The sequence below is a fragment of the Planomonospora antibiotica genome, from assembly GCF_014647955.1.
GTDB lineage: Bacteria > Actinomycetota > Actinomycetes > Streptosporangiales > Streptosporangiaceae > Planomonospora > Planomonospora parontospora.
The window spans coordinates 1-57,671 of the sequence record NZ_BMQE01000027.1 but is presented as its reverse complement, the minus strand read 5'-3'; the positions used below and the strand labels follow the sequence as shown (position 1 = coordinate 57,671).

51 protein-coding genes, 1 tRNA gene and 1 riboswitch (1 of these 53 running past the window's edge) are annotated in these 57,671 nt (G+C 70.8%); of the genes, 28 read left to right on the top strand and 24 right to left on the bottom strand.

Annotated features, from left to right (window positions below):
- The 5 genes from IEZ06_RS23050 to rpsF form a co-directional block, all read right to left on the bottom strand.
- On the bottom strand, positions 1-468 hold the 5' portion of the coding sequence (locus IEZ06_RS23050) for an ABC transporter substrate-binding protein (protein WP_189238774.1). The gene continues 411 nt to the left of window position 1, outside the view; 468 of the gene's 879 nt are visible here — the first part of the coding sequence; it begins with the start codon at positions 466-468; its stop codon lies off the left edge, out of view.
- A gap of 316 nt (positions 469-784) precedes the next feature.
- Positions 785-1,231: a 50S ribosomal protein L9 gene (gene rplI / locus IEZ06_RS23045; protein ID WP_189238773.1), complete on the bottom strand. Its 447-nt coding sequence runs from the start codon at positions 1,229-1,231 to the stop codon at positions 785-787.
- Positions 1,232-1,245: 14 nt separating this feature from the next.
- Positions 1,246-1,482 carry a 30S ribosomal protein S18 gene (rpsR, locus tag IEZ06_RS23040; protein ID WP_012895699.1) on the bottom strand — a complete coding sequence of 79 codons (237 nt, stop codon included), beginning with the start codon at positions 1,480-1,482 and terminating at the stop codon, positions 1,246-1,248.
- 110 nt (positions 1,483-1,592) lie between these two features.
- A complete protein-coding gene (locus IEZ06_RS23035; RefSeq protein ID WP_189238772.1) occupies positions 1,593-2,174 on the bottom strand; it encodes a single-stranded DNA-binding protein in 582 nt (193 codons plus the stop codon).
- 75 nt (positions 2,175-2,249) lie between these two features.
- Positions 2,250-2,540, bottom strand: coding sequence for a 30S ribosomal protein S6 (gene rpsF / locus IEZ06_RS23030; protein ID WP_068900348.1), 291 nt, complete (start codon positions 2,538-2,540; stop codon positions 2,250-2,252).
- Positions 2,541-2,763: 223 nt separating this feature from the next.
- On the opposite strand from rpsF, the gene IEZ06_RS23025 reads away from it, so the two are divergent.
- Positions 2,764-3,084: a hypothetical protein gene (locus IEZ06_RS23025; protein ID WP_189238771.1), complete on the top strand. Its 321-nt coding sequence runs from the start codon at positions 2,764-2,766 to the stop codon at positions 3,082-3,084.
- 136 nt (positions 3,085-3,220) lie between these two features.
- Here IEZ06_RS23025 and IEZ06_RS23020 read toward each other — a convergent pair whose 3' ends face one another.
- A complete protein-coding gene (locus IEZ06_RS23020; protein ID WP_189238770.1) occupies positions 3,221-3,409 on the bottom strand; it encodes a hypothetical protein in 189 nt (62 codons plus the stop codon).
- 135 nt (positions 3,410-3,544) lie between these two features.
- Here IEZ06_RS23020 and IEZ06_RS23015 point away from each other — a divergent pair, with 135 nt between their 5' ends.
- Positions 3,545-4,303 carry a deoxyribonuclease IV gene (locus IEZ06_RS23015; RefSeq protein ID WP_189238769.1) on the top strand — a complete coding sequence of 253 codons (759 nt, stop codon included), beginning with the start codon at positions 3,545-3,547 and terminating at the stop codon, positions 4,301-4,303.
- Between the two features lie 78 nt (positions 4,304-4,381).
- Here IEZ06_RS23015 and IEZ06_RS23010 read toward each other — a convergent pair whose 3' ends face one another.
- From IEZ06_RS23010 to IEZ06_RS23000, 3 genes are read right to left on the bottom strand one after another with little or no spacing between them, the layout of a single operon-like run.
- On the bottom strand, positions 4,382-5,608 hold the full coding sequence (locus IEZ06_RS23010) for a mannosyltransferase family protein (RefSeq protein WP_229798577.1): 1,227 nt from the start codon (positions 5,606-5,608) through the stop codon (positions 4,382-4,384).
- Positions 5,609-5,655: 47 nt separating this feature from the next.
- The gene (locus tag IEZ06_RS23005; protein ID WP_189238768.1) at positions 5,656-6,981 is read right to left on the bottom strand and encodes a glycosyltransferase family 87 protein; all 1,326 of its coding nucleotides are present in this window, start codon (positions 6,979-6,981) and stop codon (positions 5,656-5,658) included.
- Positions 6,981-9,518, bottom strand: coding sequence for a transglycosylase domain-containing protein (locus IEZ06_RS23000; RefSeq protein WP_229798582.1), 2,538 nt, complete (start codon positions 9,516-9,518; stop codon positions 6,981-6,983). Before IEZ06_RS23000 ends, IEZ06_RS23005 begins: the two co-directional genes overlap by 1 nt.
- Positions 9,519-10,372: 854 nt before the next feature.
- Here IEZ06_RS23000 and IEZ06_RS22995 point away from each other — a divergent pair.
- The 3 genes from IEZ06_RS22995 (at position 10,373) to IEZ06_RS22985 (ending at position 13,808) form a co-directional block, all read left to right on the top strand.
- The gene (locus IEZ06_RS22995; protein ID WP_203871947.1) at positions 10,373-11,068 is read left to right on the top strand and encodes a PadR family transcriptional regulator; all 696 of its coding nucleotides are present in this window, start codon (positions 10,373-10,375) and stop codon (positions 11,066-11,068) included.
- Positions 11,069-11,096: 28 nt separating this feature from the next.
- A complete protein-coding gene (locus tag IEZ06_RS22990; protein WP_189238765.1) occupies positions 11,097-12,176 on the top strand; it encodes an inositol-3-phosphate synthase in 1,080 nt (359 codons plus the stop codon).
- Between the two features lie 102 nt (positions 12,177-12,278).
- A complete protein-coding gene (locus IEZ06_RS22985) occupies positions 12,279-13,808 on the top strand; it encodes an AAA family ATPase (RefSeq protein WP_189238764.1) in 1,530 nt (509 codons plus the stop codon).
- 63 nt (positions 13,809-13,871) lie between these two features.
- On the opposite strand, the gene IEZ06_RS22980 is transcribed toward IEZ06_RS22985, so the two are convergent.
- Entirely contained in the window at positions 13,872-14,195 is a 324-nt protein-coding gene (locus tag IEZ06_RS22980; protein WP_189238763.1) for a DMT family transporter, read from the bottom strand.
- Positions 14,196-14,214: 19 nt separating this feature from the next.
- A riboswitch (guanidine-III (ykkC-III) riboswitch) is annotated at positions 14,215-14,277 on the bottom strand.
- Positions 14,278-14,332: 55 nt separating this feature from the next.
- On the bottom strand, positions 14,333-14,926 hold the full coding sequence (idi, locus tag IEZ06_RS22975; protein ID WP_373293912.1) for an isopentenyl-diphosphate Delta-isomerase: 594 nt from the start codon (positions 14,924-14,926) through the stop codon (positions 14,333-14,335).
- 144 nt (positions 14,927-15,070) lie between these two features.
- On the opposite strand from idi, the gene IEZ06_RS22970 reads away from it, so the two are divergent.
- A complete protein-coding gene (locus tag IEZ06_RS22970) occupies positions 15,071-16,372 on the top strand; it encodes an MFS transporter (RefSeq protein ID WP_189238761.1) in 1,302 nt (433 codons plus the stop codon).
- On the opposite strand, the gene IEZ06_RS22965 is transcribed toward IEZ06_RS22970, so the two are convergent.
- Positions 16,323-17,570, bottom strand: a complete 1,248-nt coding sequence (locus tag IEZ06_RS22965) for an adenosylmethionine--8-amino-7-oxononanoate transaminase (RefSeq protein WP_229798575.1) — start codon at positions 17,568-17,570, stop codon at positions 16,323-16,325. The genes IEZ06_RS22970 and IEZ06_RS22965 overlap by 50 nt on opposite strands.
- Positions 17,571-17,681: 111 nt before the next feature.
- Entirely contained in the window at positions 17,682-19,082 is a 1,401-nt protein-coding gene (locus IEZ06_RS22960; RefSeq protein ID WP_189238760.1) for a CCA tRNA nucleotidyltransferase, read from the bottom strand.
- Positions 19,083-19,242: 160 nt separating this feature from the next.
- Between IEZ06_RS22960 and IEZ06_RS22955 the strand changes: the two genes are divergently transcribed.
- The 8 genes from IEZ06_RS22955 to trxA all read left to right on the top strand — a co-directional run bounded on the left by IEZ06_RS22955 (position 19,243) and on the right by trxA (position 28,544).
- Entirely contained in the window at positions 19,243-19,764 is a 522-nt protein-coding gene (locus tag IEZ06_RS22955) for an aminoacyl-tRNA deacylase (protein ID WP_068900312.1), read from the top strand.
- A 46-nt stretch (positions 19,765-19,810) separates the two neighbouring features.
- Positions 19,811-22,000, top strand: coding sequence for a DUF6049 family protein (locus IEZ06_RS22950; protein ID WP_189238759.1), 2,190 nt, complete (start codon positions 19,811-19,813; stop codon positions 21,998-22,000).
- A 68-nt stretch (positions 22,001-22,068) separates the two neighbouring features.
- On the top strand, positions 22,069-23,676 hold the full coding sequence (murJ, locus tag IEZ06_RS22945) for a murein biosynthesis integral membrane protein MurJ (protein WP_189238758.1): 1,608 nt from the start codon (positions 22,069-22,071) through the stop codon (positions 23,674-23,676).
- Positions 23,677-23,870: 194 nt separating this feature from the next.
- The gene (locus IEZ06_RS22940; RefSeq protein WP_189238757.1) at positions 23,871-25,409 is read left to right on the top strand and encodes a protein kinase family protein; all 1,539 of its coding nucleotides are present in this window, start codon (positions 23,871-23,873) and stop codon (positions 25,407-25,409) included.
- Positions 25,410-25,543: 134 nt separating this feature from the next.
- Positions 25,544-26,191: an RNA polymerase sigma factor SigM gene (gene sigM / locus IEZ06_RS22935; RefSeq protein WP_268245622.1), complete on the top strand. Its 648-nt coding sequence runs from the start codon at positions 25,544-25,546 to the stop codon at positions 26,189-26,191.
- Positions 26,181-27,098: an anti-sigma factor family protein gene (locus tag IEZ06_RS22930; protein ID WP_189238755.1), complete on the top strand. Its 918-nt coding sequence runs from the start codon at positions 26,181-26,183 to the stop codon at positions 27,096-27,098. Before sigM ends, IEZ06_RS22930 begins: the two co-directional genes overlap by 11 nt.
- A 125-nt stretch (positions 27,099-27,223) precedes the next feature.
- Positions 27,224-28,159: a thioredoxin-disulfide reductase gene (trxB, locus tag IEZ06_RS22925; RefSeq protein WP_189238754.1), complete on the top strand. Its 936-nt coding sequence runs from the start codon at positions 27,224-27,226 to the stop codon at positions 28,157-28,159.
- Positions 28,160-28,220: 61 nt separating this feature from the next.
- Positions 28,221-28,544: a thioredoxin gene (gene trxA / locus IEZ06_RS22920; protein WP_189238753.1), complete on the top strand. Its 324-nt coding sequence runs from the start codon at positions 28,221-28,223 to the stop codon at positions 28,542-28,544.
- A gap of 190 nt (positions 28,545-28,734) precedes the next feature.
- On the opposite strand, the gene IEZ06_RS22915 is transcribed toward trxA, so the two are convergent.
- On the bottom strand, positions 28,735-29,340 hold the full coding sequence (locus IEZ06_RS22915; protein WP_229798574.1) for a GNAT family N-acetyltransferase: 606 nt from the start codon (positions 29,338-29,340) through the stop codon (positions 28,735-28,737).
- A gap of 321 nt (positions 29,341-29,661) precedes the next feature.
- On the opposite strand from IEZ06_RS22915, the gene IEZ06_RS22910 reads away from it, so the two are divergent.
- The 4 genes from IEZ06_RS22910 to IEZ06_RS22895 all read left to right on the top strand — a co-directional run bounded on the left by IEZ06_RS22910 (position 29,662) and on the right by IEZ06_RS22895 (position 34,392).
- Positions 29,662-30,894 carry an aminotransferase-like domain-containing protein gene (locus IEZ06_RS22910; protein ID WP_203871949.1) on the top strand — a complete coding sequence of 411 codons (1,233 nt, stop codon included), beginning with the start codon at positions 29,662-29,664 and terminating at the stop codon, positions 30,892-30,894.
- Positions 30,895-31,113: 219 nt separating this feature from the next.
- The gene (locus tag IEZ06_RS22905) at positions 31,114-32,070 is read left to right on the top strand and encodes a D-alanine--D-alanine ligase family protein (RefSeq protein WP_189238750.1); all 957 of its coding nucleotides are present in this window, start codon (positions 31,114-31,116) and stop codon (positions 32,068-32,070) included.
- A gap of 99 nt (positions 32,071-32,169) precedes the next feature.
- Positions 32,170-33,222, top strand: a complete 1,053-nt coding sequence (locus IEZ06_RS22900; RefSeq protein WP_189238749.1) for a threonine aldolase family protein — start codon at positions 32,170-32,172, stop codon at positions 33,220-33,222.
- Between the two features lie 753 nt (positions 33,223-33,975).
- The gene (locus tag IEZ06_RS22895) at positions 33,976-34,392 is read left to right on the top strand and encodes an HIT family protein (RefSeq protein WP_189238748.1); all 417 of its coding nucleotides are present in this window, start codon (positions 33,976-33,978) and stop codon (positions 34,390-34,392) included.
- A 1,114-nt stretch (positions 34,393-35,506) separates the two neighbouring features.
- Here IEZ06_RS22895 and IEZ06_RS22890 read toward each other — a convergent pair.
- From IEZ06_RS22890 to rpmH, 8 genes are all read right to left on the bottom strand, one after another.
- On the bottom strand, positions 35,507-36,478 hold the full coding sequence (locus tag IEZ06_RS22890; protein WP_189238747.1) for a ParB/RepB/Spo0J family partition protein: 972 nt from the start codon (positions 36,476-36,478) through the stop codon (positions 35,507-35,509).
- Between the two features lie 73 nt (positions 36,479-36,551).
- Entirely contained in the window at positions 36,552-37,418 is an 867-nt protein-coding gene (locus tag IEZ06_RS22885; RefSeq protein WP_373293910.1) for a ParA family protein, read from the bottom strand.
- Positions 37,419-37,708: 290 nt separating this feature from the next.
- On the bottom strand, positions 37,709-38,419 hold the full coding sequence (gene rsmG / locus IEZ06_RS22880) for a 16S rRNA (guanine(527)-N(7))-methyltransferase RsmG (protein ID WP_084008700.1): 711 nt from the start codon (positions 38,417-38,419) through the stop codon (positions 37,709-37,711).
- 194 nt (positions 38,420-38,613) lie between these two features.
- Entirely contained in the window at positions 38,614-39,114 is a 501-nt protein-coding gene (locus IEZ06_RS22875; RefSeq protein WP_189238746.1) for a Jag family protein, read from the bottom strand.
- A gap of 84 nt (positions 39,115-39,198) precedes the next feature.
- Positions 39,199-40,146 (bottom strand): membrane protein insertase YidC, encoded by a 948-nt coding sequence (gene yidC, locus IEZ06_RS22870; protein ID WP_189238745.1) that lies wholly within the window; start codon positions 40,144-40,146, stop codon positions 39,199-39,201.
- A gap of 4 nt (positions 40,147-40,150) precedes the next feature.
- Positions 40,151-40,381 (bottom strand): membrane protein insertion efficiency factor YidD, encoded by a 231-nt coding sequence (yidD, locus tag IEZ06_RS22865; protein ID WP_444544043.1) that lies wholly within the window; start codon positions 40,379-40,381, stop codon positions 40,151-40,153.
- Between the two features lie 50 nt (positions 40,382-40,431).
- Positions 40,432-40,812, bottom strand: coding sequence for a ribonuclease P protein component (gene rnpA, locus IEZ06_RS22860; protein WP_189238743.1), 381 nt, complete (start codon positions 40,810-40,812; stop codon positions 40,432-40,434).
- Positions 40,813-40,926: 114 nt separating this feature from the next.
- Positions 40,927-41,064, bottom strand: coding sequence for a 50S ribosomal protein L34 (gene rpmH, locus IEZ06_RS22855; RefSeq protein WP_010849920.1), 138 nt, complete (start codon positions 41,062-41,064; stop codon positions 40,927-40,929).
- Between the two features lie 546 nt (positions 41,065-41,610).
- Between rpmH and dnaA the strand changes: the two genes are divergently transcribed.
- From dnaA to IEZ06_RS22810, 9 genes are all read left to right on the top strand, one after another.
- Positions 41,611-43,425, top strand: coding sequence for a chromosomal replication initiator protein DnaA (dnaA, locus tag IEZ06_RS22850; protein ID WP_189238742.1), 1,815 nt, complete (start codon positions 41,611-41,613; stop codon positions 43,423-43,425).
- A 587-nt stretch (positions 43,426-44,012) separates the two neighbouring features.
- Positions 44,013-45,152, top strand: coding sequence for a DNA polymerase III subunit beta (dnaN, locus tag IEZ06_RS22845; RefSeq protein WP_189238741.1), 1,140 nt, complete (start codon positions 44,013-44,015; stop codon positions 45,150-45,152).
- Positions 45,153-45,531: 379 nt separating this feature from the next.
- Positions 45,532-46,476 (top strand): phosphogluconate dehydrogenase (NAD(+)-dependent, decarboxylating), encoded by a 945-nt coding sequence (gene gnd, locus IEZ06_RS22840; RefSeq protein ID WP_189238740.1) that lies wholly within the window; start codon positions 45,532-45,534, stop codon positions 46,474-46,476.
- A 211-nt stretch (positions 46,477-46,687) separates the two neighbouring features.
- A complete protein-coding gene (gene recF, locus IEZ06_RS22835) occupies positions 46,688-47,983 on the top strand; it encodes a DNA replication/repair protein RecF (RefSeq protein WP_189238739.1) in 1,296 nt (431 codons plus the stop codon).
- Between the two features lie 49 nt (positions 47,984-48,032).
- The gene (locus IEZ06_RS22830; RefSeq protein WP_307811692.1) at positions 48,033-48,557 is read left to right on the top strand and encodes a DciA family protein; all 525 of its coding nucleotides are present in this window, start codon (positions 48,033-48,035) and stop codon (positions 48,555-48,557) included.
- Between the two features lie 430 nt (positions 48,558-48,987).
- The gene (gene gyrB / locus IEZ06_RS22825) at positions 48,988-50,934 is read left to right on the top strand and encodes a DNA topoisomerase (ATP-hydrolyzing) subunit B (RefSeq protein ID WP_189238738.1); all 1,947 of its coding nucleotides are present in this window, start codon (positions 48,988-48,990) and stop codon (positions 50,932-50,934) included.
- Positions 50,935-50,982: 48 nt separating this feature from the next.
- The gene (gene gyrA, locus IEZ06_RS22820; RefSeq protein ID WP_189238737.1) at positions 50,983-53,496 is read left to right on the top strand and encodes a DNA gyrase subunit A; all 2,514 of its coding nucleotides are present in this window, start codon (positions 50,983-50,985) and stop codon (positions 53,494-53,496) included.
- A 198-nt stretch (positions 53,497-53,694) separates the two neighbouring features.
- Positions 53,695-54,420, top strand: coding sequence for a DUF3566 domain-containing protein (locus IEZ06_RS36530; protein ID WP_444544042.1), 726 nt, complete (start codon positions 53,695-53,697; stop codon positions 54,418-54,420).
- Positions 54,421-54,554: 134 nt separating this feature from the next.
- A tRNA-Ile gene (locus IEZ06_RS22810) sits at positions 54,555-54,628 on the top strand.
- 80 nt (positions 54,629-54,708) lie between these two features.
- On the opposite strand, the gene IEZ06_RS22805 is transcribed toward IEZ06_RS22810, so the two are convergent.
- On the bottom strand, positions 54,709-55,839 hold the full coding sequence (locus tag IEZ06_RS22805) for a serine hydrolase domain-containing protein (RefSeq protein ID WP_189238736.1): 1,131 nt from the start codon (positions 55,837-55,839) through the stop codon (positions 54,709-54,711).
- 96 nt (positions 55,840-55,935) lie between these two features.
- Positions 55,936-56,607, bottom strand: coding sequence for a DUF4097 family beta strand repeat-containing protein (locus IEZ06_RS22800; RefSeq protein ID WP_189238735.1), 672 nt, complete (start codon positions 56,605-56,607; stop codon positions 55,936-55,938).
- 256 nt (positions 56,608-56,863) lie between these two features.
- Between IEZ06_RS22800 and IEZ06_RS22795 the strand changes: the two genes are divergently transcribed.
- Positions 56,864-57,598 (top strand): GbsR/MarR family transcriptional regulator, encoded by a 735-nt coding sequence (locus IEZ06_RS22795; RefSeq protein WP_189238734.1) that lies wholly within the window; start codon positions 56,864-56,866, stop codon positions 57,596-57,598.
- Positions 57,599-57,671 lie beyond the last annotated feature (73 nt).

Genomic DNA, 57,671 nt, shown 5'->3' with positions numbered 1-57,671 from the left:
GAACTTCGAGCCCTCGACCGCGACGACGGCCTGCTTGACGGTGTAGTAGCCCTTGCTGAAGTCGACGACCTTGGCCCGGTCGGGGGTGATGGAGACCTGGTTGACGTCGAAGTCGAACTTCTTGGCGCCGGGCGCGAACGCGGCGTCGAAGGGCACCGTCTCCCAGACGACCTCGCCGGGGGCGAAGCCGAGCTTTCCGGCCACCGCGTAGGCCACGGCGCTCTCGAAGCCCTCGCCGCTCGACGGGTCGTCGTTCTTGAACCAGGGCTCGTAGGCGGGCTTGTCGGTGCCGACGGTCAGCTTGCCCGGGGTCTTCAGCGCGAGCGCGCCCTTGGCGCAGGCGTCCGCGGCCGGGGAGCCGACGGGGGCGGAGGTGCTCGCCTGGCCCGCCGTGTCCGAGACCGGTGCGCAGGCCACCGCGGTCGCCGCGAGGGCACCGAGCGCGAGCAGCAGAGAGGGACGGACCATGACAGACCTCCGGGGAGAGCGATGACCTCCGAATTCTACGTACGGCGCCCACCAGGGGATGAACGGCCTCCCCGCACCCGGTGCACGGGCCCGGCATCCGGATCCGGACGCCCGCCGGGACACGTCGGGCCCCCGCGGGAGGCACCGCACCCACCGGGGCGCACCGGTCGTTCGCCGGGACACGCCGGACGCCCGCCGAAGCCACCGCGCCCAACAGGACACGCCGGGCCCCCGCCGGGGACGCCGGACGCACCGGCACACGAGAAGAGGGCCCCTCCCCGGAAGACCGGGGAGGGGCCCTCGTTCATGCCTGCGGTCAGGCCCCGACGACCTCGATGTCGAGGGCCGCGGAGACCTCCGGGTGCAGCTTGACGTTGACCCGGTGGGAGCCGAGGCTCTTGATCCCCGAGGGGATCTCGATGCGGCGGCGGTCCAGCTCGGGGCCGCCGGCGGCCTTGACGGCCTCGGCGATGTCGCCCGTGGTGACGGAGCCGAAGAGGCGGCCGGACTCGCCGGCCTTGGTCTTCAGGGTCACCTTCAGGGACTTGAGCCGGCCCGCGACCTCCTGGGCGGTGCCCAGGTCGCGGATCTCGCGGGCGTCGCGCGCCTTCTTGATCGAGGTGATCTGCTTCTCGCCGCCGCGCGTCCACAGGATCGCGAAGCCGCGGGGGAGCAGGTAGTTGCGGCCGTAGCCGTTCTTGACCTCGACGATGTCGCCGGGGGCACCGAGGCCGGTGACCTCACTGGTGAGAATGAGCTTCATTGGTCCGGACCTCCTTAGCGCGCGGTGCTCATGTACGGCAGGAGCGCCATCTCACGAGCGTTCTTGATAGCGGTCGCCACGTCACGCTGGTGCTGGGTGCAGTTGCCCGTCACCCGGCGGGCACGGATCTTGCCGCGGTCGGAGATGAACTTCCGAAGCAGCGCCGTGTCCTTGTAGTCGACGTAGGAGATCTTGTCGTGGCAGAACAGGCAAACCTTCTTCTTCGGCTTGCGCAGTGCCGGCTTGGCCATCGTGGTGCTCCTTTCAGAGCCCCGCCGTCAGGCGGGAATGGTCGCTGCGGATACTGGGACTGGGTGGGCGCGATCGCGGCGGCCGGGAGGGCCCCCGCGGATCGTCCCCTTTAGAAAGGCGGTTCGTCGCTGAAGTCGCCGCCGCCGCCGAAGCCACCGCCCTGCTGGGGGCCGCCGCCGAAGCCGCCGCCGCCCTGCGGGCCGCCGCCCCCGTAGTTGTTCCCGCCGCCGTAACCGCCGCCCTGCTGGGGGGCGGGCGCGGCGGAGGCCCACGGGTCACCGGCCGGGCCGCCGCCGAAGCCGCCGCCACCGCCGCCGCCCTGACGGGCGGTCTTGTTGACCTTCGCGGTGGCGTTGCGCAGGGACGGGCCGACCTCGTCGACCTCGACCTCGTAGACCGTGCGCTTCTCGCCTTCCTTGGTCTCGTAAGACCTCTGGCGCAGCCGCCCCTGGACGATGACCCGCATGCCGCGCTGGAGGCTCTCGGCGACGTTCTCCGCCGCCTGCCGCCAGATGTTGCAGGTCAGAAAGAGACCTTCGCCGTCTTTCCACTCGTTGGTCTGCTTGTCCAGGAACCTCGGAGTGGACGCGATGCGGAACCGGGCCACCGCTTGCCCCGCGGGGGTGAAGCGCAGCTCCGGGTCGTCGACGAGGTTGCCGACGATGGTGATCTGAGTGTCGCCTGCTGCCATGGCTAGCGTGCCCTTCCTGCGGCCTCGGCTGGTTATCGGCTCAGAGTACGGCTGCCGCCCGACAAAAAGCCGGGGTCAGTGCACGTCCGGACGGAGAACCTTGGTGCGGAGGATGCCCTCGTTGAGGTTCATCTGCCGGTCGAGCTCCTTGACCGTGGCGGGCTCGGCGGTCATGTCGATCACGGCGTAGATGCCCTCGGGCTTCTTGGCGATGTCGTAGGACAGCCGACGACGACCCCACACGTCGACCTTCTCCACGGTGCCGCCGTCGTTGCGGACCACCGTGAGGAACTGGTCGAGGGAAGGGGCCACCGTGCGCTCATCGAGCGAAGGGTCGAGGATGACCATCATCTCGTAACGACGCATGCTGACTTCCAACCTCCTCTGGACTCTTGCGGTCACGACACCGTGCCGTGACAGGAGGACGCTGACGTCTTCGTCCCGTGCGCCCATTTCGGCGCCCGGCACGGGGAGGGCGGCTCACAGCACACGCCCCCATACAACGCAGCCGAGCCAGCCTACCAGTGTGTCAAGGGTTGGGTGGACGTTCCACGGGAACCCCGTACCAGGGGGAAAGGGGTGATGATTCATGTCGCAAGCGACTCGTCCCACCCGCAGACGGGCACCGAAGTTCGCCAGGCTCCCGCTCGGCGGCGACGGCGAGCCCCATCCGCTGGAGAACGGCCTGAGCCTCGCCACGTTCGCGGTCGGACTGCTGGCCTTCGTGTGCGGGATCTTCACGGCCGCGCACGTGGCCGCGTCCTGGCTGGGCCTGATCGGTTTCTGGGGAGGCTTCTACTCGCAGTACGTCTCGGCCACGACGCCGGAGCGTGCGCTCAACATCGTCGGCATCGTGGCCTCGTTCGTGGGGGTGGCTTTGGGCGTCTACCACGGCGGTTTCATCCCGTGACGCCGCGCGGGGGCCGCCCGCCGTACGGCGGCCGGTGCGACGACCGGCACGGGTCCGGTCCACACCGCCGTACGGTGCCCGGCGGCGTCCCCGGACGGGCCCGGCCGCGGCGCCGTGCGGCGGCCGGGCCGGGCGGCTATCCGCCCAGGTGCAGGTCCACGCCGAGCAGGACGAGGAACCAGAGCAGGACCGCGAGCAGCGCCTCGGCGATGTCCCTCAGCAGCGCCGGGGTGATGTACTCGTGGACCCAGGCGACGTAGAGGCCGATCAGGATGTAGATGAGGCCGACAAGACTGATGCCTCGGCGGTAGCGGTAGGGGGCCATTCTCGACTCCTCGGGCCGGGCCGCCGGGGGGAGGGCGGCGGGGGGACGCATCCTCGCGGCTGCCCCCGGACGGCCCGCCGAAACGGCCGGTTCCGCAGCCCTGGCCCGATGGTGAGGAACGGCTAGGCTCGGCGCATGCCACGTATCGGAGCCCACGTCGACTCGGACGACCCCCTCGCCTCCGCCAGGGCGCGCGGCGCCGAGGTCGCGCAGTTCTTCCTCGGCGACCCGCAGGGCTGGAAGGGCCCGGTCGTCGGCGAGCGGGCCCGCGAGATCGTCGGCTCCGACGTCGACGTCTACGTCCACGCGCCCTACGTGATCAACGTGGCCACCGCCAACAACCGGGTCCGCATCCCCAGCCGCAAGCTGCTGGCCGCGCACCTGGCCGCCGCGGCCGAGCTGGGCGCCAAGGGCCTGGTCGTGCACGGCGGGCACGTGGGGGCGGGCGACGACCCGGCCAAGGGCTTCGAGAACTGGCGCAAGGTGTTCGAGCGCATGGAGGAGCGCCCCGTGCCGGTGCTCATCGAGAACACCGCGGGCGGCGGCAACGCGATGGCCAGGAAGCTGGAGCGGATCGCCCGGCTGTGGGACGCGCTGGACGGCTTCGACGTGGGCTTCTGCCTGGACACCTGCCACGCGCACGCGGCGGGCGAGGAGCTGTCCGACGTGGTCGACCGGGTCATGGCGATCACCGGCCGCATCGACCTGGTCCACTGCAACGACTCGCGCGACGCCTTCGACTCCGGCGCCGACCGGCACGCGAACCTCGGCGCGGGCACCATCGACCCCGGGCTCATCCTCGACGTGTGCCGGCGGGCGGACGCGCCGATCGTGCTGGAGACCCCGGCCGCCGGCCAGGCCGAGGACATCGCCTTCCTCAGGAAGAACCTCTGATCCACGATCGCGGGGAGTTGTCCCCAGCCTGTGGATAACTTCCCTGGATTACTTTTCCCCGAAAAGGGGTAAGGGCGGTCATCCCACCCAGGCGCCCTCCATGAAGCTCATCGTGTGGAAGACCGCCAGCGGCCCCAGCACCAGCGCGTAGACGGCGACGACCCCCGTCCGCCAGCGCGGTCCCGGGGTGGAGGCCCGGGCGACGAGCAGGAAGAGCGGCCACCACAGCAGCGCCGAGCGCGGGATCGACAGATAGTACGCCGAGCAGATCAGCGCCCCCACCTGCAGCCCCACGTAGACGAACTCGCTCCACCGGCGCAGCAGGAGCAGGACCGCCACGAGCGCGACCCCGACGGCCGCCCCGGCGAGCTCCATCCGGAACGCCCAGGCGAACTGCCCGTCGCCCATGGCCGAGTCCCACGTCGCCGACAGAGACTCCCAGGGCCAGACCATCGTCCGGCCCCACCCGGCCTCCTGGGCGGTCTTCCACGCCATCCAGTCGCCGGTGCGCCCGTACTGGTAGGCGGAGTAGGCGGCCAGCGGCAGGAACGGCACCGCCAGCCAGGGCGCCTCCCGCAGCGGCCGGCGCTGCACGGCGAACTCCACGATCAGGGCGAGCGCCAGGAACAGGCCGGTGATGCGCACGCAGGACGCCCCGGCCGCGAGCAGTACGGCCAGCGGCCAGCGGCCCCGCCGGGCGGCCAGCCAGGCGGGGATCGCGAAGGCCAGGAACAGCGACTCGCTGTAGCCCGCGAACAGGAACACCGACATCGGCCAGAGCAGCAGCGCCAGCACCGCCCGCCACCCCGCGCCGGGCGGCCCCTCGAACTCGGCGAGCCGGGCCAGCGCGACCACCGCGACGGCCCCGGCCACGAGGGAGATCAGCAGCCCGGCGAGCCACCAGTCGCCCGTGATCAGGCTCACCGCGCGCAGCGCCAGCGGCATGCCCGGGAAGAAGGCGGGCAGCCCCTCGTCCGGCTCGCGCGACGGGTCGCCGCCGTAGCCGTGCTCGGCGACGACGGCGAGCAGGCCGGCGTCCCAGTGCTTCCAGCGCTCCGGGAACGGCGCAACGGTCCCTCCTTCTGCCAGCAGGGCCTGGGCGGACGCTGCGGCGAGGACGACGATCCCCAGGCGGGAGGCGACCCAGAGCGCCAGCGCCTCCGCTCCGACGATCTGCGGGGTCCGTGCGGACCGTCGGACGGCCTCGCCCCCGGACCCGGCGGCCCCCTTCACGGTCCCGGCGCTCTCACCCCCGGAGCCGGCGGCCCCCTTCGCGGCACCGGCGGTCTCGTCGGTCTCGTCCACGGGCCTCCCCGGCCTCCTTCGCGGTGTCGGCGCTGTGCGCTGCTGCGTCAGGTGAGGGCGACCCGGAACCGGTCGGGGGCGCCGTCGAAGACGCCGCCCGAGACGTCGTCGCTCCCGTCCCGCCGGACCGCGTCCCCGTCCGGCCGGAGGACGTCCCGCACCACGAAGGCCATCATGATCAGAATGGTGATCGCGCGTCCCCAGACGGCGGTGAAGTAGGTGTCACCGGCGATGCCCAGGTGCTCGTTGCCCTCCTGGATCCCGACGAGGTACAGCCAGATCGCGAAGAAGTACCAGCACTCGGCGGCCATCCAGAGCGCGATCGGCTTCCAGTTGGGACGGGCCAGCACCGCGAAGGGGATCAGCCACAGGACGTACTGCGGCGACCAGACCTTGTTGGTGAGCATGAAGGCGGCCAGGGTGAGGAAGCAGAGCTGCATCAGCCGGGGCCGTTCCCGGGCGGTCAGCGCCAGCACCGCGATGGCCGCGCAGAACGCGGCGAGCGACAGCACGCCCAGGGTGTCGAGCCGGTCGGCGTCGCCGACGATCGGCCACTGCTTCTGGTTGAAGAAGTACCAGAGCGAGCCCCAGTCGGCCGGCCGCTCCTCGCTGAAGACGTAGAACCGCTTCCAGCCGTCGAAGGCGAAGACCATCACCGGGACGTTGACGGCCAGCCAGGCGCCCGCCGTACCGGCGGCCGTCTGCAGGAACGGCTTCCACCGGCCCGTCCGCCAGGCCAGCAGGAAGAGCGGGCCGAGGAACATCAGCGGGTAGAACTTCGTGGCGATGGCCAGGCCCAGCAGGGCGCCCGCGAGCCACTGCCGCCGCTTGGCCCAGGCGAGCAGCGCGCCGAGCGCGAGGGCGTTGGCCGCCAGGTCCCAGTTGATGTACGCGGCGAGGATCAGGGCGGGCGCCAGGGCGTACCAGAGCGCGTCCCAGCGGCGGGCCGGACCGGCCAGCGCGGCCATCAGCAGCACGCCGACGACCAGGCAGACCGCCATGAGGATCACGGTCAGGTCGTAGAACACCGTCCCGGCCGCCGTGGTGTTCGCGTCGCCGGGGATGATCCGGCGGAAGAACTCCATGATGGCCCCGATGCCCACGGGGTACTCCACCGGGAAGTCGACGTAGGGGACCATGCCCTCGTTGAGCTTCTCGTTCCACCACAGCGGATAGATGTCGGTGTAGCAGAAGTTCGTGAACTGGAGCGTGCCGTGGTTCCAGGCCCCGCCGAAGCGGCACGGCCACTTCCACACGTAGGCCAGGACCGCCCCCAGCCCCGCGAACAGGGCCAGGGGCAGGTACGGCACCGCCCGTGCGCCGAAGTCCGTCAGCGACTCCGGCAGCGGGTCCTCCGTCGTCCGGGCGCCCATCAGGACCGCCGGCCGCTCGGCGTCGGCGTCGGCTTGGGCGTGACCGCCGGCGGGGTGCCGCCGACGTTCGTGTCGAAGCCGCCGTCACCGCCGCCGTCGCCGCCGCTGTCGCCGATGCCGCCGTCGTCGATGTCCGGGGGACCTCCGTCGGCCCCGGTCTCGCACGCCCAGTCACCCGGCGCGCACCGCATCCCGTCGGGCGTCTCCGGCATGCCATCACCCGGCCAGCCGTCGCCGTCGCCGTCGCCGTCCATGGTGGGCGTCGGGGTGGGCGACGGCTTCGGGGTGGCCAGGTTGTTCACGCTGCCGACCCCGGCCTTCGGCGGGAACTGCTTGACCTCGTCCTTGGCGGTCACGGCGGCCATGTAGTCGTGCCAGATCTGGGTGGGGGTGCCGCCGCCGCCGATGAAGGAGGGCATCGGCTCCTCGTCCCAGTAGATCGGCTTGCCGTCGTACTTCTCGGGGTTGGCGACCTGGCCGAACTCGTTGACCTTGATCCGCTTGCGCCCGGGCTTGTCGCGCGGCCTGTCGTAGGGCACGTCCTTGGACATGCCGACCGCGGTGACGAGCTGCGGGGTGAAGCCGACGAACCAGGCGTCCTTGTACTCGTTGTTGGTGCCGGTCTTGCCGGCCACCGGCCGCACGCCCAGGTTCGCGGCGGTGCCGGTGCCGCCCTTGACCACGGACTGCATCGCGAAGGTCGCGTCGGCCGCCGCCTCGGGGCTGATCACCTGCTCGGGCCGCTTCTGCTCCGCCGCCAGCAGGGTCCCGTCCGGGCCCTTCACCTCCCTGACGGTGTGCCACTTCACGTGCTTGCCCTCGTTGACGAAGATCGCGTAACCGGCGGCCTGCTCGACCGCGGTGACCGCGGCGCTGCCGATGGTCACGGCGTACTTGTGGTTGTCCACCGCCCAGTCGACCGAGTTCTTCCCGCCGTAGGACGGGTGCGTCTTCGCCCGCTCGCCGACGCCGGCCGACTTGGCGACCTCGGCCACCTTCTCCAGGGTGACCTTCTCGCCCATCTGGACGAAGACCGTGTTCACCGAGCTGGCCATGGCCTTGACCATGTTGATCGGGCCGAAGTTCTGCTTGCCCGAGTTGCTGATCGGCTTGGTCCCGGGCATCTCGATGGTGCTCTTGCCGTCGACGTAGCTGTCCAGGGAGTAGCCCGCCTCCAGCCAGGCGGCCAGCACGTACGGCTTGAACGCCGAGGCGGCCTGCTTGAGGGAGTCGAACGCGCGGTTGTTGAAGTCCTGGGTGTAGTCGTCACCGCTGTAGAAGGCGAGCACCCGGCCGTTCCTGGGGTCCACCGAGGCCACCGAGGCGTGGATGGTGGGGTCGAGGCCCTTCGTCCTGGCGTTCACCGTCTTCTTGGCGGCGATCATCATGTCCTTGTCGAAGGTGGTGACGATCCGGAGCCCGCCGGTCTCCAGCCGCTCCTTGTCGAAGCCGCGCGCATCGAGCTCGCGGCGCACGATGTCGAGCATGTAGCCCTTGAGGCCCTTGTTGACCTCGGCGTACTTGACCTCCTCGAACTTCAGCTTCTCGAACGGCGCCTCGGCGTACTTGCCGTACGCCCCCGGGTTCATCAGGTTCATACCGCTGAGCGCGTACTCGTAGCGCTCCTTGGTCGCGGCGAAGTTGCCGTCCTCCTCCAGGGTGTCGAACCGGCTCGGGTTCTGGATGCGGCCCGCGAGGTAGGCCGCCTCGGGCACGCTCAGCTCCCAGACGTGCTTGCCGAAGAACGCCTTGGCGGCGGCCTCGATGCCGTTGGCGCCCCTGCCGAAGTAGATGGTGTTGAGGTACCGGGTGAGGATCTCCTCCTTGGTCAGCTGCTTGTTGACCTTGACCGCGACGAAGATCTCGGTGATCTTCCGCTTGATGGAGACGTCTTTGCTGATGCCCTCGTAGTAACCTCGGACGTACTGCTGGGTGATGGTCGAGGCGCCCTGGATCTGGGTGCCGCTGACGGTGCTCCAGACCGATCGGGCCATACCGCTGAAGTCGATGCCGCTGTCCTCGCGGAAGCTGCGGTTCTCCACGGCGATCACCGCGTCCTGGACGTGCCGGGGGATCTGCTTGTACTCCACCGGGGTGCGCTTGACACCGATCGTGGCGATCCGGGTCTTGCCGTCCCGGTAGTAGATGACGCTGCCCCGGTCGTTCACGTCGTCCTTGGGCAGTTCGGGGACGGGGGTGTTGGCGTAGGCCACGGCGATCATGCCGAAGACGCCCGCGGTGAGGATCGTGAAGCTCGCCAGCACGATCTTCCAGCTGGGGACGAAACGCCTCCAGCCCCTGCGGCCGGGCTCGTCCTCCGCCAAGTGATCCTCGGGTCCGCCCGGCCCGCCCGGCCCACCGGAGCCGCCCGGCCCGCCGGAGCCGCGTCCGCCCCGGCCCCGCCTGCCCCGCCCGCCGCCGTCGCCCGGCGGGCGGCCGCCCCCGCCCCCGGCGGCCTGCGCCGCCATCATGGACTGGGTGTCCTCGAAGGCCGCCTCGGGACGGCGGCCCCGCGGATCGGTGTCCTGGCGGCGCACGCCGCCCGCCCCGCCCGCCCGGCCCGGACCCGGGCCGGCAGGGCCCGACGGTCCACCCGGTCCGCCCGGTCCGCCCGGTCCACCTGGTCCACCTGGTCCGCCCGGTCCGCCCGGTCCGCCCGGAGCATGGCCCTGCCGCGGGTCGGGGCCCGCCGGGGGTCGCGGATCCGGGCCGCGGCCCTGCGGAGCCGCGCCGTACCGGGGATCGGCTCCCCGGCCCTGCCCGGGTGCGGGCGCGCCGTACCTCGGGTCGGGCTCCTGACCCTGCGGCGCGTACGGCTGCGACCGGGGCAGACCTCGGTTCGGGTCGCCGGTTTGGGACGGCGGGCCCGGGGGGACGGTACGGGGAGCGGCGGCTCCCGGGTTCGAGCGACGGCGCCGCCCCTGACGAGCCGATCCGTCCGGGCGCTGCTGAGGCCCGCTCGGCTCCGGGTCATGGCTGCTGCTGTAACTCAACGCGTCCTCGTTCGGTCATCGGGGTCTACGACGGCGTGCAGGCGCGGGTGAGATTACCTCTTAGGCAGGGGACATCTCAGCACCTTGGCTCACTAGTAGCCGACCTCTTCGGGGGGATCTCCGTTCCCGGGGGCGAATACGCCCCCCGAGCGGCTCCGGGAGCAACCGCGACGGGTCTCTCCTGCGCAGACGTGAAATTCCCCGTGCCCATCGGCGGTCGGGAGCGCGCGCGGGCCTGAGCCCACCACCGCTCGCTGTGACCACATAACGGCCAGACTACGGCTTTTTTGCGTTTGCTCCCAACCCCTTGGGAAAGTCGCCCGTTGCCGAGTATGTCGCGCCGACGTATCCTCCTGATGTATCGGCTCGATACATCGGCGCGAGAGGTGGTGGTTCCAGTGGCCGGTTCACGAGGCGGCGTGCTGGAGCTCGCCGTGCTCGGGTCGCTGCACGAGACCCCGCTGCACGGCTACGAACTGCGCAAACGGCTCAACGCCCTGCTCGGCATGTTCCGCGCCTTCTCCTACGGCTCGCTCTACCCGTGCCTGCGCCAGCTGCTGACGGACGGGCTCATCGTCGAGGAGGAGCCCGCCCCCGAGAGCGCCGTCCCCCTCACCGGCCGCCGGTCGAAGATCGTCTACCGGCTGACCGCCGAGGGCAAGGAGCGGCTGCAGGAGCTGCTCACCCAGGCCGGTCCGTCCGCCTGGGAGGACGAGAGCTTCGGCATCCACTTCGCCTTCTTCCGGCACACCGAGGCCGAGGTGCGCCTGCGCATCCTGGAGGGGCGCCGCAGCCGCCTGGAGGAGAGGCTCGACGCCGTCCGCACGGCCCTGGCCCGCACGCGCGAGCGACTGGACAGCTACACCCTGGAGCTCCAGCGCCACGGCCTGGAGTCGGTCGAGCGCGAGGTGCGGTGGCTCAACGAGCTGATCGAGACCGAGCGGCGGGGATCCGCGGCGAGCGCGGCGCCGGACACCGGGCGGCGGAGCTCCGCCGCGGGCGGCGAACCGCGGCCGGCGCACGAAGACACGTCCCGGGCGGCCTCGCCCGGAACCGATGGTCCGGAGCGGCCCGCCGCTCCGGAGGACAACTGATCAAACAGGACTAAGGGGAGCGAGTGCCATGGGTTCGGTGCGCGTAGCCATTGTCGGTGTAGGCAACTGTGCCGCGTCGCTCGTGCAAGGCGTGCACTACTACAGGGATGCCGACCCCGGCACCCGGGTGCCGGGCCTGATGCACGTCAAGTTCGGCGATTACCACGTCGGCGACGTCGAGTTCGTCGCCGCGTTCGACGTCGACGCCAAGAAGGTCGGCCGCGACCTGTCCGAGGCGATCGTGGCCTCGGAGAACAACACCATCAAGATCTGCGACGTGCCGCCGACCGGCGTGACCGTGCAGCGCGGCCACACCTTCGACGGCCTCGGCGAGTACTACCGCGAGATGGTCGAGGAGTCCGACGACGCCCCCGTCGACGTCGTGCAGGCGCTCAAGGACGCCCGGGTGGACGTGCTGGTCTCCTACCTGCCGGTGGGCTCGGAGGAGGCGGACCGCTTCTACGCCCAGTGCGCCATCGACGCCAAGGTGGCCTTCGTCAACGCGCTGCCGGTGTTCATCGCCTCCGACCCCGAGTGGGCGCAGAAGTTCACCGACGCGGGCGTGCCGATCGTCGGCGACGACATCAAGTCCCAGGTCGGCGCGACCATCACCCACCGGGTGATGGCCAAGCTGTTCGAGGACCGCGGGGTGGAGCTGCTCCGCACCTACCAGCTGAACTTCGGCGGCAACATGGACTTCATGAACATGCTGGAGCGCAAGCGCCTGCAGTCCAAGAAGATCTCCAAGACCCAGTCGGTCACCTCGCAGATCCCGCACGAGATGGCCAAGGCCGACGTGCACATCGGCCCGTCGGACCACGTGCCGTGGCTGGACGACCGCAAGTGGGCCTACGTCCGCCTGGAGGGCCGCTCCTTCGGCGACACCCCGCTGAACCTGGAGTACAAGCTGGAGGTGTGGGACTCCCCCAACTCCGCCGGCGTCATCATCGACGCCGTCCGCGCCGCCAAGATCGCCCTGGACCGGGGCATCGCCGGCCCGATCCTCTCCGCCTCCTCCTACTTCATGAAGTCCCCGCCGGAGCAGTACTCCGACGAGGAGGCCCACGAGTACGTCGAGAAGTTCATCCGCGGCGAGGTCGAGCGCTGACCTCCCCGCCCTGAGAGCCCTCCGCCCCTCCCGGGACGGAGGGCTCCTCCTTTTCCAAAGAACGATCTTTCTAGCCCCTACCCTGGTTAATATAACTGGACTATGGGCTATGAGCCAGACGTGGAGAAACCGTCCGCGATCTTCGCGCGGGACTTCGAGTGGAGCCTGCTGGACAGGTTCATGGGCCCGTATCCCGGGCTGCACCTCAGCGTCATGTACGGCAGGCGCCGCCAGGGCAAGAGCTTCGTGCTCTCCCACCTCTCCGAGGCCTTCCAGGGCCTGTACCACATGGCCCTGCCCGACGACGACCGGCTGCTCGCCCTCGAACGGTTCAGGACGACGCTGGGGGAATGGGCGGGCTGGCCGGCGTCGAGGATCGAGTCCACCGTCTACCGGGACTGGGAACCCGCGCTGGAGGAGTGCCTGGCGGAGCTTCGCACCCGCGCCCTCGCCACCGGCCGCCCCCAGCTCCTCGTCCTGGACGAGTATCCCTTCCTGCTGGCGGGCGCGCCCATGCTCTCGGGCGTCGTCCAGAAGCTGTACGACCGGTCCGCTTTCCGTGAGCACCAGGACGAGACCGCGCCGGCCGTACGCCTCATCCTCTGCGGCTCGACGTTCTCCGTGATGTACGACCTGCTCTCGGGCAACCGCCCGCTGTTCGGCCGCTCCAGTTACAACATCCGGATGTTCCCGTTCGACTACCGGCTGACCGCGAAGTACTGGCGCGTCTCCGACCCCGAGGCCGCCTTCCACCTCTACGCCTTCGTCGGAGGCACGCCCGGCTACCGGCGCGGCGTCGCGGGGCGGCAGCCGCTGTCGTCCCCCGCCGACGTGGAGAGATGGGTGATGGACGAGGTCGTGACCCCGGACGGCACCCTCTACGACGAGCCCTCCTACGTGCTGCGGGAGGACCCCCGGATGGTCGACCGCTCCCTCTACCAGACCGTACTCCAGCACATCGCCCAGGGCCACACCACGCCGACGAAGATCGGCGCCCGGATGGAGCGGCCCGCGACCGCGCTGGAACACCCGCTGCGCGTCCTGCTGGAGTCGCGCATCATCGCCAAGGAGGAGGACGTGCTCTACCAGCGCAAGATCTCCTACCACCTGAGCGACCCCCTGCTCCGGTTCCACCACCTGGTGGTGCAGCCGCGCGTCCACGACGCCGAACTGGGAAACGCGGAGGCGGTCTGGACCGCCGCACGGGACACGGTCCAGTCCAAGATCCTCGGACCGGCTTTCGTGGAGGTCTGCCGCCGCTGGACCCGGGTCTACGGCCTGGAGCGGCTCGGCCTGGACGGCGGCGGTGAGGTCGGGGAGACGACGATCTCGTGCCCTGAGTGCCGGAAGAGCCACCAGATCGATGTGATCATGCTGGGTCCGGGAGAGCAGGCCCGGTCGAAGAGTCCGGCGGTGAGTGTGCTGGGCGAGGCGAAGTACACCGCAGAGCCCCGCGGCAGCGCCGACCTGCACCGGCTGGAGCACCTCCGGGCGGTCATCACCGCCAAGCGCGTTCCGGCGGAGGACGCCAAGCTGGTGATCTTCGCCAGGAACGGCTTCACCGCCGACCTGGAGGCCGAGGCCCGGCGTCGCGGCGACGTCGTCCTGGTGACACTGGCCGACCTCTACTGACGGGGTTCGCCGGATGGTCCGCATGGTTCGGCGGGCAGGTGGGGCCCGGTGCTTCGGACGGGGTCAGTGGCCGCCGCCCGCCAGGTTGAGGCCGACGACGCCGCAGAGGATGAGGGCGATCGAGGCGATCTTGATGAGGGACACGTCCTCGCCCAGCGCGATCATGCCCAGCGTGGCGGTGCCGACGGCACCGATGCCCGTCCAGACGGCGTAGGCCGTGCCGACGTCGAGGCTCTTGAGGGCGAGCGCGAGGAGTCCGAAGCTGAGGACGGCCGAGACGGCGAAGCCGATGCTCGGCAGCGGTGCGGAGAACCCGTCACTGAGCTTGAGCGAATAGGCCATGGCGACCTCGAACAGGCCGGCGACGATGATCATGATCCAGGCCATGACGGCTCCCTCCGATGCAGGAGCGTCGTCTTTGCAGGCCGGGTACGGCGCGTCTCGTCCGGGCGGTTCCCGGAAGCGGGGCCGCGTCGGCGACAACGGCGGCGGTCTCCCGGAGATTCCCGCCACCGTTCACGGAGTCAGCGCGCCGCAGGCGGGAGGGCGGCGGGATCGGCGACGGGCCAGCGCAGGGGGTCGGCGCCGAGCCCGTCGAGGTGGGGCACCTGCTCCCGGCACCACGGGGAGATCGCCAGGCTCCCGTCGAGCACCCCCCGGGCGAACTCCTGCCACGGCGTCCACCGCACCTCCCCGACCTCGTCGGGGTTCGGCGCGGCCGCGGTGTCGGCCCCGGTGTCGACGACGACCCGGTAGACCGGGCAGAGCTCGCGCTCGACGACGCCGTTGTCCATGACGGCCCGGTAGGAGAAGCGCGGCAGCAGCAGGTCCGCCGCGACGACCGTGAGCCCGAGCTCGTAGTCCAGCCGCCGGACCACCGCGTCGTGCGTCGACTCGCCCGGCAGGGGGTGGCCGCAGCAGCTGTTGGTCCACACGTCCGGCCAGGTGATCTTGTGCGACGCCCGCCGGGTGAGGAGCACCCTGCCGCTCCCGTCGAACACGTAGCTGGAGAAGGCGAGGTGGAGGGGGGTGTCGGGGCCGTGCACCGCCGCCTTCGGCGCCGTACCGACCGCGTTCCCGTCGATGTCGACGAGCACGACGTGTTCATCAGGTGTCACGGATCGAGAGTACGTGATCATGTCTGCTCATCACGCCCACTCGGCAACACGCGCGAAAAGTCCATATATGTCACATGGTTGCCGTTCGGTGGTCTCAGGGGCATCCCCGATCCCCCGCGCCCGTCCCGCACGTAGGCTGAGCCCGTGTCATTCCTCTCCGATCTCCGCGTCGTCCTGGAAGGTCGGGACTTCCGGCGGCTGTACGGCACCCGCCTGGTCTCCCAGTTCTCCGACGGGATCTTCCAGTTCGCGGTGACCGGATTCGCGTTCTTCAGCCCGGAGACCAGCACCAGCGCCGTCCAGATCGCCGTCGGCCTGGCCGTGCTGTTCCTGCCGTACTCCATCCTGGGGCCCTTCGTCGGCGTGTTCATCGACCGCTGGTCCCGGCAGCGGATCCTGGTCGTCGCGCCGCTGGTCCGGGGCGTGCTGCTGGTGGCCACCGCGGCACTGCTGGCCGGCGGCGCCCCCGACGCCGTCTTCTACGCCGCCGCGCTCTGCGTGCTCGGGGTGAACCGGTTCTTCCTGGCCGCGCTCGGGGCCTCGCTCCCGCACGTCGTCCCGGCCGACCGGCTGATGGTGGCCAACGCGGTCACCCCCACCTCCGGCACCGTGCTGACCTTCGTCGGCGCGGGCACGGGCATCCTGCTCCGCAAGGTCCTCGGCAGCGACGACCAGGGCATCGCCGTCCTCCTGCTGATCTCCGGCCTGATCTTCGGGCTCAGCGCGCTGATCGCCCGGACCATGGACCGCGCGCTGCTCGGCCCGGCCTACGACCCGGACCGGCCGCAGGCCCGCGAGGCCGTACGGCACGTCGTCAGCGGCCTCGTCGACGGCGCGCGGCACATCGCGGGCCACCGCGCCGCCGCCGCCGCGATGGGCGCGATGGCCACCCACCGCTTCATGTACGGCATGTGCACGGCGATGCTCGTCATGCTCTCGCGCTACTACTTCGCCGAGAGCGCCGAGGACGCCCTGGACGCGGTCACCGTCGTGGTCGCCACCTCCGGGGTCGGCTACTTCCTGGCCGTGCTGGTCACCCCGTGGGCCACCGAGCGGTTCGGGCTGCACCGCTGGGTCCCGGCCATGCTCGTCACCGCCGGGGTGCTCACGCTGGGGCTGTGCGCGACGTTCCAGCAGTGGGGGTTCGCCGCGGCCGGCTTCGTGCTGGGCATCGCCGGGCAGAGCGTCAAGATCTGCGCGGACACGGCCGTCCAGCGCGACGTCGACGACGCCTACCTCGGCCGGGCGTTCTCGATCTACGACATGCTCTTCAACGGCAGCTACGTGCTGGCCGCCGCCTGCGCGGCGGCGCTGCTCCCGGCCGACGGCAGGTCGCTGACCGTGCTGGTCCTCATCACCGCCGGATACGTCGGCGGCGCCGTGCTCTACCGGGTCGTCAGGCGTCCCGGCCGATATCCGCAACCGCAGCCGTCATCGCGGCCGTGATCCGCGCCAGGTCCACGTCCCCCGTGGCGTACGGCGGCATCGTGTAGATCAGCCGGCCGAACGGCCGGAGCCAGACGCCGTGCCGCATGACGGTGTCCTGGACGCGCCCGACGTCGACCGGCTCCAGCGTCTCGACCACGCCGATCGCGCCGAGCACGCGCACGTCCTTCACCCCGGGGGCGTGCGCCGCCCCGGCCAGGCCCGCCGTCAGCCCCCGCTCGATCCGGGCGACCTCCTCCCGCCAGGGGCGCTCGGCCAGCAGGCCGAGGGAGGCGTTGGCGACGGCCGCGGCCAGCGGGTTGCCCATGAAGGTGGGCCCGTGCATCAGCGTGCCGATGCCCGCCGCCACCCGCTCGGTGCACAGCGTCGCCGCCAGGGACAGGTAGCCGCCGGTCAGCGCCTTGCCCACGCACATGATGTCGGGCCGGATCCCCGCGTGGTCGCAGCCGAACAGCTCACCGGTCCGGCCGAATCCGGTGGCGATCTCGTCGGCGATCAGCAGCAGGCCGTGCTCGTCGGCCAGCTCGCGGAGCCGGCGCAGGTGGGCCGGATGGTAGAAGTGCATGCCACCGGCGCCCTGGACGACCGGCTCGACGATGATCGCCGCCAGCTCGGAGGCGTGCCGGGCGACCGTCTCCGCCAGCTCGGCGAGGTAGGCCTCGTCATGCTCCGCGGGAGGCCGGGGGGCGAACACGTGCTGCGGGAGCGCACCGGAGAACAGGTGGTGCATGCCGTTCACCGGGTCGCAGACGGCCATCGCCCCGAAGGTGTCGCCGTGGTAGCCGCCCCTGACCGTCAGCAGGCGGTGCCGCCCGGTGAACTGGAAGGCCATCTTGATCGCGACCTCGACGGCCACCGAGCCGGAGTCCGCGAGGAAGACCTTCGGCAGCCCGGTCATCTCCGCCAGCGTGCGCGCCAGCCGTACGGCGGGCTCGTGGGTGAGCCCGCCGAACATGACGTGCGCCATGTCGGCGAGCTGCGCGGTCAGGGCGCCGTCGAGGCGCGGGTGGCCGTAGCCGTGGATCGCCGCCCACCACGACGACATCCCGTCGACCAGCTCGCGCCCGTCGGCGAGCGTCAGCCGCACCCCGGAGGCCCGCACCACCTGGTGGACCGGCACCTGCGGGGGGACGGAGGCGTACGGGTGCCACACGTGCGCGCGGTCGAGCGCCGGCACGTCCACATCGATCGCGTCCACCGCGCCACCCTAACCCGGCGCGCCGCCCGTCAGGCGGGCGGCGCACCGCCGGTCGCGGTCCGGCGGCCCCGACCGGGAACAGCCGGTCGGCGCGCCGTCGGCCGAGCCGGATCAGCCCGGCAGCACGCCGTTCGCCCTGGCCCACTCACGCAGGGCCTCGGCCGCGGTCTCCTTGCCGACGACACCCTCGTCCATGCGCATGTCGAGGAGGAACTTGTAGGCGCGGCCGACCACCGGACCGGGCGGGACGCCGAGGATCTCCTGGATCTCGTTGCCGTCCAGCTCGGGACGGATCTTGCCGAGCTCCTCCTCCTCGGCGAGCCGGGCGATGCGCTCCTCGAGCTGGTCGTAGGTGCGCGACAGCGCCTGGGCCTTGCGCCGGTTGCGGGTGGTGCAGTCGGCCCGGGTCAGCTTGTGCAGCCGCTCCAGCAGGTGCCCGGCGTCCCGGACGTAGCGGCGGACCGCCGAGTCGGTCCACTCGCCCGTGCCGTAGCCGTGGAAGCGCAGGTGGAGCTCGACCAGGCGGGCGACGTCGGCCACCACGTCCTTGGGGAACTTCAGCTCCGTCAGGCGCTTCTTGGCCAGCTGGGCGCCCACCACCTCGTGGTGGTGGAAGGAGACACGGCCGCCGGGCTCGTGCCGGCGGGTCTTGGGCTTGCCCACGTCGTGCAGGAGCGCGGACCAGCGCAGGATGCGGTCGGGGCCGCCCTCCTCCAGGTCGATCGCCTGCTCCAGCACGATCAGCGTGTGCTCGTAGACGTCCTTGTGCCGGTGGTGCTCGTCGATCTCCAGGCGGAGCCTGGGCAGCTCGGGCAGGACGTACGCGGCCAGGCCCGACTCGACCAGGATGCGCAGCCCCTCGCGCGGGTTGTCCCCGCAGATCAGCTTGTCCAGCTCGTCGCGGATGCGCTCGGCGGAGACGATCTCGATCCGTCCGGCCATCGCGGTCATCGCGTCCAGCGCCGCCCGGTCCACCGCGAACCCGAGCTGGCTGGCGAACCGGGCGGCGCGCAGCATCCGCAGCGGGTCGTCGTCGAAGGACCGCTCCGGGGGACCTGGGGTGCGCAGGACCCTGGCGTGCAGGTCGTCGAGGCCGCCGTGCGGGTCCTCGAACTCCCGGCCGGGCAGCCGCAGCGCCATCGCGTTGACCGCGAAGTCGCGCCGGGCCAGGTCGCCCTCCAGCGTGTCGCCGTAGACCACCTCGGGCTTGCGCGACTTCGGGTCGTAGGACTCGCTGCGGTAGGTGGTGATCTCCAGCAGCCAGTTGCCCTTGCGCGCGCCGACCGTGCCGAAGTCGATGCCGATCGTCCAGATCGAGTCGGCCCAGTCGCGGATGAGCTCCAGGACCGCCTCGGGCCGCGCGTCCGTCGTCAGGTCCAGATCGTTGCCGATCCGGCCGAGGAAGACGTCGCGGACCGAGCCGCCCACCAGGGCGATCTCGTATCCCCGCGCGGCGAACAGCTCGCCCAGCTCGTCGGCGACCGGGGCGATCTTGCGGAACAGCTCGCTCATGCCGTGCCGCTGGCTCTCAGACAGATTTGAAAGGGACAAACCGGGTAGGTCCTTCGGTCAGGGAACACGTTCCCCACTGGGGAGACGCCGTACAGCGATCACCAGGCTACGTTCAGCCGCGGTCCGGGCGGAGCCGAGCGCCGAGGCAAGGAGGACCTGTATGAAGGACGCCCTCGCGATCCACCGCTGGCTCCTCGCACTCCAGATCCATCATGAGATCGTACGCCTTCCCCGCGTGTTGACGAGTGCCGACGAGCTGCCCGAGGTCCTGTCCGCGAGTCCCGCCACCTGCGTGGGCGTCTCCGTGTTCGAGGTCACCACCCGGATCGGTCCCGAGGTCGTCGCGACCGTCGCCCCCGTCGGCGCCCCGCCCCGGCCCGGCACCGTCGGCGGCGTCCTGGACGTGCGCCGGGTCCGCCCGGCCTCCGCCTTCACCGTGAACTCCGCCACCGACTACGCCGCCGGGCTGGTCTGCCCGCTGCTGCTCCCCGACGGCCTGACCGTGCTGGTGGACGAGCGGCTCACCAGGATCGACGGCCCCGTCCACACCCCCGCGGGCGAACGCCACACGGCGCTCCGGATCGACGCCGGCGACCTGCTCTCCCTCGTCCCCGGGAAGATCGTCGACCTGTCCGTTCCCCGGCCCCGAGGAGAGCCGATGACCGCCCGGCTCGTCGGATAGGCCATAGCATTGCGGGCGTGCGCCGTATTTCACCCTTGGCCGGCACGTGATCCGCAAGCACGTGCCGCTCGTCGTCCTGCTCGCCACGCTGCTCTCCCTCGCGGCCGTGGCCACTGGCGGTACGGCGACCGCAGGAACGACGACGGCGGCCCGCCAGACCCTCCAGCTCGTGATCGCGTCGATCACCCCGGACCTGCCGAAGGAGCCCGCCACCGAGATCAGGGTCTCCGGCACGCTGGCGAACACCGGCACCGAGGCCCGGACCGGGCTGCGCTACCGGCTGCGCTACTCGGCCCAGCCCTTCGCCCGGCGGGCCGACATGGCCGCCTACCTGAGCGGCCAGGAGCACGTCCAGCCGGGCGGCCTGCGTGACGAGAGCTGGCTCCAGCAGCCGCTGGCGGCCTCGGCCAAGCTGCCGTGGGAGTTCGTCTTCACCCCCCAGCAGCTGGGGCTGTACCGGTTCGGCGTCTACCCGCTGGCGGTCGAGGTGGTCGACGCCGCCGAGCAGAAGCTCGCCGTGCAGCGCACCTTCCTGACCTACCTGCCGAAGGGGACCGAGACCCCGCGGACCCCGCGCACCCGCCTCGCCGTGGTCCTGCCGGTCATCGACCAGCCGCACCGCGCCGACGACGGCACCTTCCTCGACCAGGACCTGACCGCCGCCCTGGCGGAGGGCAAGCGCCTCGACGACCTGCTGAAGACCGCCCAGGGCGTCTCCTCCGCCAAGGGGGTCACCTGGGTGGTCGACCCCGCCCTCCTCGACGACGTGCGGACGCTGGGCCGGGCGCACCGGGTGAAGGCCGGCGCCGAGACGGTGAGCCGTCCCGCCGACGCCGCGGCGACCCGGTGGCTCGGCGCCCTGCGCACGGCCCTGGCCGGCTCCCCGGTCGTGGCCACCCCCTACGCCGACCCGGACGTGGCCGCCCTGGCCCACAACGGCCTCGACGGCACCACCCGCAAGGGCGTCGCGGCGGCCGTGCGGACCGGCAGGGAGCTCCTCGGCCGCGACGTCGTCACCGACGTCAACTGGCCGGCCGGCGGGGTGATCGACCACGACGGCCTGGACGTCCTGTCCGTCGCCGGGGTCCGCAGCGTGCTGCTGAGCGAGGCCGGCCTGCCGCCCGCCGCCCCGGCCGTCACGGTCCCGGGCGCCGTCGCCCAGCCCCCCGCGACCACCCCCAACGCCGTCGCCACCCTGCAGAGCGTGAGCGGCCCGGTCCGGGCGCTGGTGGCCGACCCGGTGCTGAGCGACATCGTCGGCGCGACGGCCTCCAGCCCCGACTGGGCCCTGCTGAACCGCCGGCGCTTCATCGCCGAGACCGCGATGATCAGCGCGGAGCCCGTCACCGGCCGCAGGACCGTGGTGGCCGCCCCGCCGCGCCGCTGGTCGCCCGACCCGGCCTACGTCGCCGGCCTGGTCGAGACGGCCGGGTCCCTGCCCTGGCTCTCCCCCGCCACGCTCGACGCGGTCAAGCCCGGCAAGGTCGTCACGCCGCGCGCCGGGCTCACCTACACCCCGCAGGACCGGGGCCGGGAGCTCGGCAAGAAGTACCTCACGGGCGTCCGGCGGGTGGGCGAGCGCGCGGGCCTGGTCACCTCCGTCACCCCCGACGGCCCCGAGGCCGACGACTCCGGCATGTTCGACCTGGCGCTGCTCCGGCTCGCCTCCTCCGCCTGGCGGGACAGGACCCGGGCCGCGGAGCCGTACGTCGAGCAGCTGCGGAGCACCGTCGACGGCCGGATCGACCAGGTGAGGATCGTCGGCGGCGAGCAGGCGGAGCAGATCCGCACCCTGGCCGGTGAGGACGGCGAGGTGCCGATCAGCGTCCGCAACGAGCGCAAGGGCGACGGCAGCACGGTCGCGGTCCGGGTCAAGGTCACCTCGCAGAAGCCCGGCCGGCTGAGGATCGAGCCGTACGAGGACCGGATGGTCATCTCCGGCGGCCAGACCCAGACCGTGCGGATCCCGATGACCATCACGGGCGCCTCCGGCGGGCAGACCTCGGTGACGGTCCAGCTCACCACCGACGACGGCCGCGCGTACGGCCAGCGGGTCAAGCTCACCGTGCGGAGCACCGGCTACACCGGGATCGCGCTGGTGATCGCGGGGGCGGCCCTGCTGGTGATGCTGGCCGCCGTGGGCCTGCGCGTCCTGCGCCGCCGGGGGGCCCGCCGGGCCGCGACCGCCGCCACCCCGTCCCGGCGGGCGAGCGTGCCGGCCGGCACCGAGTCCTGAAGTCCGGGGCCCCGACGAGGCCCCCAGCCCCCCCAGCCGGCAGGCGTTCACCAAGCGGAGGAAGAAGCATGAGCAGGGTCCTGCGTGCGAGCGCGATCATGGCCGCGGGCACGATGGTCTCCCGCGTCACGGGCTTCGTCAAAGCCGCGGTGCTCGTGGCCGCGCTCGGCAGCGCGCACATGGGCGACGCCTACACCGTCGCCAACGCGATCCCGTTCATCCTGTTCGACTTCCTCATCGGCGGGATCCTGAGCAGCGTCGTGGTCCCGTCGATCGTGCGGCGGCAGAAGAGCGATCCGGACGGCGGCCGGTCCTACGAGCAGCGGCTGCTGACGATCGGCACCGTCGCGCTGGTCCTGCTCACCGCCGCGGCGGTGCTGCTCGCCCGGCCGCTGATCGGCCTGTACACCGACGACGACTGGAGCGCCCGGCAGACCGAGGTCGCGGTCATGCTGGCCCGGTACGTGCTGCCGCAGATCGCCTTCGTCGGCGTCGGGGCGCTCGCCGGGGCGATCCTCAACACCCGCGACCGCTTCGCCGCGCCGATGTGGGCTCCGGTGCTCAACAACGTCGTGATGATCGGCGTCCTGGTCCTCTACCTGGTGACGGCGGGCCGCTCGGGTGCGGACGTCGAGGCGGTGAGCGACGCCGACCTCACCCTGCTCGGCCTCGGCACCACCGCCGGGATCGTGGCCCAGTGCCTGGTGCTGATGGTCTCGCTGCACCGGGCAGGCTTCCGCTTCCGGCCCCGGTTCGGCCTGCGCGGCGTGGGCCTGGGCGAGATGGGCCGGACCGCCGGCTGGGGCATCGTCTACGTGCTCATCACCCAGGTCGGCTTCTGGGTCACCACCATGATCGCCTCCGGTGCGGGCGGGGAGGTGGAGGGCGCGGGGAACACCGCCTACGCCCAGGCGTTCCAGCTCTTCCAGCTCCCCTACGGGATCATCGCGGTCTCGGTGATCACCGCGATGCTGCCCCGGATGAGCCGGTCGGCCGCCGAGGGGGACCTCGGCACGGTCCGCGACGAGTTCGCCTCGGCCGTGCGCCTGGTCGCGGTCCTGCTGGTCCCGGCCGGGCTGCTGCTGATGGTGCTGGGACCGGCGGTCACCGTGCTGATCTACTCGTGGGGCAACAACACCCTGGACAACGCCGTCTACATCGGCAACGTGCTCCAGGTCTTCGGCCTGGCGCTGATGCCGTTCTCGCTCTTCCAGCTCCTGCTGCGGGTCTTCTACGCCTTCGGCGACACCCGCACCCCGGTCTTCATCGGAGCGGGCAACACCGCGGTGAGCATCGGCCTCAGCCTGCTGTCCGCCGCCGTCCTGCCGCCGCGCTACATCGTGATGGGGCTGGCGTGCGCGCTCACCGCCGCCTACGCCACGGGCACCGTGGTCGCCTGGGTGCTCGCCTCGCGCCGTACGCGGGGACTGAACGGGCGCGTGGTGGCCTCGGGGCTGTCCCGGATGTACACCGCCGCCCTTCCGGGTACGCTGGCGGCTCTCGGTGTGCTCTGGCTCACCCGTGAGCTGGCCGACCTGACCCCGCTCAGCGCGGCCGTCATGCTCGTGGCGGGCGGCGGGGCCGGCCTGGCGCTCTACCTGGTCGTCGCGCACCGCATGCGCATCCCCGAGGTGAGTTCGATCGTTGGAATGGTCACAGGACGAGGACGCCGGTGACTCCGATGTTTTCCCCGCCCGTCCGGTAGGGAGAACACGGGTGGAACGGTGCGGCACTACCATGGTGCGACGCGTGTGACGACGCGCGGTGAGTGGAAGCAGGAGGGCGTGGGCGGATCCACCCGGCATCGTGTGATGAGGCCTGACGTGCCCGCAGGGCGCGACGCTGACGCGTTCCCAGTTTCGGAGAGTTCATGAGCACCTCCTCGGCGATCGAGCCCGGCACGAAGCTGGCCGAACGGTTCCGGCTCGAAGACCGCGTCCACGAGTCCAGCGGGGCCACGCTCTGGAAGGCCATCGACGAGGTGCTCGCCCGGCCCGTCGCCGTCCACACCTTCGATCCCGACTTCCCCCGCCTCAACGAGGTGATCTCGGCCGCCCGTACGGCCAGCCGCCTCACCGACCCGCGGCTGACCCAGGTCTTCGACGCCACCGAGGACGACGGCTGCTCCTACGTCGTCAGCGAGTGGGTGACCGGGGACAACCTGGCCGACCTGGTCGCCGCCGGGCCGATGGAGCCCGAGCGCGCCGCCGCACTGGTCGCGGAGGTCGCCGAGGCGCTGGCCCACGCCCACGAGGCCGGTGTCCCCCATCTCTGCCTGACCCCCGAGCACCTGGTGTGGACGGCGGGCGGCACGGTCAAGCTGCTCGGCCTCGGGGTCGACGCCGTCCTCGCCGACGTGGTGCACGACAGCATGCGGGTCGAGGACGCCGCCCGCGGCGACGCCGAGGGCCTCGGCCGCCTGCTGTACGCCGGGCTGACCGGCCACTGGCCGGGCGAGGAGACCCCCGGCGGGCTGCCCGTCGCGCCGACGGACAACGGGCACTACTGCACGCCGCGCCAGGTCACCGCCGGCGTCCCCGGTTACCTCGACACCATCGTCTGCCGGGCGCTGCTGCCGGAGAGCAAGCGCGGCCAGACCCCGCTGACGAGCCCCGCGGAGGTCGCCGAGGCGCTCAGCTCGGTGCCCCGGCCCGCCCCCATGCCCATGCCGGCGCCGCCGCCCGCCCCTCCGCTGGCGGCCTCCCGCTCCGAGGGCCTGGACACCGCCGCCTCTCCGCAGCGCCACACCCCGCCTCCGCCCCCGCCGTACCGGCCGGTCCATCAGCCGCACCCCTCCGGGGGCGGCGGTGCGCTCGGCAAGGTGGCCGTGGGGCTGGTCGTCCTGCTGGTCATGGCCGCGGTCGGCCTGGGCGCCTGGACGCTCGGCCGCAGCATCGGCAAAGCCGGTGACGCCCCGGAGGCCGGCGGCGGCGCGTCGCCCACGCCCACGACGGGGACCACCGCGACCCGCGAGGTGAAGCCCGACTCCGCCCAGGGCTTCGACCCGCTGGGCGACGGCGACGAGCGGAGCGAGCTCGCGTCCCTGGCCCTGGACGGCAAGCCCTCCACCGACTGGCACTCCGAGTCGTACCCCTCCGCCGACTTCGGCCGGTTGAAGAAGGGCGTCGGCCTGCTGATCGACCTGAAGGAGAGCGTGGCCGTCAAGGAGGTGACGGCCGACTTCGGGCCCGTCTCCGGCGGCGCCGTGGAGCTCCGGGTGGGCGACTCCAAGGACCTCGACGACCTGGGCGCGGTGGCGAAGGCCTCCGGGCTGGGCGGTAAGGAGACCCTCACCGCCAAGTCCCCGAAGAAGGGGCGTTACGTCCTGCTCTGGTTCACCGAGGGCCCCTCCTACCAGGGCAAGTACCGCGCCCAGGTGAACGAGGTGAAGGTCCGCGCGGTCAAGTGACCGGTGGGTGCGGCGAGACGAAAGCGGTGCGATTTGATCTGGTTTACCGCTCTTCTTGCCGATCATGAGAGATTTCGTGGCACCATCTATTCCGTAGAGGTGTTCTCCCGGATCGGCATAGCAGGACTTTCCTTGTGAATTCCCCACCCGATACCCCGCCGACGGCGGATCAGCAGGAGGCGCGGACGGCCATGTCCGACGCCGATCTGCTGACCCGGCACATCGCCGGGGATCCGCACGCTTTCAGTGAACTGGTCAAGCGCCACCGAGACCGCATGTGGGCGGTCGCCCTGCGCACGCTGGGCGATCCCGACGAGGCGGCCGACGCCGTGCAGGACGCGTTCGTCTCCGCCTACCGCAAGGCGGACAGCTTCCGCGGCGAGGCGGCCGTCACCACGTGGCTGCACCGCATCGTGGTCAACGCCTGCCTGGACCGCATGCGCCGCAAGTCCGTACGGCCCGTCGCCGACGACGAGCTGATCGAGGCCGCCGAGCGCGAGACCCCGGTGCCCGACCAGACGGCCGAGCGCGAGGTCTCCATGGAGGTCTCGTCCGCGCTCAAGCTGCTCCCCGCCGACCAGCGGGCGGCCCTGGTGCTCGTCGACATGATGGGCTACTCGGTCGAGGACGCGGCCCAGGTCCTGCAGGTGCCGAGCGGCACCGTGAAGAGCCGGTGCGCGCGCGGTCGCGCGAAACTTGTCCCCATTCTTTCGCATCTGCGGAACCGATCCGACCTGTCTCGCGTCTCATCGGCGAAGGGAGCAGAACTTCGTGACGGGTGATACGCACTACGACCTGGAGGTCCTGGCCGAACTGGCCGAGGGTCTCCTCGACGCCGCCACGGCCATGCGGGTTCGCGAGCATCTCGCGATCTGCGATCCCTGTGGTGAGAGCCTCGCCGACCTCGCAGCGGTCCGTGAGCTTCTGGCGGCGACGCCCACCCCGGCGATGCCGATGGGGGTCGCGCTCCGCATCGACCGGGCGCTGGCCGCCGAGGCCGAGAACTTCCGTGGAGGTGGAATCGGGCTGGTGGAAGCACCGGCCTGGGACGACATAATGCGCGACGCGCCCTGGGAGGCCACGCCTCTCCCGGTGCCGGAGCCCGCGCTCACCGCACCTGAGCCGGAGCCCGAGCCGGAGGTCCGGCCGGAGCCGGTGCCGGCGCCCCGGCTGGGCGTCGTCGGCGACGACGGCACCGTCGTCCCGGTGACGCCGTCGAGACGGCGCAGGGCCACGGGACGGCGCCGCTGGGCGTCGGTCGCCGCGGCGGCGGGCGTGGCGGCGGCGGTCGCCGGCGCGACCGTGATGGCGACCGGCATGCTCTCGGCGGCCGGTCCGGAGAAGAAGCCGCTGATCACGCAGCCCCTGCCGAGTGCGGTTTCGAAGTACCAGCTGACCGACAGCAACTGGAACTACACCGACAAGGAGCTCCGCGGCTCGCTGATGGAGTACATCAGCCCGGCGCCCGTACTGGGCACCGCGGCCACCTCCGAGCTGACCCGCTGCGTGCAGCAGGTCTCGGCGAAGGTCGGCAAGCAGCCGTTCGCCGTCGACCGGGGCTTCTACAACGGGCAGGAGGCCAACATCGTGCTCTTCTGGCACGACCAGCCCAAGAACCGCGTGCGCGTGCACGTGGTCGGCCCGTCCTGCGAGAACGTGCGCAAGCCCGCGCTCGCCAGCTGGCGCTGATCCCGCCCGGACCGCTCAGGAGCCCGGCACGGAACCGTCCGTGCCGGGCTTCGGCGTCATCGGGAATCACCGACGCCTAGGATCTGTTGACGCGACTGGCAACAGCAGAGGGAAAGGCGCAACGCGTGATGGACGTCCGCAATGTGATCATCATCGGATCGGGTCCCGCCGGTTACACATCGGCTGTGTACTCCGCACGCGCCGACCTCAAGCCCCTGGTGTTCGAGGGATCGGTCACCGCCGGCGGCGCGCTGATGAACACCACCGAGGTGGAGAACTTCCCCGGTTTCCCCGACGGCATCATGGGCCCCGACCTGATGGACGGCCTGCGCAAGCAGGCCGAGCGGTTCGGCGCCGAGCTCGTCGCGGACGACGTGGTCGAGGTCGACCTGACCGTCACCCCCAAGGTCGTCAAGACCGCCACCGGCACCTTCCACGCCAAGGCCGTCATCCTGGCCACCGGCTCGGGCTACCGCGAGCTGGGCGTGCCCAACGAGAAGCGGCTGTCCGGCCGCGGCGTCTCCTGGTGCGCCACCTGTGACGGCTTCTTCTTCCGCGGCCAGGACATCGTGGTCGTCGGCGGCGGCGACACCGCCATGGAGGAGGCCACCTTCCTCACCCGGTTCGCCGCCTCGGTGACCGTCGTGCACCGCCGGGACGAACTGCGCGCCAGCAAGATCATGCAGGACCGCGCGTTCGCCAACGACAAGATCCGTTTCGTCTGGGACAGCGAGGTCGTCGACGTCCTGGGCGAGGAGAAGGTCTCCGGCGTACGGCTGCGCAACCTCAAGACCGGCGAGGAGAGCGAGCTCGCCGTCACCGGCCTGTTCATCGCGATCGGCCACGACCCGCGCACCGAGCTGGTCAAGGGCCAGGTGGAGCTCGACGACGAGGGCTACGTCAAGGTCGCCTCCCCCTCGACCCGCACCAACCTGGACGGCGTCTTCGCCGCGGGCGACGTGGTGGACCACACCTACCGCCAGGCGATCACCGCCGCCGGCACCGGCTGCGCCGCGTCGCTGGACGCCGAGCGCTGGCTGGCCGAGCACGACGAGCAGTGACCCCCAGAACCGAAAGCGGACCGAAAGCAGTCGCAGGAACCCGGATACAAGGGAGCAAGCAGTGGGCGCCATCAAGAACGTGACCGAGGCCAGCTTCGAGGCCGACGTGCTCAAGAGCGACAAGCCCGTCCTCGTCGACTTCTGGGCCGAGTGGTGCGGCCCGTGCCGCCAGGTCGCGCCGATCCTGGAGGAGATCGCCGGGGAGCAGGGCGAGAAGCTGACCATCGTCAAGCTCAACGTCGACGAAAATCAGGCGATCGCCCAGCAGTACGGCGTACTCCAGATCCCGACGATGAACGTCTATAAGAACGGAGAGGTTGTGAAGCAGATCATCGGCGCCAAGCCGAAGGCCATGCTGCTTCGCGAGCTCGAGGGCATCATCTAGGCGGCCTCCGCGCGGGGCCCCCGGAGGGCCCCCTGCGGCCGGTCGCTCCCCACGGCGACGCATGGCCGTACCACCCGCTTCCGAGCGGCACACCCACCCAAGTGAGAGCCCCCTCCTCCGGAGGGGGCTCTTGCGCGTCCGCGGGCTCTGCCGGAGTCCTCCGGGAGTCCGGGCGGGGGCCCAGAGCCGCTCAGACGGGCCGCAGCGCCCTCTCCGGACTCATGGATCCCAGGAGCCTCTCCAGTGCCACCTCGACGTCCTCGCGCCACGAGACGGCGGTCTTGAGCTCCAGGCGGAGCCGGGGGAAGCGCAGGTGCGGCCGGACCGTCTTGAAGCCGACCGCCAGGAGATAGTCGGCGGGCATGACGCACGCCCCGGCCTGCTCCCACTTCAGGTCCCCGAACGCCTCGATGGCCCGCACCCCGCGCCGGGTCAGGTCCTTGGCCACGCCCTGGACCAGCATCCGGCCCAGACCGCCGCCGGAGAACTCCGGGACGATGTGCGCGGTCATCAGCAGCACGGCGTCGGCGCTGACCGGCGAGGTCGGGAAGGCCGCCGAACGGGGCACGTAGAGCGGGGGCGCGTAGAGCACGAAGCCGGCCGCGGCGCCGTCCACATAGGCGATCTTGCCGCAGCTGCCCCACTCCAGCAGGGTGGAGGAGATCCACGCCTCCTTCTCCAGCCCCGGGTCGCCGGCCTCCAGGGCCCGGTCCCCGCTGACCGGATCGAGCTCCCAGAAGACGCACCGGCGACAGCGGCGCGGCAGGTCGTCGAGGTTGTCGAGAGTGACGTTCACCAACCGACGCGACACCTGTTGGCCCCAATCGCGTGCGAGACGAGTGCCCAGGCCTTCCTGGCCACGGTGGGAAACCCGCGAAAACCGCTTCCCCAGCTGGCATCGTAGCCCAGCGGAGGTCATCGTTTCAGGGCTCCGATCCCCCACGGGGAGTAGAGGTACCACTGACGTACCCTGGTTTATCTAGCTTGAGCACGTTGTGCTCCTATGACGAGGAGGTGGACCGTGGCATCCCAGGACTCGGATCACGGTCGGACCGTCGCGGCCCACGGGTCGCGCATCGACGCCTACGTCGATCGGTACGCCGCACGGGCTACCGGGATGGTCGCCTCCGAGGTCCGAGCTCTCTTCGCCGTCGCGTCGAGGCCCGAGGTGGTCTCGCTGGCCGGCGGCATGCCGTACGTCACGGCCCTGCCCCTGGACGTCGTGGGAGAGCTCGTCGCCGACCTCGTGGCCCGCCGCGGCCCGGTCGCGCTCCAGTACGGCTCAGGCCAGGGCGACCCGCACCTGCGTGAGCAGATCTGCGACGTCATGCGCCTGGAGGGGATCGAGGGGCACGCCGACGACGTCGTGGTGACCGTCGGCTCCCAGCAGGCCCTCGACCTCATCACCCGCATCTTCATCGACCCCGGCGACGTCATCCTGGCCGAGGGCCCCTCCTACGTGGGCGCCCTGGGCACCTTCTCCGCCTACCAGGCGAAGGTCGTGCACATCGCGATGGACGACGAGGGCATCATCCCCGAGTCGCTGGCGCAGACCGTCTACGCGCTGCAGACCGCGGGCAGCCGCATCAAGTTCCTCTACACGATCCCCACCTTCCAGAACCCGGCGGGGGTGACGCTCAACGCCGCGCGCAGGGCGCAGGTGCTGGACATCTGCCAGCGCGCGGGCGTGCTCATCGTCGAGGACAACCCGTACGGCCTGCTCGGCTTCGACGGCGAACCCATGCGGGCGCTGCGCGCCGACAACCCCGACGGCGTGGTCTACCTGGGGTCGTTCTCCAAGACGCTCGCCCCCGGCTTCCGGGTGGGCTGGGCGCTCGCGCCGCACGCCATCCGCGACAAGCTGGTGCTGGCGATGGAGTCGGCCGTGCTGTCGCACTCCGCCTTCACCCAGCTCGCCGTGGGCGAATACCTCGCCACCCAGCCCTGGCGCGAGCAGATCAAGACCTTCCGGGAGCTCTACCGCGAGCGCCGGGACACCATGCTCTCCTCGCTGGAGTCCCTGATGCCCGCCGAGTGCTCCTGGACGCGGCCGAGCGGCGGGTTCTTCGTCTGGGCCACCCTCCCCGAGGGGCTGGACTCCAAGGCGCTCCTGCCCCGGGCGGTCGCCGAGCGGGTGGCGTTCGTCCCGGGCACCGGTTTCTTCGCCGACGGGAGCGGCGCCCGGCACATGCGGCTGTCCTACTGCTACCCGGAGCCCGAGCGCATCCGCGAGGGCGTGCGCCGGCTGGCCGGGGTGATCGAGCAGGAGCTGCAGCTGCGCGACACGTTCGGCACCGGCGCCTTCCCCGACCACATCGGGGTGGACACCCCGGGACCCGACCTCGCGTGACGCCGGGACCCGGTCCCGCGTAGCGTCCCATCGGGTCCCCGCCCCGCCCGGGGCGACGGTTCCGGGCCCTTCCGGAGCCGGTTTCCCCGGTGACGGGCCGCCGCGTGGGCCGGCCGGGGGGCGGTGCCGTACGGTGAACGCTGTCGTCCGGCGCCCGGCCCGACGACGAGAAGAGCGGTTCGACGGGCTCGGTGCGGGCCTGAGGGAGAAGGTGTGCGGATGAGTGATCTCGGCCATGTGCTCGTCCTGGCAGGCGGACTGTCCTACGAACGGGAGGTCTCGCTGCGCTCGGGGCGCCGGGTGAGCGAGGTGCTGCGTGCGGCGGGCGTCTCCGTCGAGGCACGCGACATCGACGCCTCCCTCGTCCCCCGGGTGCTGGCCGACCCGCCCAGCGCCGTCTTCGTGACGCTGCACGGCGGAGCCGGTGAGGACGGCGCCATCCGCTCGGTGCTGGAGCTCCTCTCCGTCCCCTACGTGGGCGCCAGGTCCGAGGCGTGCCGGGTCGCCTTCGACAAGCCCACCGCCAAGACGGTCGTCCGCTCCGCCGGCGTGCGCACCCCCGAGTCGGTGACGCTCCCCAAGGAGACGTTCCACGACCTCGGCGCCTCCGCTGTACTGGCCCGGATCGTCGAGCGGCTGGGACTCCCGCTGTTCGTCAAGCCCTCCCGGGGCGGGTCGGCCCTCGGCGCCTCGATCGTGCGCACGGCCGAGGAGCTGCCCTCCGCCATGGTGGGCTGCTTCGCCTACGGGGACACCGCTCTGATCGAGCGCTGCGTCGAGGGCGTCGAGGTGGCCGTCTCCGTGGTGGACCTCGGTGAGGGGCCCACCGCCCTGCCCCCGGTGGAGATCGTCCCCGATGACGGCGTCTACGACTACGCGGCCCGCTACACCGCGGGCCGTACGGAGTTCTTCGCTCCGGCTCGCCTGTCCCCCGAGGCGGCGGCCGCCTGCGCCGAGATGGCCGTGACCGCGCACGCCGCCCTGGGCCTGCGCGACATCTCCCGGACCGATCTGATCGTCGACGGGAACGGCCTGCCGCACTTCCTGGAGGTCAACGTCGCTCCCGGCATGACCGAGACCTCCCTCTTCCCCATGTCCGTCGAGGCCGCCGACCACGACCTCGGTTCCCTCTGCCGCTCGTTGCTGGAGCAGGCCGCCGCCCGCGGCGCGGCCTGAATCCCGCGCCTCCCCGCTCCCGGGTGAAGCCCTCCCGCCTCCGGGCGAACCGGCGCACCGCCTGATCGGCGGGGAGGGCGGCTCCCATACGCTGGCACTGTGCTGACCTCCACTCTCTTTCCCAAGAGCTTCGCCAGCGACAACCACGCGGGCGTGCATCCCAAGGTGCTCGCGGCCGTCGCGGAAGCCAACACCGGAGACGCTCCCGCCTACGGCGCCGATCCCTGGACCCAGGCGATGGAAGACGCCTTCCGGAGCCAGTTCGGTGCGCGGGCGCGGGCGTACGCGATGTTCAACGGCACCGGGGCCAACGTCGTGGGGCTGGGCCTGGCGCTGCGTTCCTACGACTCCGTGCTCTGCCCGGCCACGGCGCACATCAACACCCACGAGTGCGGCGCCGCCGAACGGATCCTCGGCGCCAAGCTCATCCCCCTCCCGACGGACGACGGCAAGATCACCGCCGACGACGTCCGCGAACACCTCTCCGTCGTCGGGAACACCCAGTACGCCCAGCCGCGCGTCGTCTCCATCTCCCAGGTGACCGAGTGCGGCACGGTCTACACCGCCGACGAGATCTCCGAGCTCGCGGAGTTCGCCCACTCCAACGGTCTCTTCCTGCACATGGACGGCGCCCGTCTGGCCAACGCCGCAGCCGAGCTCGACTGTCCGCTGCGCGCCCTGACCACCGACGCGGGAGTGGACCTGCTCAGTTTCGGCGGTACCAAGAACGGGGCCCTGGGTGCCGAGGCCCTCGTCGTCCTCCGCCCCGAGCTGGACGCACCGGCGCTGTTCCTCCGCAAGCAGGGGATGCAGCTCGCCTCGAAGATGCGTTTCGTCTCCGCCCAGCTGACCGCGCTCCTCACCGACGACCTCTGGCGGGAGAACGCCGCCCACGCCAACGCGATGGCCCATCGGCTCGCCGACGGCGTCACCGACCTTCCCGGCGTCTCCCTCCGCTACCCGGTTCAGTCCAACGCCGTCTTCCCTGCCCTTCCGGAGAAGGCGATCGCCGAGCTTCAGCAGCGCTATCTCTTCCACACGTGGGACGCTTCGGAGAACGTGGTCCGCTGGATGGCCGCCTTCGACACCACGCCCGAACACATCGACACCTTCGTCAAGGACATCCGCGCCGTCATCCAGGCCGGTTCCTGAAGCGCCGCCGACCCGCGTGTTTCACGTGAAACATCGACCGCCTCTCGGGCATCCCACACGGGACGGCGTTCACCGGCCCGTACGTTTCACGTGAAACACTGCGACCGGTGTTCGGCCGGGTCCGGCTCCGTTCGTGTGGTGGTTTCCCGGCACATGCCGCTGGGCCGGGTCCGTGCGGTGGTCGGTGGCGGGTGCGGGTTTCGGTGGTTCGGCCGGGTCCTTTGCCGGTGCGGTGGCGGGTGCGGGGGCGCACGGGGGCGGGCCGGTGGTCCTGGCGGCCGTCGCAGTTGATGTCCGGTGGGTTCCGGCCTCCGGCCTGGTTCGGGCGCGCGGGGTTCGGGCTTTTATACGCCGCCAGGACCACCGGCCCGCCCCCGTGCCTTGCTGCTGCGCCGTACTCATGCGGGCCGTAGCGTCTCGCTCTCCGGCCGCCTGGTGTTCCCACCGACGCTGAAGCGATCCGTCCGGGACCGTTCAGGGCGTGGCCGCCGTAGCTGAAGCCACCCTGGCGGAAAGGAGCTCAGGGCTGAGCACCGCAGGGGCCTTGACGGGGCCGCCATGCGGAGCCGGCCCATGCAGAGACCGCCCGCCTCCCAGCGGGGTAGGGGCGCGCCGTTGCACACCTTGCTCTGCCGGAAGACGGGTCGGCTGCGAGCCGCCACCAGAAAGTCGACCGGCGGACGCACGGTTCCGAGCAGGTGTCATGAGGAACCCGCGTGCGGCAGAGATGACACAAGCGAGATCATGGCCCGCATGGAAGCCTGCATCTTCTGCGAGATCGTCGCAGGACGAGCCGAGGCCGGCATCGTCTATGACGACGACAACGTGGTGGCCATACTGGATCACAAGCCTGCCACGATCGGCCACGTGCTGGTGATCCCGCGCATGCACATAGCCGGGCTGGCCCACGCCGATGACGCGGTCGGTACGGCGATCTGGCGGGCGGCAAGGCACATGTCGGCTGCGTTACGGGCATCAGGGCTTCGCTGCGACGGGGTACGGCTGTCATTGGCCGACGGGGAGGCCGCAGGGCAAGATGTCTTCCACCTCCACCTGCACGTGGTGCCACGCTATCCGGGGGACGGCGTTGTGGTCACCGCTGACTGGAAGAAGCGCTCGCGTGAGCTTCTCGACCAGGACGCGGTCCTGATCCGGAGTGCCCTCACCTGATCGTGATGGTGAACTGTGAACGACGGGGACAGACCAACCTGCTCCCTGAAGGGCGGGGGGCGGAACGGCCCAGCTCCTCCGAGCCGATGTATCACCCGTCTCCTGAGTTTTGTATAACCCACCACAGAGGGGCATTGTGAACGGACATGAGAAACTCCGGGTACACGGCCATGGACATCCTGTTCCGCGGACAGCACTTCTCCAGGTACACGGCCATGTACTTCCTGGTCCTGCGGACATCGGAGAGGCCATCCTTGAGGCAAGGCCTCGGAGCGGCCGGGGCCTCACGATCGCCTCGGAGTGGCCGGCGCAGGGCGATGGCTGGGGGCGATCGGCGCCGCAGGGCCTCCTTCGTCGGCCCCACGGCATCGGGGCACCCCTGCGGCGCACCGGGAGGTGAACGGCGGCGGCGAGCTCGACATCCAGGGGCACCATCAGCAGGACGCCGTTCAGCCCTTCGTTGAGCGGGATTGTGGTCCGCCCACCAGGATTTTTCATGGCCGCCTACCTGGAGGCACGTGGCCATCTACCGGGAACACGGTGTCCGCCGACCAGGAGTTCCTCATGACCGCTTACAGGGCATCCCAGATGGCAGGAAGCACCGATGAGCACGTATGGATGAAACTCTGCGGTGCTCAGCCCTGAGCTCCTTTCCGCCAGGGTGGCTTCAGCTACGGCGGCCACGCCCTGAACGGTCCCGAACGGATCGCTTCAGCGTCGGTGGGAACACCAGGCGGCCGGAGAGCGAGACCCTACGGCCCGCATGAGTACGGCGCAGCAGCAAGGCACGGGGGCGGGCCGGTGGTCCTGGCGGCGTATAAAAGCCCGAACCCCGCGCGCCCGAACCAGGCCGGAGGCCGGAACCCACCGGACATCAACTGCGACGGCCGCCAGGACCACCGGCCCGCCCCCGTGCGCCCCCGCACCCGCCACCGCACGGGCAAGGGATCCGGCCGAACCACCGAAACCCGCACCCGCCACCGACCTCCACGCAGCCCTGGAGCCGCCCCACCGACACTCGTTGAGAAATCACCACACGAAACGGAGCCGGACCAAAGGAAAGGTCCCGCTGTGTTTCACGTGAAACACATCGGGACCCTGATGAGGAAGAGGGCTACTCCTCCGGCAGTTCTACCGATCCCGGAGCCATCGTCGCGATGATGCGCTCCAGGTCGTCGATGGTCGCGAACTCCACCACGATGCGGCCCTTGCGGCGACCGAAGTCCACCTTCACCCGGGTTTCGAAGTGGTCCGAGAGTCTGTCCGCCAGGCGGCGGAGCGAGGGGTCCTCCTCCGGTTTGGCCCGCGGAGCGCGAGGCGCGGGAGCGGAAGCCGCCGATGCGTCCCCCATCGCCACGATCTCCTCGACAGCGCGGACCGAGAGGAGCTCGGCCACGATGCGGTCTGCGAGGTGTTCCTGTGCGGCCGGATCGTCCAAGCTCAGCAGGGCCCGGGCGTGACCGGCGCTGATCGTGCCCGCCGCCACCCGGTTCTGGACCCGGGGCGGGAGGTTGAGAAGCCGGATGGTGTTCGTCACGTGCGAGCGGGAACGGCCGATGCGGGTGGCGAGCTGTTCGTGGGTGGCGCCGAAGTCGTCCAGGAGCTGACGATAGGCGGCCGCCTCTTCCAGCGCGTTGAGCTGCTCGCGCTGAAGGTTCTCGATCAGCGCGTCCAGGAGGAGCTTGTCTTCCTGGGTGTCCCGCACGATCGCCGGAATCAGCTCCAGGCCGGCCATCGTGGAGGCCCGCCAGCGACGCTCCCCCATGATGAGTTCGTACCGGTCGTCCCCCGCTCTCCGGACCACGATGGGCTGGAGAAGACCGACCTCCTTGATCGAGGCGGCCAGTTCCTTGAGCGCCTCGTCATCGAAGATCTCCCGGGGCTGCCGGGGATTCGGCACGATGTCCCCGACCGGGACCTCGAGGAAGTAGGCGCCGGCGACCGGCTTGAGGCTCTGCTCCTGAAGGGCCGGCTCCGGAGCCACCATGGTCGCGATCGCGCCGGTCGTGCTGGGCTCCGTGGGCGGGGGGGCCGTGGGGATCAGTGCCCCCAGCCCTTTGCCCAGCCCTCTCGGCTGCTTACTCACTGCCCCTCCCCAAGGCTCAAGGTCTCGCCCTCAGTAGTATCCGCGGCGGCACCGCCGAGGCTCCTCCCGCCGCTCACACGGCCGCGCCGCGGTAGGCGATCTCGCGGGCGGCGTCCATGTAGGCCATCGCACCGCTGGAGCCCGGGTCGTAGGTCATCACCGACTGCCCGTAGCTGGGCGCCTCGGAGACACGTACGCTCCGCGGGATCAGCGTGCTCAGCACCGTGTCGCCGAAGTGGGACCGTACCTCCTCCGCGACCTGCGAGGCGAGCCGGGTACGGCCGTCGTACATCGTCATGAGGATGGTGGACAGGTCGAGTGTGGGGTTCAGGTGGGCACGGACCAGCTCCACGTTCCGGAGCAACTGGCCCAGGCCCTCCAGCGCGTAGTACTCGCACTGGATCGGGATCAGCAGCTCGTTCGCGGCCATCAGCGCGTTGACGGTCAGCAGGCCGAGGGAGGGAGGGCAGTCGATGAGGATGTAGTCGAACTCGATGGCGTCGTAGGCCGCCAGCGCCCGCTGCAGCCGGGCCTCGCGGGCCACCATGGAGACCAGCTCGATCTCCGCGCCCGCGAGGTCGATGGTGGCGGGGGCGCAGTAGAGGCCGGGCATGTCCGGGACCTCCTTCACCACCTCGATGAGCGGCATGTCCTCCACCAGGACCTTGTACATGTCCGGCACGTCGCCGCGGTGCTCGATGGCCAGGGCCGTCGAGGCGTTGCCCTGCGGGTCGAGGTCCACCACCAGGACGCGCTGACCGTGCATGGAGAGCGCCGCCGCCAGGTTGACCGACGTGGTGGTCTTTCCCACACCGCCCTTCTGGTTCGCGACGGTGAAGATCCGGGTCTTGGGCGGCCTGGGCCAGTCGCCGTCCCGGGTCGCCGAGGAGCTGCCGGAAGCGACCGTGGTGTGCTGGGGCGATGTTTCACGTGAAACCACTGAGCTGAGTGCCTCTCGTACCAGCGGCGATTCGCCGGGATTAAGGGGATTGGGGGTCACGGTCGTCTTCCTTTCCACCGGCCGGACCGCGGCGGGAGGAGCCGAGGCCGGCCATCCCAGGCCGGAGGGACTGCCGAGCGGAGAAGAGAGGGAGGTCTCCGGCCAGCCGAGACCGCCCGCCGTACTGGTGATCACACGTCCGCGATCGTCCAGCGGGGAGAACCCGGCGCTCGCGCCGGGGAGCGTTCGACTCACCGGATCTCCTTGGCCTTGCATCGCTTTTCGGTCCGTCACTGACCTCGCGCTCGTTTCGGGCGCGGAGCACGATCCTTTCGGCGAGAGGCCTGCCGGGCTCTCTCGGGGGCCCGACCGGCGACCACCCGGATGAGAGTTGCATGCGGCTCGACCTTACCGTGCCCGACAGATACAAGCTCGGCGGTCAGCACTCCGCTGGATCGCAATTGCGCCTCGGCCTCGGCGAGTTCCTCCGCCGCGCGCTCCCCCTTCATCGCGAGCAGCTCTCCCCCCTCGCGGAGCAGCGGCAGCGCCCAGGACAGCAGCCGGTCGAGCGGCGCCACCGCCCGCGCGGAGGCCACGTCGAACTCGCGCTTGCCGGCGAACTCCTCGGCCCGGCCGCGCAGCACCTCGACGTTCTCCAGCTTCAGTGAATCGACGCACTCCTGGAGGAAGACCGTCCGGCGCAGGAGCGGTTCGAGGAGCGTGACCGAGATGTCGGGCCGGACGATGGCGAGCACGAGTCCGGGTAGGCCGGCGCCTGAGCCGATGTCCACCAGCCGCACGTCCTCGGGGACGGCCTCGGCGACGACCGCGCAGTTGAGCAGGTGGCGGTCCCAGATCCTGGGCACCTCGCGGGGACCGAGCAGTCCGCGCACCACCCCGGGACCGGCCAGCAGCTCCGCGAACGCCTCCGCTCGGGACCAGGCCTCACCGGTGAACACCTCACGTGCCACCTCGGGCGGTTCGGGCAACTGGTCGCTCACTGGATGATCACTCTCTCCTCAGAATCAGCGGGCCACCCCCGAGGGTGTGAGCCGTTGCCGACATGCGCTATGCGAACCAACGTTAGCCGACGTCTGGACGGGTCCGCCGTGCCGGCAAGAGGGACGAAAAAGGCCGCCGTCCCTGGCGTGTGGCGTGCCAGGGACGGCGGCCGATCGTCCGCCCGCCGGGGCGGTCAGGCGGGGAGCACCACCACGAAGCGGCGGGGCTCCTCGCCCTCGGACTCGCTGCGCAGGCCCGCGGCGGCCACGGCGTCGTGCACGATCTTGCGCTCGAACGGCGTCATCGGCTGCAGGGACTTGGGCTCGCCGGAGCGCTTGACGTCTCCGGCGATCTTGGTGCCGAGTTCGCGGAGCTCGGCCCGGCGGCGGTCGCGGTAGCCGCCGATGTCGAGCATCAGTCGCGAGCGCTCCCCCGTCTGCCGGTGGACCGCCAGCCGGGTGAGCTCCTGCAGCGCCTCCAGGACCTCGCCGTTGGGACCCACCAGGTCGCCGCCCTTGACGTCCACGACGGAGACCACGGCGCGGTCGCCCTCGACGTCCATGTCGATGTCACCGTCGATGTCGGCGATGTCGAGCAGCCCTTCGAGATAGTCGGCCGCGATCTCGCCCTCCTGCTCCAGGGCTGCGAGATCGGGAGCCGCCTTGGCCGCGGTCTCCTGCTGGGCCTCAGTCACGTCCAGCCACTCCTTCGTGCTGTCGGGATGGGTCGGGGAGCGTCGTGGATCATCCCCTGCGGGGATCCACGCCATCTGCCGGGACTACTTCTTACCGCCCGTCCGCTTGCTGCGGGGCTGGCGGGTCGGCTGCTGGCGGGTGACCTTGGGGGCCGGCGGCGCGGGCGGGGCCTCGGGCTCGGGTGCGGTCTTGCGCACCTTGCTCAGCAGGCCCGGCTTGGGGGCGGGCGTCACGATGTTCCCCTTGGCGTCGAGCACCGGCATGGGGTGCCGGCTGTAGTACCAGTGCTGCTGGCCGAGCGTCCACAGGTTGGTGGTGACCCAGTAGAGGATCAGACCGAGGGGGAAGCTGAGCGAGAAGATCGCGAACAGCGGCGAGATGTACATCAGGATCTTCTGCTGCTGCGCCATGGGGTTGTCCGGCATCTGCGCGATCGAACGGGTCACGCTCTGCCGGACGGTGAGGAAGGTGGTCAGCGAGCTGATCGCCACGAAGATCGCGAGCACCACCTTGGTGACCACCGGCTCGGCGCCCAGGGCGACGACGTCCGAAGAGTCCCACCAGAAGGTGGCGGGGAGCGGGGCGCCGAAGATGTGCGCCGCCCGGGCGTCGTTCACCAGTTCCTGCGTCATGCCGAACTTCGGCTGGCCGGCCGCCATGGCCTGCAGCACGGTGAACATCGAGATGAAGATCGGGAACTGCGCCACGATCGGCAGGCAGCCGCCGAGCGGGTTGGCCCCCGCTCCCTGGTACAGCGCCATGACCTCCTGGTTCATGCGCTGCTTGTCGTTCTTGTAGCGCTTGCGCAGCTCCTGCACCTTCGGCGCGAGCTCCTGCATCTTCTTCGACGAGCGCATCTGCTTGAGGAAGAGCGGGAAGATCAGCAGCCGCATCAGCACGGTCAGCGTGATGATGGTCAGCGCCCAGTTGAGCCCGCTGTCCTTCGGGATGAAGGTGCTGTAGCCCTGGTGAATCCAGGTGATGACTTGGGCGACGGCTGTGTACAGCCAGTTGAGCCAGGACAGCTCCACCGAGCTAGCTCCCTTGCGTTTCGTGGGACCGGACCGGGCGTGGGGGCACCGGGTCTAAACCTCCGGGATGGAATGGGTGGCAACGCCCGATCCTCCGGATCGTCAACCATGTGCCGCGCAACGCGCCGTGAACGGCTATCGCCTCGAGGCCGTAGGCGCTGCACGAGGGGTGGAAACGGCAGCGGGGACCCAGCAGCGGGCTCACGAAGGTCCGGTAGAACCGGATCGGAGCCATCAGGATCCGGGCGGCCGGGGAGGCCCCGGCGGTCTGCTGCGCCGTCATCGTCATCCCTCCATGCGAGTCGTGGAGGACTCTCGCCGCCTGAGCAAACGATCGAGCGCGACGTCGAGTTCGGCGGCTAGGCGCTCGCTCCGCGCGGACGCGGCCGGTGGATTGGCGCGTACAACCAGCAGGCTACCTCGCGGGAGGCGGTCGAGCCGGTCGCGCATGAGGTGTCTCAGCCGGCGCTTGACCCGGTTGCGGACGACCGCGCCGCCGACGGCGCGGCTCACCACGAACCCCACCAGGGGCGGCTCACCGGCCCGCCGGTCTGGAGCACGCATGCCGAGATGCGCGACCAGCGTGGGACGGCCCGAGCGGCCGCCCTTCCTGACCGCGCTGTTGAACTCCTCGCCCCGGCGCATGCGGGACCTGGACGGCAGCACGAGAGGACCTTCTCAACCCTGGGCAGGTACGGCTGTCGCCCGCCTAACCTCACGGTCGGCGGGCGACAGGACGCTCACTGCCCGGCCCGGCGGACCGGGCACGGCGGACGCGCGTCAGGCGGAGAGCTCGGCGCGGCCCTTGCGGCGACGGGCGGCCAGGATCGCGCGACCGGCACGGGTGCGCATGCGCAGCCGGAAGCCGTGGGTCTTCGCGCGACGGCGGTTGTTCGGCTGGAAAGTACGCTTGCTCACGAGTGGGCTCCAGGCTTGAGGCGCATCCCCAGCACATGGGGATGTTCGACATGGCTGGCCTGCCGGATGCGGGGCATGCGAAATAGCCGCCGCGTGGCAAGCCGACCGTCGTACGTTACGGGGAGGATGCGTCCCAGGTCAAACCGGGCGCCTTCGCCGAGCCGGTTGTCCACAGTTCCATAGGCTTCTTTTCCACCGGCGTTTCTTTATCCACAGGATGTGCACCCAGCCTCCCCTGCACAGCCACTAGGCTGTGGACAACGTCTTGAACACCCTGTGGACACGGACTACTGTCGGCCCCTCCGGACCTTCTTCCCGCTGTAGAACACGGCCTTGCCGTCTGTGCGGGGTTGTGCACGGCTTGTGGATCCACTGTGGATTCCATGTGGATTTCGAGACGCGACCGCGACGGGCCGCACGGCCGCCGGCGTGTGGACAGCTTGTGGACAACGGGAGATCCGAGGCGCTCGGCGGCCATCGGTGTGGACGAAGAGCGGATTCGCGGTGTGCTCGCGGGGGGCCGCGTCGAAGGAGGGGAGCCGGGCCATGGACGAGATGGAACTCGGCGCGGTGTGGGCACGGGTGCTGGCGAGTTCCCTCCATGAGGACGTCCCGCCCATCCACCGCGCGTGGCTCGGTCAGACCGTGCCCTTCGGGCTCATGAACGACACCGTGGTGCTCGCCGCGCCCACCGACTTCGCCCGGGACGTGCTGGAGAACAAGCTCCGCCCCCTGGTCACCCAGGCGCTCTCCCAGGAGATGGGCCGCCCGATGCGTTTCGCGGTCATGGTGGACCCCGCCGCGAGCGCGAACGCCGGTCCGGGGCCCGGGACCGGGAGCACCGGAAGCGCCGGGCGCCCCGGGAGCGGTCCCTCACGGCCCCGGGAGGCCTATCCCCAGGACTCCGGGGCGGGTTATCCCCAGGGCAACGGGCCGCAGCCGGGTTATGCACAGGGCGGGAACCCGCAGCACCACGGGGGTTCCGCCCAGCAGCACCCTTATCCCGCGGCGCGCCCGGCCGCGCCTCCGTCCACCGACTATCCACAGCCCCGGCCGCAGGGCCAGGGCTTCTCCTTCCCCTATCCGCAGGGTGAGGGCGACTATCCCCAGCGGGAGGAGAACGCGCAGCCGTACCGCCCTGCTCCGCCCGCGCCCGCGCCTCCCCCGGCGGAGCAGGACCAGGGCCAGGGGTACGGCGGGCGGGGTTATCCCCCGCAGCCGGCGCCGCCCCGCGCCGAGCCCGGCGCCTTCGAGCGTCCGGCGCCCGTGCCGGCGCCCGCCCAGAACAGGTGGGACTCCCGCGGCGGCCGCACCCCGGGGGAGCCCGCGCGGCTGAACCCGAAGTACACCTTCGAGACCTTCGTCATCGGCTCCAGCAACCGCTTCGCGCACGCCGCCGCGGTCGCGGTGGCCGAGGCCCCGGCCAAGGCGTACAACCCCTTGTTCATCTACGGCGACTCCGGCCTGGGCAAGACCCACCTGCTGCACGCGATCGGCCACTACGCGCAGAGCCTCTACGACGGCGCGCGGGTGAGATACGTCAGCTCGGAGGAGTTCACCAACGACTTCATCAACTCCATCCGCGACCACAAGGCCGACAACTTCCGCGGCCGCTACCGGGCCGTGGACATCCTGCTGGTGGACGACATCCAGTTCCTGGAGGGCAAGGAGCAGACGCAGGAGGAGTTCTTCCACACCTTCAACACCCTGCACAACGCCAACAAGCAGATCGTCATCTCCAGCGACCGGGCGCCCAAGCAGCTGATCACCCTGGAGGACCGGCTCCGCAACCGGTTCGAGTGGGGCCTGATCACCGACGTGCAGCCGCCGGAGCTGGAGACCCGCATCGCGATCCTGCGCAAGAAGGCGATCCAGGAGGGGCTGGCCGCCCCGCCCGAGGTGCTGGAGTACATCGCCAGCCGCATCTCCACCAACATCCGCGAGCTGGAGGGCGCGCTGATCCGGGTGACCGCGTTCGCCAGCCTCAACCGGCAGTCGGTGGACCTGCAGCTCACCGAGGTCGTGCTCAAGGACCTGATCACCGAGGACGCCGACTCCGAGATCACGATCGCCACGATCATGGCCTCGACCGCCACCTACTTCGGCCTGTCGATCGACGACCTGTGCGGCGGCTCGCGCTCGCGGGTCCTGGTGACCGCCCGGCAGATCGCGATGTACCTGTGCCGGGAGCTCACCGACATGTCGCTGCCGAAGATCGGTCAGCAGTTCGGCGGCCGCGACCACACCACGGTCATGCACGCCGACCGGAAGATCCGCTCGCTCATGGCGGAGCGGCGCTCGATCTACAACCAGGTCAACGAGCTCACCACGAGGATCAAGCAGCAGTCCCGCAATGGGTGAACGATTCCCCCACAGACGATGCACAGCCTGTGGAAAACCTTGTGGATCAGCGCCGCGGCCAGGGACAACCCGGTCAATCCGAAAAATTCGGACGGCTGACCCGATGATGAGCCGCTCTCGCCTTATTCCCTGCCTGGGGACAACTCTGGGGAGAACCTGGGGACAACTTGTTGACAACCCGTGGACAACTTGTGGACGCCCTGTGTGCAGAGTTATCCCCAAGGACAAATCGGTCTCCTACCCCGTGGAAAACCTGGGGAAACCTCGTGGATAACCCTCGTTTACCGGTGGATGGAGACCCCCTCACCTGGGGACGGCCTGTGGGTAGAGTTCGGCCGTCCACAGGCGGGCCGGTTTCCCACAGGCTCCGCCCACACCCCCGGTGGATGAAAAAACAGGGTGTGAGCTGCGAAAACGAGGTCCGTCCACAGTTTCCACACCCCCTACTGTGATGACCTCTCCTATCTCTCAATAAGAAAACTCAAGACCCATAGAGGGGTTCCGGGGGAGCGCAGGCGCGCCACAGTGAACACTTGAACCCCAAGGCACCGAGCGGACAGCGCTCGATACACAGGAGGCAGATCCACGTGATGTTCCGGGTCGACCGAGACGTGCTCGCAGAGGCGGTCGCATGGACGGCACGCAGCCTTCCGGCGCGTCCCTCCGTGCCGGTGCTGGCCGGCATGCGCCTCGAGGTCACGGAGGGCGGTCAGCTGAAGCTCTCCGGCTTCGACTACGAGGTCTCCGCCGAGGTGACCCTCGAACTGCAGACGGGCGAGGCCGGGGTGGTCCTCGTCTCCGGCAGGCTCCTCGCCGAGATCACCCGCGCCCTCCCCGCACAGCCTGTGGATTTCGTGGTGGAGGGGGCCAAGGCCGTCGTCACCTGCGGCAGCGCCCGGTTCACACTTCTCACCATGCCTGTGGAGGACTACCCCTCCCTGCCGGCCATGCCCCCGGCCGCCGGACGCGTCGGCAGCGACGTGTTCGCCTCCGCCGTCGGCCAGGTCGCGGTGGCGGCGGGCAAGGACGACACGCTGCCGATGCTGACCGGCGTGCGGGTGGAGATCGAGGGCGACACCGTCACCCTCGCCGCCACCGACCGCTACCGCCTGGCCGTGCGCGAGCTGAAGTGGCAGCCGGAGCAGGCCGACATCTCGGCGATCGCGATGATCCCCGGCAAGACCCTCGCCGACACCGCCAAGGCCCTGGGGTCGACCGGCGCCCAGGTCGAGATCGCGATGAGCTCCGTCGGCGGCACCGGGGAGGGCATGATCGGCTTCTCCAGCGCCGGGCGTCGCACCACCACCCGCCTGCTCGACCCGGAGTTCCCCAAGTACCGCTCGCTGCTGCCGACCGAGTTCTCCGCCCGCGCGGACCTGTCCACGGCCTCGTTCGTCGAGGCGGTCAAGCGCGTGGCGCTGGTCGCCGAGCGCAACACCCCGGTCCGGATGGCCTTCCGCGGCGGAGAGGTCGTGCTGGAGGCGGGCAGCGGGGACGAGGCGCAGGCGGTGGAGGTCCTGCCGGTGGACTTCGAGGGGGACGACATCAACATCGCCTTCAACCACCAGTTCCTGCTGGAGGGCCTGCACGCGATCGACTCCGACGTGGCCCGGCTGCAGATGACCACCTCCACCAAGCCCGCCATCCTCACCCCGGGCAAGCCTGTGGACGACGACGGCGCCACCGCCTACCGCTACCTGATCATGCCGATCCGCCTCTCCAGCTGACGGGGCGCGGCCCGCCGCATCCGTGCGGGCGCGCCGTCCCGACGACCGCGCGCCCGCACGGATGCCTCCCGGGCCCCGGAGCGCCCCGGGAGGCCGCCCAGACCGCCGCTGAGGCCCGTGGGGCCCCTGGGGCGGGTGGAAGGCGGCCGACGGGGCGCGGGGCGGGCGGAGAGCCGCTCAGCGCCGCGCGCACCGGTACGGCCCGCCCGCGCCGCCGCGGTGGCCACGGGTCCGGTACGGCCCGCCCGTGGCGGCCACGGGTCCGGTGCCGCCCGCGTGAGCCCGCCCCGGACCCGGGTGGATGATGAGATCCCGGGAAGGGGATGCTCGTAGTGCACAGCGGTACGGACGGTTTGGGCAAGCCTGAAGGGGACGGCACATGCAGATCGGCATGATCGGACTGGGCAAGATGGGCGGCAACATGGCCGAGCGGCTGCGCCGCGGCGGTCACGAGGTCGTCGGTTACGACCGGGACCCCGGCGTCAGCGACGTCGGGAGCCTGCAGGAACTGGTGGACCGGCTGCAGGCGCCGCGCGCGGTGTGGGTCATGGTCCCGGCGGGGGCGCCCACCCAGGCGACCATCGAGGAGCTCGGCAAGCTGCTGTCGGCCGGGGACGTCGTCGTCGACGGGGGCAACTCGCACTACGTGGACGACCAGAAGCACGGCGCCGAACTGGCGGCCCGCGGGATCGGCTTCGTCGACTGCGGCGTGAGCGGCGGCGTATGGGGCCTGGAGAACGGCTACGCGCTGATGGTCGGCGGCACCGAGGCGGACATCCAGCGGCTCCGGCCGGTCTTCGAGACCCTCAAGCCCGAGGGCGAGGACGGGTTCGTCCACGCGGGCCGGGTCGGCGCCGGCCACTTCGCCAAGATGGTCCACAACGGCATCGAGTACGGCATGATGCAGGCCTTCGCCGAGGGCTGGGAGCTGCTGGAGGCCGCCGACATCGTCACGGACGTGCCGGGCGCCTTCAGGAGCTGGCGGCAGGGCACGGTCATCCGCTCGTGGCTGCTCGACCTGCTGGTCCGCGCGCTGGACGAGGACTCCGACCTGTCGGGCCTGCGCGGTTACGCCCAGGACTCCGGCGAGGGCCGGTGGACGGTCCAGGCGGCGGTGGACCACGCGGTCCCGCTGCCCGTCATCACCGCCGCGCTGTACGCCCGGTTCGCCTCGCGCCAGGACGACTCCCCCGCCATGAAGATGGTCGCTGCGCTGCGCAACCAGTTCGGCGGGCACGCCGTCACCGCCAAGGAGGGCGAGGTCGCCAAGGGCGCCGACGCCCCCGGCGCCGACGTCGTCCCCCCGGTCGAGGCCCAGGGCTGAGCCCTCCCCGCGTCCACAGGCCGTGGACGGGCACGTGGACGGGTACGTGGACGGGTACGGCGCGGCGGCGGCCCGGCTCCGCGTCCGTCCACAGCCTGTGGATCCGGCGCCGTCGCGCCTCCCCGGCCCGCCGCCTGCGCCGCCCATGCCCCTTCGGTGCGGCCCGGCTCCTGCAGCCACCGCAGGAACGGGAAGGCACTAACGTAACGGCGTGCACGTAGCCCACCTCTCGCTGACCGACTTCCGGTCCTACGACGCCGTGGAACTCGCCCTGGAGCCGGGTGCCACGGCCTTCGTGGGGCCGAACGGGCAGGGCAAGACCAACCTGGTCGAGGCGCTGGGCTACGTGGCCACGCAGTCGAGCCACCGGGTCGCCACCGACGGGCCGCTGGTCCGGCAGGGGGCGGCGCGGGCCGTCGTGCGGTCGGTGGTCGTGCGCGACGACCGGCGGGCGCTGGTCGAGCTGGAGATCAACCCCGGCAGGGCCAACCGGGCCAGGCTGAACCGCTCCCCCGTCTCCCGCCCGCGCGACGTCATCGGCCTGCTGCGCACGGTGCTGTTCGCCCCGGAGGACCTGGCCCTGGTCAAGGGCGATCCCGCCGAACGCCGCCGGTTCCTGGACGACCTGCTGGTGGCCAGGACCCCCAGGCTCGCCGGGGTCCGCGCCGACTACGACCGGGTGCTCAAGCAGCGCGGAGCCCTGCTGCGCACCGCCGCTCAGGCCAGGCGCGGTGGGCGGAGCTCCGCGCGGAGCGGCCGGCGGGCCGAGAGCGAGGCCGCGTTCGCGGCGGCCGGGGCCGGTGACGTGCTGAGCACGCTGGAGGTCTGGGACGCCCACCTGGCCAGGCACGGCGCCGAGCTGCTGGCGGCGCGGCTGGAGCTGGTCGAGGCGCTGCGCCCGCTGGCGGCCGCCGCCTACGCCTCGCTGGCACCCGGTTCCGCGCCGGTGGATCTGGCGTACCGCAGCAGCCTGTCCACAGAATCCACAGGATCTGCCGCGGGATCTGTGGACGCCGCGGGCGCCGCGCCCACAGGGGTTGCGGGGGCTGTGGACGCCGCGGGAGCCGCGGGGTCTGCGGGGTCTGCGGACGCGGGCGCACCCGACCGGGCCGCGCTGGAGGAGGGGCTCCGGGCCGGCCTGCTGGAGGTCCGCGCCGCCGAGCTGGAGCGCGGGGTCACCCTCGTCGGGCCGCACCGCGACGACGTGTTCCTCGGACTGGGGGAGCTGCCCGCGCGCGGTTACGCCAGCCACGGCGAGTCCTGGTCGTTCGCCCTGGCGCTCCGGCTGGCCGCCTACGACCTGCTCCGGGCCGACGGCGGCGACCCGGTGCTGATCCTCGACGACGTCTTCGCCGAGCTGGACGCGCAGCGCCGCCGGCGGCTGGCCGAGCTCGTCGCGCCCGCCGAGCAGGTGCTGATCACCGCCGCGGTCCCCGACGACGTCCCCGCGGAGCTGGCCGGGGCCCGGTTCGACGTGGCGGAGGGGCGCGTGGCCCGTGTCCGCTGAGCAGACGCCGGAGCCGGGGACGGGACCCGCCGCAGGTACAGGAGCCCCGGTGCCGGGGGCCGTACCCGGTCCCGCCGGGGGCACCGCCAAGAGCGCGGCCGCCAGGGGCGCGGCGCTGGCCAGGGAGAAGCTGGCCCAGGCGAAGGCCGACGCGGCCAAGCGCGGGCAGCTGCCGCGCGAGCCCCGGAAGAAGGCGGCGGGAGCGCGCCGGGAGTCGGGGGACCCGCAGCTCTTCGGGCGGGCCATCGCCGACCTGCTCGCCGACCGGGGCTGGCAGGCGCCGGCGGCGGTCGGCGGCGTCTTCGGGCGCTGGCACGAGATCGTCGGTCCGGAGATGGCCGCGCACACCACGCCGAAGAGCTTCGCCGACGGCGAGGTCCTGGTGGTCGCCGACTCCACCGCCTGGGCCTCCCAGGTGCGCTGGCTGGCCGGTCAGGTGGTCAGGCGGCTGAACGAGGAGCTCGGGGACGGGACCGTACAGCGGATCAACGTGCAGGGGCCGCAGAACGGCCCGCCGCGCAGCGGGGGCCTGCGGGTGACCGGGAGCCGGGGTCCGGGCGACACCTACGGGTGACCGGCGGCGGGGCGCTCGCGGACGGGTTTTCGGCCGGGATCCCCGCGCCGGCCGAATCTCCGGCCGCCGCCGCGGTCGACGGGGCCGGCGCCGCGCGGGTGCCGGCCGGAGACCCGGATCAGGCCTCCATCCCCTGCTCGGCCGGGCTCAAACGGATCAGCGGCCCTCTGGCGCGACGACTTCCGCCCCGGTAGGGGGATGCTTGAAACGATGATCGACTCGTCTGGGAGGCTTTCAGGGCCCGTCAATGCCGCACGATGTGTTCCGAGCCGCTAGAATGAAACAGGATTCCGGACACGTCCGTTTGCGTGTCACCCCGGCATGAAAGCCGACTCCCTCGGGTGAGCGCATCGGGGCATTCACGACGGTGACGGGCACGGTGGGGCTGAATGCGCCCGCGCCGCGTGTCCTCGGCAGGAGGATTTCACACTTGTCCTACGACGCTAGCTCAATCACCGTTCTCGAAGGGCTCGAGGCCGTCCGCAAACGCCCGGGCATGTACATCGGATCGACCGGCGAGCGTGGTCTCCACCACCTCGTCTACGAGGTGGTGGACAACTCCGTCGACGAGGCCCTGGCCGGGCACGCCGACCGGATCGAGGTCACGCTCCTGGCCGACAACGGCGTCAGGGTCGTCGACAACGGCCGCGGCATCCCCGTCGGCCTGCACCCCGTCGAGAAGCGGCCCGCGGTCGAGGTCGTGCTGACCGTGCTGCACGCGGGCGGCAAGTTCGACAGCAAGTCCTACGCGGTCTCCGGCGGCCTGCACGGCGTGGGCGTCTCCGTGGTGAACGCCCTGTCCACCCGCCTGGAGGTGGAGATCCGCCGCGACGGCCACTACTGGCGGCAGAGCTACGCCGACACCCGGCCCACCGGCCCGCTGGTGAAGGGCGAGGAGACGGCCGAGACCGGCACCTCCATCACCTTCTGGGCCGACGAGACCATCTTCGAGACCACCACGTGGAACTTCGAGACGCTCTCGCGCCGCTTCCAGGAGATGGCCTTCCTGAACAAGGGCCTGACGATCTCCCTGCGGGACGAGCGGCCCGACCACATGATCGAGGAAGAGCCCACCGAGGTCGTCTACTTCTACGAGGGCGGTCTGTCCGACTTCGTCAGGCACCTCAACGCCAAGAAGGAGCCCGCCCACGTCTCGGTGATCGACTTCGAGGAGCACGGCGACGGCATCTCGGTCGAGATCGCCATGCAGTGGAACAACTCCTACAGCGAGTCGGTCTACACCTTCGCCAACACGATCAACACGGCCGAGGGCGGCACCCACGAGGAGGGCTTCCGCGCGGCGCTGACGTCGATCGTCAACCGCTACGCGCGCGAGCAGAAGTTCCTCAAGGAGGGCAAGGACGACAACCTGTCCGGTGAGGACATCCGCGAGGGCCTCACCGCGATCATCTCGGTGAAGCTGGCCGACCCGCAGTTCGAGGGCCAGACCAAGACCAAGCTGGGCAACACCGAGGCCAAGTCGTTCGTCCAGAAGGCCTGCAACGACCACCTGCGCGACTGGTTCGAGCGCAACCCCGGCGAGGCCAAGGACGTCATCAACAAGTCCCTGCAGGCCGCGCGCGCCCGCATCGCCGCCCGCCAGGCCCGCGACCTCACCCGGCGCAAGTCGCTGCTGGAGTCCGGCTCCGGCCTGCCCGGCAAGCTGGCCGACTGCCAGTGGAGCGACCCGGAGAAGTGCGAGCTGTTCATCGTCGAGGGCGACTCGGCGGGCGGTTCCGCCAAGGGCGGCCGCGACTCCAAGTTCCAGGCCATCCTGCCCATCCGCGGCAAGATCCTGAACGTGGAGAAGGCCCGCATCGACAAGGTGCTCAAGAACACCGAGGTCCAGGCGCTGATCACCGCGATGGGCACCGGCGTGCACGACGAGTTCGACATCGCCAAGCTCCGCTACCACAAGCTCATCCTGATGGCCGACGCCGACGTCGACGGCCAGCACATCAACACGCTCCTGCTCACGCTGCTGTTCCGCTTCATGCGCCCGCTGATCGAGGCCGGCCACGTCTACCTCTCCCAGCCCCCGCTCTACAAGATCAAGTGGGACCGCCGGGGCGAGGACGCCTCCTACGCCTACTCCGACGCGGAGCGCGACGCGATCATCAGCGACGGCATCGCCCGGGGCAAGCGCGACCCGCGCGCGCACGACGGCATCCAGCGCTTCAAGGGCCTGGGCGAGATGAACGCCTCCCAGCTCTGGGAGACCACGATGAACCCCGAGACCCGGCTCCTGCGCCAGGTCACCCTGGACGACGCGGCCCAGGCCGACGAGCTGTTCAGCGTCCTCATGGGAGAGGACGTCGAGGCCCGCCGCTCCTTCATCATCAGGAACGCGCGGGACGTGCGCTTCCTCGATGTGTAGCGGCAGCCGTACCGACCCTCTCCGACTCCCGAAAAGGATCCACCACCCGTGACGGACGTGAACATCCCGCCCGCGCCCGCGGAACGCATCGAGCCGGTCGACATCCAGTCGGAGATGCAGCGCAGCTACATGGACTACGCGATGTCCGTCATCGTGTCCCGCGCGCTGCCCGACGTCCGCGACGGACTCAAGCCGGTCCACCGCCGCGTGCTCTACGCGATGTACGACGGCGGCTACCGGCCCGACCGCGGCTACTTCAAGTGCTCCCGCGTCGTCGGCGACGTGATGGGCTCCTACCACCCGCACGGCGACTCCTCGATCTACGGGACCGTCGTACGGCTGGCACAGCCCTGGGCGCTGCGCTACACCCTGGTCGACGGCCAGGGCAACTTCGGATCGCCGGGCAACGACATGCCGGCCGCCATGCGGTACACCGAGTGCAAGCTCGCGCCGATCGCCATGGAGATGATCCGTGACATCGACAAGGACACCGTCGACTTCCAGCCCAACTACGACGGGCGCTCGCAGGAGCCGCTGGTCCTGCCGTCGCGGTTCCCGAACCTGCTGGTCAACGGGTCGGCCGGCATCGCTGTCGGCATGGCGACCAACATCCCGCCGCACAACCTGCGCGAGGTGGCCGAGGGCGTCAAGTGGGCCCTGCAGCACCCCGAGGCGGGCGACGAGGAGCTGCTCGAGGCGCTGATCGAGCGGGTCAAGGGGCCCGATTTCCCGACCGGGGCGCTCATCGTCGGCCGCCGCGGCATCGACGACGCCTACCGGACCGGCCGCGGTTCGATCACCATGCGGGCGATCGTCGAGGTCGAGGAGGACGCCAAGGGCCGGCAGTGCCTGGTCATCACCGAGCTGCCCTACATGGTCAACCCGGACAACCTGGCGCTGTCGATCGCCGAGTCGGTGAAGGACGGCCGGATCAGCGGCATCGCCGACGTCCGCGACGAGAGCTCCTCCCGGGTCGGGCAGCGCCTGGTGATCGTGCTCAAGCGCGACGCGGTCGCCAAGGTCGTGCTGAACAACCTCTACAAGCACACCCAGCTGCAGACCACCTTCGGCGCCAACATGCTGGCGCTGGTGGACGGGGTGCCGCGCACGCTCAGGATCGACCAGTTCGTCCGCCACTACATCGACCACCAGATCGAGGTCGTCGTCCGCCGGACGCGCTACCTGCTGCGCAAGGCCGAGGAGCGGGCCCACATCCTGAGCGCGCTGCTCAAGGCGCTCGACCGGATGGACGAGGTCATCGCGCTGATCCGCCGGTCGCCCTCGGCGTCCGAGGCGCAGGGCGGCCTGATGAGCCTGCTGGAGATCGACCAGGTCCAGGCGCAGGCCATCCTCGACATGCAGCTGCGCAAGCTGGCCGCCCTGGAGCGGCAGCAGATCATCGACGAGTACGACTCGCTGATGACGCAGATCACCGACTACCAGGCCATCCTCGCCTCGCCCGAGCGGCAGCGCACGATCGTCTTCGACGAGCTCTCCGAGATCACCGCGAAGTACGGCGACGAGCGCAAGACGGAGATCATCGCCTACGAGGCGGACATGTCGATCGAGGACCTCCTCGCCGAGGAGGACATGGTCGTCACGATCACCCGGGGCGGCTACGCCAAGCGCACCAACACCGACCTCTACCGGGCGCAGAAGCGCGGCGGCAAGGGCGTGCGCGGCGCGCAGCTCCGCCAGGACGACATCGTCGACCACTTCTTCGTCACCACGACGCACCACTGGCTGCTGTTCTTCACGAACAAGGGCCGCGTCTACCGGGTCAAGGCGTACGAACTGCCCGACGCCGGCCGGGACGCCCGCGGCCAGCACCTGGCGAACCTGCTGGCCATGCAGCCGGACGAGATCGTCATGGAGGTCCTGGCGATGCGCGACTACAACGTCGCGCCGTACCTCGTGCTGGCCACCCGGAGCGGCCTGGTGAAGAAGACACGCCTGGCCGAATACGACTCGCCGCGCACCGGTGGCCTCATCGCCATCAATCTGCGCGAAGATGACGAGGTGATCGCAGCGCGGCTGGTGTCGGAGGAGGACGACCTCCTGCTGGTCTCCCGCAACGCCCAGTCCATCCGCTTCACCGCCTCCGACGAGGCGCTGCGGCCGATGGGGCGGGCGACGAGCGGTGTGATCGGCATGCGCTTCCTCGACGGCGACGAGCTCCTCGCGATGAACCGGATGGCCGACGGCGACGACGTCCTGGTGGCCACCGAGGGCGGCTACGCCAAGCGCACTCCGGCGGATCAGTACCCTGTGCAGGGACGAGGCGGCAAGGGCGTGCTGACCGCGAAGATCGTCAGCGCTCGTGGCAGGCTTGTCGGCGCGGTGATGGTGCGGGCCGAGGACGAGGTCTTCGCGATCACGTCGGCCGGCGGGGTCATCCGTACCAGCGCCGGGGAGATCAAGCAGTCGGGCCGCCAGACCATGGGGGTGCGGCTGATGAATCTCAGCGAGGGGGACAGCGTCGTGGCTCTCGCCCGCAACGCCGAGGCGCTGGAGGCCGGAGCCGAGGCGTTGGAGACCGAGGAAAACGGGGAAGGGGAGTAGCCGGTGAGCGCTCAGGCCAGTTCGGGTCCGCGGCCGTCCTCGCCTTCCCGACCGAAACGCGAGCAGGTGACGGAGAAGATGGACAAGGCCACTGAAGCGGATGTCGTGGAGGTGGTCGAGTCACCGGCCGACGGCGGTGCCTCCGCGCCGGAGACCGATGGTTCGGCGACCGACGAGACCACCAAGGGCGGGTCCGGCATGAAGAAGGCGAACGACGACGAGAAGCCGGCCGACTCCACGGTGCGGATCCGCCCGGCCTCCGCCGAGGCCGGCCCGTCCTGGTCCCCCGGAGCCCAGTCGGCTCCGCCGCGTACTCCCGCCGCTCCGGCGTCCAACGGCCCGTCGGCCGGCGGGTCCTCCCCGGCCGGTACGGTCCCCGGCCCGAGCACCGTTCCCGGTCCGGGTGCGGCTCCCCGGCCGGGCAGCGCCTCGTCCTCGCTGAACACGGCGAACACGGCGACCGCGGTCGACGGGAAGGCCTCGGGCTCGTCCTCCCCGCTGCGGATGGACAACAGGAAGTCCTCGGACTCGTCCGGGCCCAGGACGCCCCGCAAGGCGCACCTGGTCCTGCGCAGGATCGAGCCGTGGTCGGCCATGAAGTTCAGCTTCGTGGTCTCCCTCGTCTGCTTCGTGGTGCTGTTCGTCGCGGTCGCGGTGCTGTACATGGTGCTGAACGCGCTCGGCGTCTTCGACTCGATCATCCAGATCGTGAACCAGTTCACCGTCCCGGACGGCAAGGCCTCCGAGACCAGCTTCGACATCTCCCCCTGGTTCGAGCCGGTCCGGATCCTCGGCTACACCGCCCTGATCGGCGCGGTGAACGTGGTGCTCATCACCGCCCTGTCCACCCTGGGCGCGGTCATCTACAACGTCGCCTCCGATCTGGTGGGCGGCGTCGAGGTGACCTTCAGCGAAGCCGAGTGACCGCTCGCGCCGCGTCCCCGGATCCGGTCCGGGGACGTGGCGCGAGCAGGTCCCGGAACACGGTAGGCTTTTCCCTGTTCGAGCGGCCGGATTCGCCTTCCTCCCGGGGATGCGATACGGTTTCCGCACGACGAGGGGCTATAGCTCAGACGGTTAGAGCGCTTCCCTGATAAGGAAGAGGTCCCAGGTTCAAGTCCTGGTAGCCCCACACGGTTTCGCAAATCCACAGGCCGGATCCCAACCTCAGGGATCCGGCCTTTTGATCCTTTGCTGGTCATTCGTCGGTGATCAGGTGGTGCTTGCTGCCGGCCCGGCCTGTCCGGCGTCGAACACCTCGGCGACCAGGCGCTGGGCCGCCTGCTGGAAGGCCGCTCCCATCGACAGATCGGCGTCGTCGACGTAGTTCAGCGTGGCGGTCAGGGTTCTGCTGCCGTCGGGCGTGCTGTACATCAGCGCCGCGTGGCCCGCGATGCCGCCGTTGTGGGTGATGACGGTGGCGCCGCCGTCGGTGGTCAGCACGAACACGCCCAGGCCGTAGTCCATGTTCGGGATGCCCGTCGGGTGCGGGGTGCACATCTCGGCCAGCAGTGCGTCCGGCAGCAGCCTGCCGCCCAGCAGCGCGGAGATGAACGTGTGCAGATCACGGGTGGTCGAGATCATGTCACCGCCGCTGGAGATCCAGGAGGGGTCGTGCCGGGTGACGTCGACCGTCCTCTCCTGCCCGTCCTCCTCGTACCGGTAGTAGGCGTGCGCGTGCGGCTCGGGGATGTCCGTCCCGCTGGTCGGCTGTACGGTGCCCGACAGGCCGAGCGGGCCCAGGATCAGCCGGTGCATCTCCTCGGCGACCGGCCGGCCGGTGACCTTCTCGATCAGCAGCCGGGCCAGCACGTAGTTGGTGTTGGAATAGCTCCAGCCGGTGCCCGGCTCGAACCGCGCCGGCTTCGACAGCGCCAGCCGGACCAGCTCTTCCGGCCGGTAGGTCGTGAACCGGCCCTCCACCCACTCCCTGCCCGAGGGGGTGGCGGGGATCCCCGGCACGAATGTGCCGTCGGGGTCGTGGTCGCCGGTGAAGTTGAAGATCCCGCTGGTGTGCTGCAGCAGCATCCGAACCGTGATCCGCTCGTCCAGCCCGAACCCGGGCAGGTGGTCGTCCACCGGGTCCTCCAGCCCGAGCCTGCCCTCGGCCACCAGCTGCAGCACCACGGTGGCGATGAAGGTCTTGGTGTTGCTGCCGATCCGCACGTGCCCGTCGACCGGCGGTGTGGCGCTCTGGCCCAGCTCGGCCGTGCCGGCGCCGGCGGTCCACTCGCCGCGTTCGTCGTGCACGCGCATCGTCACGCCGAGGAAACCGGAGTCGATCATCTCTTCGATGGTCTTGTGCAGCTGCGGGCGGGCCTGGACGGGGTGGGTGGTGGACATGGTGGTGCGCTCCTTGAGGACTGTTGCGGGATTCAGCTGGAGGGGATGGGGCCGTTGCGCCTGGCAGGCCCTTGGCGCGGGCCCTGCGGGGCGCTCTTACAGGCTGCGGGCGGTGACGTCGCCGTAGGCGGTGGTGGCGTGGATGGTCAGGCCGGCGGCGGCGCCGTCGGTGTTGGCCAGGGCGTTGTGGATGCGGCCGTAGGCGGTGCCGGCGTCCAGGCACGCGGAGGTTCCGCGGGCGGCGCCGACCGAGATGTCGCCGTGCTCGGTGCGCAGCGTGACCGTGCCGTGCACGGCCTCGGTGATGCGCAGGTCGCCCTTTTGGGTGCTGATCCGGGCGGGGCCGCCCAGCCGGCCGACCGAGACGTCGCCGGCCTGGAGGGTCAGGTGGGCGCTTGCGGTCTCGTCGAGCTTGACGGTGCCGTGTGCGCCGGTGAAGGAGACGTCGCCGAGCCGTCCGACGCCGCGCAGTTCGGCGCTGGCGGCCTTGGCCTCGATGTGTGAGCCGGCGGGCAGCTGGACGGTCACCTCGACGGATCCGGAGGGGCCGAAGAACTGGTTGGCGGGTTCGGGGGTGCAGATGCGCAGGACGCCGTCGTCGTAGGCGACGGTGGTCTGCTCGGCCGCCTTGACGTCGCGGCTCTTGGAGGCGTTGGCGGGCAGGACCTCGACCGTGGTGTCGGCCCGGTCGGCGGCGATGAGGCGGATGCATCCTGCGGGGATGTCCAGGACCGTCGAGACCGGGGTGGGGGTGGCGAACTTGTGCATGGTGTTCTCCTTCGTCTGTGTCGTGCTCTCCGTCGGCGTTTTGTTTCCGACAAGGGAAAAGCTACGTTGCCTTCACGGTTTCGGCAACATGTATGTTGCACGAGAGGGTAGTTTTCGCAGGTGAATGCCTGAAAAATGTTGCAACGGTTCTGAATCTAACGCAATGATCTCAAGCGCTCTCGTTGCAACCGGTGGAGAGTGAACGCTATGGTGCAGACAGCACGGACCACGAAGAAGGCCACGAAGGAGACTCCCGATGCCGGGCGGCAGACTCACCCAGCAGGAACGCCAGCAGATCGCGCTGGGACTGGCCGACGGCCTCGCCTACGCGGAGATCGCCAGGCGCCTCGACCGTCCGACCTCGACGGTCACCCGCGAGGTGATGCGCAACGGCGGCCCTGCCGCCTACCGTGCCGACCTCGCCCACCGCGCCACCGAACGCCGCGCCCACCGCCGCAGGAAGACCGTACCCCCGGCTCCCGGCACGCCCCCGCAGGCCCACGGGCGCGACGCCGAAGCCGTACGCGAGTACGAGGAGACGTTCACCACCGTCTTCGTGCAGTCGGGCCTGCCCACGATGACGGCCCGGGTGCTGGCGAGCCTCTACACCACCGACACCGGCAGCCTTACCGCCGCCGAACTCGGCGGACGCCTTCAGGTCAGCCCGGCGTCCGTCTCCAAAGCGGTCGCGTTCCTCGACAGCCAGGGCCTCATCCGCCGTGAACGTGACGAACGCCGCCGCGAACGCTACGTCGTCGACGACGACGTCATGTACCAGTCCACGATGGCCAGCGCCCGGTCCACCGCCCACCTCGGCGAGATCGCCCGCCAGGGCGTGGGCGTCCTCGGCCCCGGCACCCCGGCCGCCGCCCGGCTGGAGAACATCGCCCGCTTCGTCGACTTCGTCTCCGAGAGCATCGCCCGCGCCGCGGACCAGGCCCGCGAGATCCTCCACACGAAACCCGAAACGACCTCGGACGGTTCTGCCTGAACGACATCCGGAGGGTGTGTCCAGTTAACGGTGTAACTCGATCTTCATTGGTTATCGGGAAGTCGGGGCCAGA

Coding starts and splice junctions, on each gene's coding strand:
- IEZ06_RS22980 (WP_189238763.1), bottom strand. CDS start 14,195: ATGGCCTGGATCATGATCATCGTCGCCGGCCTGTTCGAGGTCGCCATG.
- dnaA (WP_189238742.1), top strand. CDS start 41,611: ATGGACGAGATGGAACTCGGCGCGGTGTGGGCACGGGTGCTGGCGAGT.
- rplI (WP_189238773.1), bottom strand. CDS start 1,231: ATGAAGCTCATTCTCACCAGTGAGGTCACCGGCCTCGGTGCCCCCGGC.
- IEZ06_RS22905 (WP_189238750.1), top strand. CDS start 31,114: ATGAGTGATCTCGGCCATGTGCTCGTCCTGGCAGGCGGACTGTCCTAC.
- IEZ06_RS22985 (WP_189238764.1), top strand. CDS start 12,279: ATGGGCTATGAGCCAGACGTGGAGAAACCGTCCGCGATCTTCGCGCGG.
- gnd (WP_189238740.1), top strand. CDS start 45,532: ATGCAGATCGGCATGATCGGACTGGGCAAGATGGGCGGCAACATGGCC.
- IEZ06_RS22955 (WP_068900312.1), top strand. CDS start 19,243: ATGAAGGACGCCCTCGCGATCCACCGCTGGCTCCTCGCACTCCAGATC.
- rpsR (WP_012895699.1), bottom strand. CDS start 1,482: ATGGCCAAGCCGGCACTGCGCAAGCCGAAGAAGAAGGTTTGCCTGTTC.
- IEZ06_RS22960 (WP_189238760.1), bottom strand. CDS start 19,082: ATGAGCGAGCTGTTCCGCAAGATCGCCCCGGTCGCCGACGAGCTGGGC.
- IEZ06_RS23005 (WP_189238768.1), bottom strand. CDS start 6,981: ATGGGCGCCCGGACGACGGAGGACCCGCTGCCGGAGTCGCTGACGGAC.
- IEZ06_RS22940 (WP_189238757.1), top strand. CDS start 23,871: ATGAGCACCTCCTCGGCGATCGAGCCCGGCACGAAGCTGGCCGAACGG.
- IEZ06_RS23035 (WP_189238772.1), bottom strand. CDS start 2,174: ATGGCAGCAGGCGACACTCAGATCACCATCGTCGGCAACCTCGTCGAC.
- IEZ06_RS22910 (WP_203871949.1), top strand. CDS start 29,662: ATGGTCGCCTCCGAGGTCCGAGCTCTCTTCGCCGTCGCGTCGAGGCCC.
- IEZ06_RS22805 (WP_189238736.1), bottom strand. CDS start 55,839: ATGTCCACCACCCACCCCGTCCAGGCCCGCCCGCAGCTGCACAAGACC.
- IEZ06_RS23025 (WP_189238771.1), top strand. CDS start 2,764: ATGTCGCAAGCGACTCGTCCCACCCGCAGACGGGCACCGAAGTTCGCC.
- rpsF (WP_068900348.1), bottom strand. CDS start 2,540: ATGCGTCGTTACGAGATGATGGTCATCCTCGACCCTTCGCTCGATGAG.
- IEZ06_RS22800 (WP_189238735.1), bottom strand. CDS start 56,607: ATGCACAAGTTCGCCACCCCCACCCCGGTCTCGACGGTCCTGGACATC.
- IEZ06_RS23020 (WP_189238770.1), bottom strand. CDS start 3,409: ATGGCCCCCTACCGCTACCGCCGAGGCATCAGTCTTGTCGGCCTCATC.
- IEZ06_RS22795 (WP_189238734.1), top strand. CDS start 56,864: ATGCCGGGCGGCAGACTCACCCAGCAGGAACGCCAGCAGATCGCGCTG.
- IEZ06_RS22895 (WP_189238748.1), top strand. CDS start 33,976: ATGGAAGCCTGCATCTTCTGCGAGATCGTCGCAGGACGAGCCGAGGCC.
- yidD (WP_444544043.1), bottom strand. CDS start 40,381: ATGGCTCCGATCCGGTTCTACCGGACCTTCGTGAGCCCGCTGCTGGGT.
- IEZ06_RS23015 (WP_189238769.1), top strand. CDS start 3,545: ATGCCACGTATCGGAGCCCACGTCGACTCGGACGACCCCCTCGCCTCC.
- IEZ06_RS22990 (WP_189238765.1), top strand. CDS start 11,097: ATGGGTTCGGTGCGCGTAGCCATTGTCGGTGTAGGCAACTGTGCCGCG.
- IEZ06_RS36530 (WP_444544042.1), top strand. CDS start 53,695: ATGAAGAAGGCGAACGACGACGAGAAGCCGGCCGACTCCACGGTGCGG.
- murJ (WP_189238758.1), top strand. CDS start 22,069: ATGAGCAGGGTCCTGCGTGCGAGCGCGATCATGGCCGCGGGCACGATG.